The organism is Streptomyces sp. NPDC094034, assembly GCF_040303865.1.
Lineage (GTDB): Bacteria > Actinomycetota > Actinomycetes > Streptomycetales > Streptomycetaceae > Streptomyces.
In genome coordinates this window covers 1-55,975 of the sequence record NZ_JBEOUD010000051.1, presented here as the reverse complement: position 1 = coordinate 55,975, position 55,975 = coordinate 1, and the positions used below count along the sequence as shown (strand labels likewise).

The 55,975-nt window shown below is 69.0% G+C and carries 52 protein-coding genes; 23 read left to right on the top strand and 29 right to left on the bottom strand.

The window, feature by feature from the left end:
* The first annotated feature begins 352 nt into the window (after window positions 1-352).
* From ABTZ59_RS31915 to ABTZ59_RS31895, 5 genes are all read left to right on the top strand, one after another.
* Window positions 353-2,017, top strand: coding sequence for a fumarate hydratase (locus ABTZ59_RS31915; protein ID WP_351421429.1), 1,665 nt, complete (start codon window positions 353-355; stop codon window positions 2,015-2,017).
* Window positions 2,018-2,186: 169 nt separating this feature from the next.
* Window positions 2,187-3,584 (top strand): class II fumarate hydratase, encoded by a 1,398-nt coding sequence (locus ABTZ59_RS31910; protein WP_351421423.1) that lies wholly within the window; start codon window positions 2,187-2,189, stop codon window positions 3,582-3,584.
* Between the two features lie 51 nt (window positions 3,585-3,635).
* Complete coding sequence (gene fomD, locus ABTZ59_RS31905; RefSeq protein WP_351421418.1) at window positions 3,636-4,310, top strand: cytidylyl-2-hydroxypropylphosphonate hydrolase; 675 nt, start codon at window positions 3,636-3,638, stop codon at window positions 4,308-4,310.
* 376 nt (window positions 4,311-4,686) lie between these two features.
* The gene (locus ABTZ59_RS31900; RefSeq protein WP_351421414.1) at window positions 4,687-6,564 is read left to right on the top strand and encodes a SpoIIE family protein phosphatase; all 1,878 of its coding nucleotides are present in this window, start codon (window positions 4,687-4,689) and stop codon (window positions 6,562-6,564) included.
* Window positions 6,565-6,780: 216 nt separating this feature from the next.
* Window positions 6,781-8,244 carry a catalase gene (locus ABTZ59_RS31895; RefSeq protein ID WP_351421411.1) on the top strand — a complete coding sequence of 488 codons (1,464 nt, stop codon included), beginning with the start codon at window positions 6,781-6,783 and terminating at the stop codon, window positions 8,242-8,244.
* 115 nt (window positions 8,245-8,359) lie between these two features.
* On the opposite strand, the gene ABTZ59_RS31890 is transcribed toward ABTZ59_RS31895, so the two are convergent.
* Window positions 8,360-10,618 carry a transglycosylase domain-containing protein gene (locus tag ABTZ59_RS31890; protein WP_351421408.1) on the bottom strand — a complete coding sequence of 753 codons (2,259 nt, stop codon included), beginning with the start codon at window positions 10,616-10,618 and terminating at the stop codon, window positions 8,360-8,362.
* A 252-nt stretch (window positions 10,619-10,870) separates the two neighbouring features.
* Between ABTZ59_RS31890 and ABTZ59_RS31885 the strand changes: the two genes are divergently transcribed.
* On the top strand, window positions 10,871-11,818 hold the full coding sequence (locus ABTZ59_RS31885; protein WP_351421403.1) for an SPFH domain-containing protein: 948 nt from the start codon (window positions 10,871-10,873) through the stop codon (window positions 11,816-11,818).
* A complete protein-coding gene (locus tag ABTZ59_RS31880) occupies window positions 11,764-12,126 on the top strand; it encodes a type II toxin-antitoxin system antitoxin (RefSeq protein WP_351421447.1) in 363 nt (120 codons plus the stop codon). Before ABTZ59_RS31885 ends, ABTZ59_RS31880 begins: the two co-directional genes overlap by 55 nt.
* 95 nt (window positions 12,127-12,221) lie before the next feature.
* Here ABTZ59_RS31880 and ABTZ59_RS31875 read toward each other — a convergent pair whose 3' ends face one another.
* Window positions 12,222-13,220 carry a hydrogen peroxide-inducible genes activator gene (locus ABTZ59_RS31875; protein ID WP_351421399.1) on the bottom strand — a complete coding sequence of 333 codons (999 nt, stop codon included), beginning with the start codon at window positions 13,218-13,220 and terminating at the stop codon, window positions 12,222-12,224.
* A gap of 156 nt (window positions 13,221-13,376) precedes the next feature.
* Here ABTZ59_RS31875 and ABTZ59_RS31870 point away from each other — a divergent pair, with 156 nt between their 5' ends.
* Together ABTZ59_RS31870 and ABTZ59_RS31865 are read left to right on the top strand one after the other, a co-directional pair.
* Entirely contained in the window at window positions 13,377-13,931 is a 555-nt protein-coding gene (locus ABTZ59_RS31870) for a peroxiredoxin (RefSeq protein WP_351421391.1), read from the top strand.
* A gap of 6 nt (window positions 13,932-13,937) precedes the next feature.
* On the top strand, window positions 13,938-14,486 hold the full coding sequence (locus ABTZ59_RS31865) for an alkyl hydroperoxide reductase (protein WP_351421386.1): 549 nt from the start codon (window positions 13,938-13,940) through the stop codon (window positions 14,484-14,486).
* 145 nt (window positions 14,487-14,631) lie between these two features.
* Here the strand turns inward: ABTZ59_RS31865 and ABTZ59_RS31860 are convergent, their stop codons facing one another.
* From ABTZ59_RS31860 to ABTZ59_RS31840, 5 genes are all read right to left on the bottom strand, one after another.
* The gene (locus ABTZ59_RS31860) at window positions 14,632-15,396 is read right to left on the bottom strand and encodes a hypothetical protein (protein ID WP_351421383.1); all 765 of its coding nucleotides are present in this window, start codon (window positions 15,394-15,396) and stop codon (window positions 14,632-14,634) included.
* Window positions 15,393-16,799 (bottom strand): AI-2E family transporter, encoded by a 1,407-nt coding sequence (locus ABTZ59_RS31855; protein WP_351421380.1) that lies wholly within the window; start codon window positions 16,797-16,799, stop codon window positions 15,393-15,395. The genes ABTZ59_RS31860 and ABTZ59_RS31855 overlap by 4 nt, the downstream gene beginning before the upstream one ends.
* Before the next feature lie 154 nt (window positions 16,800-16,953).
* Window positions 16,954-17,664: an aggregation-promoting factor C-terminal-like domain-containing protein gene (locus tag ABTZ59_RS31850; RefSeq protein WP_351421368.1), complete on the bottom strand. Its 711-nt coding sequence runs from the start codon at window positions 17,662-17,664 to the stop codon at window positions 16,954-16,956.
* A gap of 388 nt (window positions 17,665-18,052) precedes the next feature.
* Window positions 18,053-19,387: an RNA 5'-3' helicase PhoH2 gene (gene phoH2 / locus ABTZ59_RS31845; protein ID WP_351421364.1), complete on the bottom strand. Its 1,335-nt coding sequence runs from the start codon at window positions 19,385-19,387 to the stop codon at window positions 18,053-18,055.
* 373 nt (window positions 19,388-19,760) lie between these two features.
* Window positions 19,761-20,522 carry an isoprenyl transferase gene (locus ABTZ59_RS31840; RefSeq protein ID WP_351421443.1) on the bottom strand — a complete coding sequence of 254 codons (762 nt, stop codon included), beginning with the start codon at window positions 20,520-20,522 and terminating at the stop codon, window positions 19,761-19,763.
* Between the two features lie 149 nt (window positions 20,523-20,671).
* On the opposite strand from ABTZ59_RS31840, the gene mgrA reads away from it, so the two are divergent.
* Window positions 20,672-21,709: an L-glyceraldehyde 3-phosphate reductase gene (gene mgrA, locus ABTZ59_RS31835; RefSeq protein WP_351421359.1), complete on the top strand. Its 1,038-nt coding sequence runs from the start codon at window positions 20,672-20,674 to the stop codon at window positions 21,707-21,709.
* Window positions 21,710-22,122: 413 nt separating this feature from the next.
* On the opposite strand, the gene ABTZ59_RS31830 is transcribed toward mgrA, so the two are convergent.
* Both ABTZ59_RS31830 and ABTZ59_RS31825 read right to left on the bottom strand, forming a co-directional pair.
* Entirely contained in the window at window positions 22,123-22,908 is a 786-nt protein-coding gene (locus tag ABTZ59_RS31830) for a class I SAM-dependent methyltransferase (protein WP_351421354.1), read from the bottom strand.
* Between the two features lie 122 nt (window positions 22,909-23,030).
* Entirely contained in the window at window positions 23,031-24,002 is a 972-nt protein-coding gene (locus ABTZ59_RS31825; protein ID WP_351421348.1) for a prepilin peptidase, read from the bottom strand.
* 126 nt (window positions 24,003-24,128) lie between these two features.
* Here ABTZ59_RS31825 and ABTZ59_RS31820 point away from each other — a divergent pair, with 126 nt between their 5' ends.
* A complete protein-coding gene (locus tag ABTZ59_RS31820) occupies window positions 24,129-24,530 on the top strand; it encodes a DUF192 domain-containing protein (RefSeq protein WP_351421344.1) in 402 nt (133 codons plus the stop codon).
* A gap of 60 nt (window positions 24,531-24,590) precedes the next feature.
* Here ABTZ59_RS31820 and ABTZ59_RS31815 read toward each other — a convergent pair whose 3' ends face one another.
* The 4 genes from ABTZ59_RS31815 to ABTZ59_RS31800 form a co-directional block, all read right to left on the bottom strand.
* Window positions 24,591-25,130, bottom strand: a complete 540-nt coding sequence (locus ABTZ59_RS31815; RefSeq protein ID WP_351421339.1) for a hypothetical protein — start codon at window positions 25,128-25,130, stop codon at window positions 24,591-24,593.
* A gap of 318 nt (window positions 25,131-25,448) precedes the next feature.
* A complete protein-coding gene (locus tag ABTZ59_RS31810; RefSeq protein ID WP_351421336.1) occupies window positions 25,449-25,976 on the bottom strand; it encodes a hypothetical protein in 528 nt (175 codons plus the stop codon).
* 179 nt (window positions 25,977-26,155) lie between these two features.
* A complete protein-coding gene (locus ABTZ59_RS31805) occupies window positions 26,156-26,668 on the bottom strand; it encodes a hypothetical protein (RefSeq protein ID WP_351421332.1) in 513 nt (170 codons plus the stop codon).
* A gap of 65 nt (window positions 26,669-26,733) precedes the next feature.
* The gene (locus ABTZ59_RS31800; protein WP_351421326.1) at window positions 26,734-28,329 is read right to left on the bottom strand and encodes a polymorphic toxin-type HINT domain-containing protein; all 1,596 of its coding nucleotides are present in this window, start codon (window positions 28,327-28,329) and stop codon (window positions 26,734-26,736) included.
* Window positions 28,330-28,560: 231 nt separating this feature from the next.
* Between ABTZ59_RS31800 and ABTZ59_RS31795 the strand changes: the two genes are divergently transcribed.
* Genes ABTZ59_RS31795 through ABTZ59_RS31785 form a run of 3 tightly spaced genes read left to right on the top strand, consistent with a single transcriptional unit; the run spans window position 28,561 to window position 31,522 of the window.
* Window positions 28,561-29,019 (top strand): hypothetical protein, encoded by a 459-nt coding sequence (locus ABTZ59_RS31795; RefSeq protein ID WP_351421323.1) that lies wholly within the window; start codon window positions 28,561-28,563, stop codon window positions 29,017-29,019.
* Entirely contained in the window at window positions 29,016-30,911 is a 1,896-nt protein-coding gene (locus ABTZ59_RS31790) for an alpha/beta hydrolase (protein ID WP_351421317.1), read from the top strand. The genes ABTZ59_RS31795 and ABTZ59_RS31790 overlap by 4 nt, the downstream gene beginning before the upstream one ends.
* Window positions 30,908-31,522 (top strand): hypothetical protein, encoded by a 615-nt coding sequence (locus ABTZ59_RS31785; RefSeq protein ID WP_351421313.1) that lies wholly within the window; start codon window positions 30,908-30,910, stop codon window positions 31,520-31,522. Before ABTZ59_RS31790 ends, ABTZ59_RS31785 begins: the two co-directional genes overlap by 4 nt.
* Before the next feature lie 84 nt (window positions 31,523-31,606).
* Here the strand turns inward: ABTZ59_RS31785 and ABTZ59_RS31780 are convergent, their stop codons facing one another.
* Window positions 31,607-32,131: an ATP-binding protein gene (locus ABTZ59_RS31780; RefSeq protein WP_351421307.1), complete on the bottom strand. Its 525-nt coding sequence runs from the start codon at window positions 32,129-32,131 to the stop codon at window positions 31,607-31,609.
* A 264-nt stretch (window positions 32,132-32,395) separates the two neighbouring features.
* Here ABTZ59_RS31780 and ABTZ59_RS31775 point away from each other — a divergent pair, with 264 nt between their 5' ends.
* Window positions 32,396-33,247: a helix-turn-helix domain-containing protein gene (locus ABTZ59_RS31775; RefSeq protein WP_351421303.1), complete on the top strand. Its 852-nt coding sequence runs from the start codon at window positions 32,396-32,398 to the stop codon at window positions 33,245-33,247.
* Window positions 33,248-33,258: 11 nt separating this feature from the next.
* On the top strand, window positions 33,259-33,450 hold the full coding sequence (locus tag ABTZ59_RS31770) for a hypothetical protein (RefSeq protein WP_351421296.1): 192 nt from the start codon (window positions 33,259-33,261) through the stop codon (window positions 33,448-33,450).
* Window positions 33,451-33,530: 80 nt separating this feature from the next.
* Here the strand turns inward: ABTZ59_RS31770 and ABTZ59_RS31765 are convergent, their stop codons facing one another.
* From ABTZ59_RS31765 to ABTZ59_RS31700, 14 genes are all read right to left on the bottom strand, one after another.
* Complete coding sequence (locus ABTZ59_RS31765) at window positions 33,531-34,187, bottom strand: OmpA family protein (RefSeq protein ID WP_503003795.1); 657 nt, start codon at window positions 34,185-34,187, stop codon at window positions 33,531-33,533.
* Entirely contained in the window at window positions 34,187-34,783 is a 597-nt protein-coding gene (locus ABTZ59_RS31760; RefSeq protein WP_351421291.1) for a hypothetical protein, read from the bottom strand. The genes ABTZ59_RS31765 and ABTZ59_RS31760 overlap by 1 nt, the downstream gene beginning before the upstream one ends.
* A gap of 29 nt (window positions 34,784-34,812) precedes the next feature.
* Complete coding sequence (locus tag ABTZ59_RS31755) at window positions 34,813-35,469, bottom strand: pilus assembly protein TadG-related protein (RefSeq protein WP_351421283.1); 657 nt, start codon at window positions 35,467-35,469, stop codon at window positions 34,813-34,815.
* Window positions 35,466-35,705, bottom strand: a complete 240-nt coding sequence (locus ABTZ59_RS31750; RefSeq protein WP_351421278.1) for a hypothetical protein — start codon at window positions 35,703-35,705, stop codon at window positions 35,466-35,468. The genes ABTZ59_RS31755 and ABTZ59_RS31750 overlap by 4 nt, the downstream gene beginning before the upstream one ends.
* Window positions 35,706-35,941: 236 nt before the next feature.
* Window positions 35,942-37,036 carry a response regulator gene (locus ABTZ59_RS31745; RefSeq protein WP_351421273.1) on the bottom strand — a complete coding sequence of 365 codons (1,095 nt, stop codon included), beginning with the start codon at window positions 37,034-37,036 and terminating at the stop codon, window positions 35,942-35,944.
* Between the two features lie 68 nt (window positions 37,037-37,104).
* Window positions 37,105-38,448 (bottom strand): sensor histidine kinase, encoded by a 1,344-nt coding sequence (locus ABTZ59_RS31740; RefSeq protein WP_351421270.1) that lies wholly within the window; start codon window positions 38,446-38,448, stop codon window positions 37,105-37,107.
* A 77-nt stretch (window positions 38,449-38,525) separates the two neighbouring features.
* Window positions 38,526-39,413, bottom strand: a complete 888-nt coding sequence (locus tag ABTZ59_RS31735) for a DUF5936 domain-containing protein (RefSeq protein ID WP_351421267.1) — start codon at window positions 39,411-39,413, stop codon at window positions 38,526-38,528.
* Between the two features lie 19 nt (window positions 39,414-39,432).
* A complete protein-coding gene (locus tag ABTZ59_RS31730; RefSeq protein WP_351421254.1) occupies window positions 39,433-40,374 on the bottom strand; it encodes a type II secretion system F family protein in 942 nt (313 codons plus the stop codon).
* 90 nt (window positions 40,375-40,464) lie between these two features.
* Window positions 40,465-41,805: a TadA family conjugal transfer-associated ATPase gene (locus ABTZ59_RS31725; RefSeq protein WP_351421247.1), complete on the bottom strand. Its 1,341-nt coding sequence runs from the start codon at window positions 41,803-41,805 to the stop codon at window positions 40,465-40,467.
* A gap of 89 nt (window positions 41,806-41,894) precedes the next feature.
* A complete protein-coding gene (locus ABTZ59_RS31720; RefSeq protein ID WP_351421238.1) occupies window positions 41,895-42,266 on the bottom strand; it encodes a TadE/TadG family type IV pilus assembly protein in 372 nt (123 codons plus the stop codon).
* A 2-nt stretch (window positions 42,267-42,268) separates the two neighbouring features.
* Window positions 42,269-42,589 (bottom strand): hypothetical protein, encoded by a 321-nt coding sequence (locus ABTZ59_RS31715; RefSeq protein WP_351421233.1) that lies wholly within the window; start codon window positions 42,587-42,589, stop codon window positions 42,269-42,271.
* 308 nt (window positions 42,590-42,897) lie between these two features.
* Window positions 42,898-44,154, bottom strand: a complete 1,257-nt coding sequence (locus ABTZ59_RS31710; protein ID WP_351421230.1) for a CpaE/TadZ family protein — start codon at window positions 44,152-44,154, stop codon at window positions 42,898-42,900.
* A gap of 4 nt (window positions 44,155-44,158) precedes the next feature.
* Window positions 44,159-44,869 carry a Flp pilus assembly protein CpaB gene (gene cpaB / locus ABTZ59_RS31705; RefSeq protein ID WP_351421224.1) on the bottom strand — a complete coding sequence of 237 codons (711 nt, stop codon included), beginning with the start codon at window positions 44,867-44,869 and terminating at the stop codon, window positions 44,159-44,161.
* A 338-nt stretch (window positions 44,870-45,207) separates the two neighbouring features.
* Window positions 45,208-46,077: a hypothetical protein gene (locus ABTZ59_RS31700; RefSeq protein ID WP_351421221.1), complete on the bottom strand. Its 870-nt coding sequence runs from the start codon at window positions 46,075-46,077 to the stop codon at window positions 45,208-45,210.
* A 393-nt stretch (window positions 46,078-46,470) separates the two neighbouring features.
* Here ABTZ59_RS31700 and ABTZ59_RS31695 point away from each other — a divergent pair, with 393 nt between their 5' ends.
* The 7 genes from ABTZ59_RS31695 (at window position 46,471) to ABTZ59_RS31665 (ending at window position 54,422) form a co-directional block, all read left to right on the top strand.
* Entirely contained in the window at window positions 46,471-48,012 is a 1,542-nt protein-coding gene (locus ABTZ59_RS31695) for a hypothetical protein (RefSeq protein ID WP_351421218.1), read from the top strand.
* Between the two features lie 43 nt (window positions 48,013-48,055).
* On the top strand, window positions 48,056-48,682 hold the full coding sequence (locus ABTZ59_RS31690) for a hypothetical protein (protein ID WP_351421213.1): 627 nt from the start codon (window positions 48,056-48,058) through the stop codon (window positions 48,680-48,682).
* A 9-nt stretch (window positions 48,683-48,691) separates the two neighbouring features.
* A complete protein-coding gene (locus ABTZ59_RS31685; protein WP_351421208.1) occupies window positions 48,692-49,114 on the top strand; it encodes a DUF3592 domain-containing protein in 423 nt (140 codons plus the stop codon).
* Between the two features lie 189 nt (window positions 49,115-49,303).
* Window positions 49,304-49,747 (top strand): hypothetical protein, encoded by a 444-nt coding sequence (locus ABTZ59_RS31680; RefSeq protein ID WP_351421203.1) that lies wholly within the window; start codon window positions 49,304-49,306, stop codon window positions 49,745-49,747.
* Between the two features lie 247 nt (window positions 49,748-49,994).
* Window positions 49,995-51,707 (top strand): chitinase, encoded by a 1,713-nt coding sequence (locus ABTZ59_RS31675; protein ID WP_351421200.1) that lies wholly within the window; start codon window positions 49,995-49,997, stop codon window positions 51,705-51,707.
* Between the two features lie 220 nt (window positions 51,708-51,927).
* Entirely contained in the window at window positions 51,928-52,461 is a 534-nt protein-coding gene (locus ABTZ59_RS31670) for a hypothetical protein (protein WP_351421197.1), read from the top strand.
* A gap of 95 nt (window positions 52,462-52,556) precedes the next feature.
* A complete protein-coding gene (locus ABTZ59_RS31665) occupies window positions 52,557-54,422 on the top strand; it encodes a tetratricopeptide repeat protein (RefSeq protein ID WP_351421194.1) in 1,866 nt (621 codons plus the stop codon).
* Between the two features lie 5 nt (window positions 54,423-54,427).
* On the opposite strand, the gene ABTZ59_RS31660 is transcribed toward ABTZ59_RS31665, so the two are convergent.
* Window positions 54,428-55,738 (bottom strand): Nramp family divalent metal transporter, encoded by a 1,311-nt coding sequence (locus tag ABTZ59_RS31660; RefSeq protein WP_351421184.1) that lies wholly within the window; start codon window positions 55,736-55,738, stop codon window positions 54,428-54,430.
* Window positions 55,739-55,975: the final 237 nt, after the last annotated feature.

Here is a 55,975-nt window from a genome sequence, read left to right as displayed (position 1 = left end):
ATCGCAAGGCGGAGGAGGGAGCCCACGCGGAGCGTAGGCGACCGACGACAACGCGGCGAGGCGCGGTGCCAGGGCACGCGAGCCCGGCAAGATCCAAACGAAAGGCCCTAGGGGGCAGGCCCTTCGGGCGTGTAGCGGAGGCGTCTCGAACCCGTGACAATCAAAACCCCGTATCCGTCCGGCACCCGCGAATCCGTCCGGCACCCGCGAACCTCGGCCACTGAGCCTCACCTCACAGCACCTGAGCCGTACCTCACAGCATCGCCGTCCGCACCGCGCCCTACGCTGGAGAGCGCGTAGCGCGTCGCCAATGGAGGCCACGCCGCTGTCTGTCGAGTGAGGAATGGCCGTAATGCCGGAGTTTGCGTACTCGGATCTGCTTCCGCTGGGAGAGGACACCACGCCGTACCGGCTGGTGACCGCGGAAGGTGTCTCCACCTTCGAGGCCGACGGCCGTACGTTCCTCAAGGTCGAGCCGGAGGCCCTGCGTACGCTGGCCGCCGAGGCGATGCACGACATCTCGCACTATCTGCGACCGGCCCATCTCGCCCAGCTGCGCAGGATCGTGGACGACCCCGAGGCGTCCTCGAACGACAAGTTCGTCGCGCTCGACCTCCTCAAGAACGCGAATATCGCCGCCGCGGGCGTCCTGCCCATGTGCCAGGACACCGGTACCGCGATCGTGATGGGCAAGCGCGGGCAGCACGTACTGACGAGCGGCGGCGACGAGGAAGCCCTTTCGCACGGAATCTACGACGCGTACACGAAGCTGAATCTGCGCTATTCGCAGATGGCTCCGCTCACCATGTGGGAGGAGAAGAACACCGGCTCGAACCTGCCCGCGCAGATCGAGCTGTACGCGACCGACGGCGGCGCGTACAAGTTCCTTTTCATGGCGAAGGGCGGCGGCTCCGCCAACAAGTCGTTCCTCTACCAGGAGACCAAGGCGGTTCTCAACGAGTCCGCCATGATGAAGTTCCTGGAGGAGAAGATCCGCTCGCTCGGTACGGCCGCGTGCCCGCCGTACCACCTCGCGATCGTGGTGGGCGGTACGTCCGCCGAGTTCGCGCTCAAGACCGCGAAGTACGCCTCCGCGCACTACCTGGACAAGCTGCCGTCCGAGGGCTCCCCGACCGGCCACGGCTTCCGTGACGAGGAACTGGAGCGGAAGGTCTTCGAGCTGACGCAGAAGATCGGTATCGGCGCGCAGTTCGGCGGCAAGTACTTCTGCCATGACGTACGGGTGGTGCGACTGCCGCGGCACGGCGCCTCGCTGCCGGTCGCGATCGCCGTCTCCTGCTCGGCCGACCGGCAGGCCGTCGCGAAGATCACCGCCGAGGGCGTCTTCCTGGAGCGGCTGGAGAAGGACCCGGCGCGCTTCCTCCCGGAGACCACCGACGAACACCTCGACGAGGGACAGGTCGTCCGGGTCGACCTCAACCGTCCGATGGACGACGTCCTCGCCGAGTTGACGAGGTATCCGGTCAAGACGCGGCTCTCGCTCACCGGAACGCTCGTGGTGGCCCGTGACATCGCGCACGCCAAGATCAAGGAACGGCTCGACGCGGGCGAGGAGATGCCCCCGTACCTGAAGGACCACCCGGTCTACTACGCGGGTCCGGCGAAGACGCCCGAGGGGTACGCCTCCGGTTCCTTCGGCCCGACGACCGCAGGCCGGATGGACTCGTACGTGGAGCAGTTCCAGGCGGCGGGCGGCTCGAAGGTCATGCTCGCCAAGGGCAACCGCTCGAAGCAGGTCACCGACGCCTGCGCTGCGCACGGCGGCTTCTATCTCGGCTCGATCGGCGGCCCGGCCGCCCGGCTCGCCCAGGACTGCATCAAGAAGGTCGAGGTCGTCGAGTACGAGGAGCTGGGCATGGAGGCGGTCTGGAAGATCGAGGTGGAGGACTTCCCCGCGTTCATCGTCGTGGACGACAAGGGCAACGACTTCTTCACCGAGCCGGCCCCCGCGCCCACGTTCACCAGCATTCCGGTGCGCGGCCCGGGTCTCGCCTGACGCCTTCGCCACACGGGCCACGCACGGCCCTCTCGACGCGCCCTCCCCGGCCTTCCTCCGGGGAGGGCGCTCCCGTCGCCACGACACTCGCGAGGGAACGCAGCGGAACGCACCGGGGGGAACACATCGGATCAGCGGGACGCTCACCCTTGCAGGAGGTAAGACGACGATGACGACCGACGAGAGCCAGTACCGGACCGAGCACGACTCCATGGGTGAGGTACGGGTCCCCGCGCACGCCAAGTGGCGTGCCCAGACACAGCGCGCGGTGGAGAACTTCCCCGTCTCGGGACAGCGGCTGGAACGCGCGCACATCGAGGCCCTGGCCCGGATCAAGTCCGCCGCCGCCAAGGTCAACGCCGATCTCGGCGTGATCGACAAGGACATCGCGGGCGCCATTCAGGACGCGGCGGCCGAGGTCGCCGACGGCCGCTGGGACGAGCACTTCCCGGTGGATGTCTTCCAGACGGGTTCGGGTACCTCCTCGAACATGAACACCAACGAGGTGATCGCCACGCTCGCCACCGAGCGTCTCGGCCGTGAGGTCCACCCGAACGACCATGTGAACGCCTCGCAGAGCTCCAACGACGTCTTCCCGTCGAGCATCCATATCGCCGCGACCGCCGCCGTCACCGTTGAGCTGATGCCGGCGCTCGACCATCTCGCCGCCGCCCTGGAGCGCAAGGCGGCGGAGTTCCGGGACGTCGTGAAGTCGGGCCGTACGCATCTGATGGACGCCACGCCCGTCACCCTGGGCCAGGAGTTCGGCGGCTACGCCGCGCAGATCCGCTACGCGGGCGAGCGGCTGACCGCCTCGCTCCCCCGGCTCGCCGAGCTGCCCCTCGGCGGTACGGCGGTGGGCACCGGCATCAACACGCCGCCCGGCTTCTCCGCGGCCGTCATCGCGGAGGTGGCCCGCGCGACCGGGCTGCCGCTGACGGAGGCCCGTAACCACTTCGAGGCGCAGGGCGCCCGCGACGGACTCGTGGAGACCTCGGGGCAGCTCCGTACGCTCGCCGTCTCCCTCACCAAGATCGCCAACGATCTGCGCTGGATGGCGTCGGGCCCGCGCACCGGACTGGCCGAGATCAGCCTCCCGGATCTCCAGCCCGGCTCCTCGATCATGCCCGGCAAGGTCAATCCGGTGATCCCGGAGGCCGTGCTGATGGTGGCCGCGCAGGTCACCGGCAATGACACCACGGTCGCGACGGCCGGCGCCGCCGGGAACTTCGAGCTGAACGTGATGCTCCCGGTGATCGCCAAGAACCTCCTGGAGTCCGTACGGCTGCTCACGAACGTCTCCCGGCTACTCGCGGACCGTACGGTCGACGGCATCACGGCCCATGTCGAGCGGGCCCGTGAGTACGCCGAGTCGTCGCCGTCCGTCGTCACCCCACTGAACAAGTACCTGGGGTACGAGGAGGCCGCGAAGGTCGCCAAGAGGTCTCTCGCCGAGCACCTGACGATCCGCGAGACGGTTCTGGCGGGCGGCTATGTGGAGCGCGGGGATCTCACCCTGGAGCAGCTCGACGAGGCGCTGGATGTGCTGCGGATGACGCGCCCGTGAATACGTGAGGTGTGCCGTGGCGCCCCGGACGCCAAGGCCTAAAATCTGCGCATGACAGCGACGGTGAGGGCGACGAACGGGCAGCGCTGGGCGCCCGGCACACAGATTCTGTGGCGGTACCGGGAGAACGCCGGGGACCGCGTGCACATCTGCCGTCCTGTCACGGTCGTGCAGGACACCGACGACCTGCTCGCGGCCTGGCTCGCGCCGGACACCCCGTGTGTGCGGCCGGCGCTCGCGGACGGCACCCCGGTCCACCGCGAGCCGCTGGCCACCCGCTACACCAAACCGCGCACGGTGGTGCGCGACCGGTGGTACGGAATGGGCGTGCTGAAGCTGGCCAGACCGGGCGAGCCCTGGTCGGTGTGGCTGTGGTGGGAGCGCGGCTGGCGGTTCCAGAACTGGTACGTGAACCTGGAGGAGCCGCGTACGCGATGGGCCGGGGGCGTCGACTCCGAGGACCATTTCCTCGATATCGACGTCTATCCGGACCGCAGTTGGCGCTGGCGTGACGAGGACGAGTTCGCGCAGGCACAGCAGGATGGTCTGATGGCCCCGGAGCAGGCGCGTCGCGTCCGGGAGGCCGGGCGCGCGGCGGTCGAGGTGATCAGCGCCTGGGACGCCCCGTTCAGCGGCGGCTGGGAGCACTGGCGGCCCGAGCCGCACTGGCCGGTGCCCCAGCTGCCCCAGGACTGGGACCGTACGGCGGCGCGGCTGAGGCCCTGAGGCACGTCACGGCCGGACAGGAACCGGGCCGCCGTGAAGTGACCGATTCACGTCCGGGAACGCGCTCGGACGCATACGACGTCGTGAGATCCTTGATACGCCCCCGGGGTTGAAACGTAGGATCGTCCTCCGGAAGACCGGAGCGGGGCAACAGACCGGTACGGAAAGCCAACTGACCTTTGGTCACACCGCACCCGAACACCACAGGTCACACTGTTCGCCCGCAACGACCGCACAACAACGACCGTGAGCCACTACGAGGGGGTGGAGCCGTGCGTAAGGGCTGCCGCCCTGTCGACGCCGCCTGCCGCGCGGTAGTTTCGCCAGTCGAAACGATCGCCTCGCACCCCCGGCCCGGACGGACGGAATCCCACGCGTGACGGAGCATCCCCCCTCCCACGAAGGCCGGCAGCCCCTGGTTGCCCGGCCGCAGGAACGCACCAGGCCGCGACAGGAGGCCGGTGCCTCCGCCGTGCCGCAGCCCGCGGTGCCGGCGCCGGCGCCCGACCCCGTGGCGACGGCGCGGCGCGAGGGCGACCGGCTGCGCTTCGTGGGGGCCGCGACCCGGCGGATCGCCCGCGGCATAGACCTGGACGAGATCGTGCTCGGGCTGTGCCGGGCGACCGTACCGACGTTCTCCGACGCCATACTCGTCTATCTGCGCGATCCGCTCCCCGTCGGTGACGAGCGCCCGGTCTCTCCGTTCGTCCTGCGGCTGCGGCGCACGGACCGGCTGCGGCTGACCGACGACGACACGGAGGGCGGCGGCGGTATCCCGCTCCAGTTCAGCGAGGGCCTGCGGCTGCCGATCCTCGACCCGCAGTCGGATGTGATGCCGGCCGCCGAGCTGTGCGAGGTGCGCTCCGGCGGCGCGCTCTCCGAGGTGCTGCGGGGCGTGCGTCCGGTCTTCGGTGACTCGGCCGCGGCCCGCGCCGCGCTGCCCGAGCTGCTCGGCGCCGATCGCACCGTACCGTCCGGGCATCGCGCGATCCTCGCGCCGCTGCGCGGCCGGCGGCGGGTCATCGGTGCCGCGGTCTTCCTGCGCAGACCGGACCGCGCCGCCTTCGAGCCGAACGATCTGCTGGTCGCGGCGCAGCTGGCGACGCATACGGCGCTGGGCATCGACAAGGCGGTGCTGTACGGCCGCGAGGCGTATATCGCGGACGAGCTCCAGCGCACGATGCTGCCGGAGAATCTGCCCCAGCCGACCGGCGTACGGCTGGCCTCCCGCTATCTGCCCGCCGCCGAGACCGCGCGGGTCGGCGGCGACTGGTACGACGCGATCCCGCTGCCGGGCAGCCGGGTCGCGCTGGTCGTGGGCGACGTCATGGGCCACTCCATGACCTCCGCGGCGATCATGGGCCAGCTGCGGACGACCGCGCAGACCCTCGCCGGTCTCGATCTGCCGCCGCAGGAGGTGCTGCACCATCTGGACGAGCAGGCGCAGCGGCTGGGCACGGACCGGATGGCGACCTGCCTCTACGCGGTGTACGACCCGGTCTCGCACCGGATCACCATCGCCAACGCCGGTCATCCGCCGCCCATACTGCTGCATCTGGGCGGCCGGGCGGAGGTGCTACGGGTGCCGCCCGGCGCGCCGATCGGGGTCGGCGGGGTGGACTTCGAGGCGGTCGAGCTGGACGCGCCCGCCGGGGCGACCCTGCTTCTCTACACGGACGGGCTCGTCGAGTCCCGGCTGCGTGACGTATGGACGGGGATCGAGCAGCTGCGGGAACGCCTCGCGGCCACCGCGCAGCTGACCGGGCCCGACCATTCGCCGCCGCTGGAGGCGCTTTGCGACGATGTCCTCGATGTTCTGGGTCCGGGCGACCGGGACGATGACATCGCGCTGCTCGCGGCCCGCTTCGACGGGATCGCGCCCAGTGATGTCGCGTACTGGTTCCTGGAACCGGAGGACGCGGCTCCGGGCCGGGCGCGGCGGCTGGCCAGGCGTGCGCTGGCCCGCTGGGACCTGGAGGAGCTGAGCGATTCCGTCGAGCTGCTGATCAGCGAGGTCGTGACCAATGCGGTGCGGTACGCGGAGCGCCCGGTGACGCTGCGGCTGCTCCGTACGGACGTACTGCGCTGCGAGGTCGGGGACGATTCACCGCAGCTGCCCCGGCAGCGGCGGGCCCGTGACACCGACGAGGGCGGCCGGGGATTGTTCCTGGTCAACCGGCTGGCGCGGCGCTGGGGAGCGACCCGGCTGTCCACCGGAAAGGTGGTCTGGTTCGAGATCCCCGCGCGGTCGTAGGGCGCGAGCGTAGGGCGCGGCATCGAGCGGGACGGAGAGCGGGACGAACTCGGCGATATCCCCCGAAACGCATATGTTGCCGACAAGGTGTCGTAGAGGTTAGCTGGGGCAGGCGGCCGTAGTGACCGCTGTCCCAGCCCGGGACAGGGCCCGTGATCACTCACTGGTCAGCTGGCCCTCCCCTCTCCCGGGCTCTCCATCGACGGGAGGCCGCTCGTGTCCGGGTCCACCCCCAAGACTCCCTACACGACCAACAACGCCGGCATTCCGGTGGAGAGCGACGAGCACTCGCTCTCCATCAGCCCCGACGGCCCCATCCTGATGCAGGACCACTACCTCATCGAGAAAATGGCCCAGTTCAACCGGGAACGGGTCCCCGAGCGAGTGGTCCACGCCAAGGGCGCGGGTGCCTACGGATTCTTCGAAGTGACCAATGACGTCAGCCAGTTCACCAAGGCCGACCTCTTCCAGCCGGGCAAACGCACCGACATGCTGGCCCGGTTCTCCACGGTCGCGGGCGAGCTCGGCTCGCCCGACACCTGGCGCGACCCCCGTGGCTTCGCGCTGAAGTTCTACACCGAACACGGCAATTACGACATGGTCGGCAACAACACGCCGGTCTTCTTCGTACGCGACCCGATGAAGTTCCAGGACTTCATCCGCTCCCAGAAGCGCCACCCGGCCACCGGGCTGCGCGACAACGACATGCAGTGGGACTTCTGGACGCTCTCCCCCGAGTCCGCGCACATGGTCACCTGGCTGATGGGCGACCGTGGCATCCCGAAGTCGTTCCGCCACATGAACGGCTACAGCTCGCACACCTATATGTGGGTGAACGGCGCCGGTGAGCGGTTCTGGGTGAAGTACCACTTCAAGACCGATCAGGGCATCGGCTGTCTCACCCAGGCCGACGCCGACGAGATGGCGGGCTCGGACGGTGACCACCACCGCCGTGATCTGTACGAGTCGATCGAGTCCGGGAACGCGCCGACCTGGAGCCTGAAGGTCCAGATCATGCCGTTCGAGGACGCCGCGGACTACCGCTTCAATCCGTTCGATCTGACGAAGGTGTGGCCGCACGGCGACTACCCCCTGATCGATGTCGGCCGGATGACGCTCAACAAGAATCCGGACAACTTCTTCATCCATATCGAGCAGGCCGCGTTCGAGCCCTCGAATCTGGTGCCGGGCATCGGCCCGTCCCCGGACAAGATGCTGCTCGGCCGGCTCTTCTCGTACCCGGACACGCACCGCTACCGGATCGGTCCGAACTACGCCCAGCTGCCGCCCAACAGGGCGCGCTCGCAGGTGAACTCGTACGCCAAGGACGGTCCGATGCGGTACGAGGCGGCGAACGCGGCGAGGCCGTACGCGCCGAACTCGTACGGCGGCCCCGCGGCCGACGTGGACCGGTTCGGCGACCCGGCGGGCTGGGCGGCGGCCGGTGAGATGGTGCGCGAGGCGTACAAGCTGCACCGCGAGGACGACGACTGGGGCCAGGCGGGCACCCAGGTCCGTCAGGTGCTGGACGACGCGGCGCGCGACCGGCTGGTGTCGAATGTCTCCGGGCATCTGGCGCAGGGCGTGTCACGTCCTGTGCTGGACCGGGCGCTCCAGTACTGGCGCAATATCGACAAGGAGATCGGCGACCGGATCGCCCACAAGGCGAACGGCGGCTGACGTAGGGACGCGGTCGCCGGACGCACGGATCAGCGTGCGTCCGGCGACCGCGTCCGTCGGCGCCGCTGTTCTTCGGCGACGGCGACCGCGTTCGCCGCTGTCCCAGGCGACCGCGTTACAGGCCGTTCAACGCCGGTCCGTTGTTGGGGCCGTTGGGACCGTTGGGGTCGTTGGGGCCGTCATGACCCGGCGGGGCGCCGCTCGACTCACTGGACCCCGGTCCGCTCGGGTCTCCTCCGCCGGGCTCCGTGCTCGGTGAGCTCTCCCCGGGCGACTCGGAAGGGGACGGGACCGATGCCGAGTCGGACGGGACGGGCTCCGAGGGTGTCGGCTGCGAGGGGTCCGTGGACGGGGTGTTCTCCGGGCCGCTCGGCTCCACCGGCGCCGACGGTGTCTCGCGCACGGGCACCGGGATGTCCAGGTCGAACGTGGCGTCCGAGCCGCCGTTCAGCGCGTCGAGGGTGTAGTCGGCCCAGATCCGGGCGGGGAAGCCGCCGCCGTTGGCCCGGCCGGAGTTGGCGGTACCGGTGAGCGTGACCTGCCCGCCGCCGTCCTTGGTGGACTCGCCGAACAGCGCGACGACCGTGGTGAGCTGCGGGGTGTAGGCCGCGAACCACGCCGACTTGTTGTTCTCGGAGGTACCGGTCTTGCCCGCCGCGTCATAGGCCGAGGTGTCGGCCTCGTACCCCGAACCGTTGTCGACGACGCCCTGGAGGACGCCGGTGACGGTGTCGGCCGTCTGCCGGCTGACCACCTGATCCCCGACCGGGTCGGGGATCTCGACCGTACGGTCCTTGTGCTCGGCGGACTTCACGATCGTCGGCGTGATCTTCCTGCCGTGGTTGTCGAGGGTCGCGTACACCCCCGCCATGTCCCAGGTCGAGGCGTTCATCGTGCCGAGGGTGATCGCGGGCCGTTCGGGGAAGCCCTTGTCCCGCATCCCCAGATCCAGGGCGGTCTTCTTGACCTCGGGCGGGCCGACGTCCACGACCATCTGTGCGAAGACGGAGTTGATGGACTTGTTCATGGCGGTCTGGACGCTGACCCTGCCGTAGGAGCGGTCGTCCTCGTTCTGCGGGGCGAACGGGGTGTCGCTGCCCTCGACCGGCCGTTCGCTGGTGCCGTCGTACCGCGTGTTGACGCCGATCTTCCGGCCGTCCTGGGTCTCGGCGCCGTTCTCCAGCGCCGAGGCGAGCACGACCGGCTTGAAGGTCGAGGCGGGCTGGTAGTCAGTGCGGGTGGCGTTGGATATCCAGTGCTCGGTGGCGCCCGTACCGCCGTAGAGCGCGACCACCCGGCCGGTCTTCGGGTCGACGGAGGTGGCGCCGGCCTGCACCGTCGCGTCCGTCTTGTTGTTCTTGCGGTCGAGCTTGCTCTCCAGCTGCTTGTCGACGGACTGGACGAGCTCCTGCTGCCGCTTCTTGTCGATATTGAGGGTGATCGTCCAGCCGCCCTTGGCGATCTCCGCCTTGTCGACGCCCTGGCGCTCCAGTTCGTCATTGGCGGCCTCGACGAGATAGCCGGCCTGGCCCTCCATCCCGGGGGCGGCCTTCGGTGCCCCCGGCACCGGGAACTTCAGCCCCGAGCGGGTGGTGGAATCCAGCCAGTTCTGCTCGACCATGTTGTCCAGGACATAGTTCCAGCGCTCGGTGACCAGCTTCTTGCCGGTGTCGGTGGCCGCCGCCCAGTCGTACTGGCTGGGTGCCTGGAGCAGCGCGGCGAGATACGCGCCCTGGGAGAGGTTCAGCGCGGAGGCGTCGATCCCGTAGTACGCCTGGGCCGCGGCCTGGATGCCGTACGCGCCGCGGCCGTAGTAGCTGGTGTTCATGTACCCGGCCAGGATCTCGCTCTTGCTCGTGTTCCGGTCCACCTTGAGGGAGATCACCAGCTCCTTGAGCTTGCGGGTGATCGTCTGGTCCTGATTGAGGTAGTAGTTCTTCACGTACTGCTGGGTGATGGTCGAGCCACCCTGCTTGCCCTTGCCGGAGAGGGTGTTGATCAGGCCGCGGGTCGTGCCTTTGATGTCGACGCCGGAGTCCTGGTAGAAGGACTTGTTCTCGGCGGCGACGAAGGTGTGCTGGACGTCCTTGGGGATCTTCTCCAGGCCGACGATCTCGCGGTTGATCTCGCCGGTGCGGGTGAGGATCGTGCCGTCGCTGTACTTGTAGACGTTGCTCTGCATCTCGGCCTGCGCGTTGGCGCTCGGCACGGGGACCAGCAGATAGAGCACGAACAGCCCGCCCATGGCGAGCAGACAGAGCCCGAAGAACGTACCGAGCAGTCTTTTCAGCGTGAAGAAGCGGCGTATGCCGCCCGGTTTCCCGGCGCGGCGCGCTCCGCGCCGGCTCGCCCGTCTGGCTTCCGCTCGGCCCATCTCCGTCTCGCTCCGCTCTCCTGTTCGTCAGGACTCGTCCGTAGCTGCTCACGCACCGGAATCAGCTCAGCAAGCTAACACCGCTTGCTGTGACAAAGGGCAACCGATCAGGTCTTTTAGGACGTGACAATCAGCACCTATCCCACCTGAATCGACTCACGGGAGCTCCGGATGGTTGCGTCTGGCATAATGTGTAATCACAATGCTAGCTACCGCCGATCGGCGGAAGTGGACCGGAAACGGGGATGGATCATGGCCTCCACCAGCACCACCGTCAGCACACCCGCGTCGGACGACATACCCGAGATGCCCGCACCACGGGTCCGGGAGAATCCCGCCCACAGCATCGGCGGCGGGCTCGCCCTGCTGCTCGGACTGCTCGGTCTCGTCGCCGGCGTCGCCCTGGTCTTCCTGGGCGCCACCGTCGGTTCGGCCGGACTGAAGGCGGCCCTGATCGTGCTCGGCGTACTCGTCGCGATCGCCGCGTTCTTCGCGATGTGCGGACTGAACATGGTGGCCCCGGGCGAGGCCCGGGTCGTCCAGCTCTTCGGGCGCTACCGCGGCACGATCCGTACGGACGGACTGCGCTGGGTGAACCCGCTCACCTCCCGCACCAAGATCTCGACGCGCGTACGGAACCACGAGACGGCCGTCCTCAAGGTCAATGACGCCTACGGCAACCCGATCGAGCTGGCCGCGGTCGTGGTCTGGAAGGTCGAGGACACCGCGCAGGCGATGTTCGAGGTGGACGACTTCCTGGAGTTCGTCTCCACGCAGACCGAGGCGGCCGTACGGCATATCGCCATCGAGTACCCGTACGACGCCCACGAGGAGTCCGGTCTCTCGCTGCGCGGCAACGCCGAGGAGATCACCGAGAAGCTCGCCGTCGAACTGCACGCGCGGGTGGAGGCGGCCGGTGTCCACATCATCGAGTCCCGCTTCACGCATCTCGCCTACGCGCCGGAGATCGCCTCGGCGATGCTCCAGCGCCAGCAGGCGGGCGCCGTCGTCGCGGCCCGCCGGCTGATCGTGGACGGCGCGGTCGGCATGGTCGAGGCGGCACTCACCCGCCTCACCGAGCAGGACATCGTGGAACTGGACTCGGAGCGCAAGGCCGCGATGGTGAGCAATCTACTGGTCGTGCTCTGCGGAGACCGGGCCGCCCAGCCGGTCGTGAACACGGGCACTCTCTACCAGTGACCGAACGCAAGCAGGTTCTCCTGCGACTGGACCCGGCGGTGTACGACGCCCTCGCCAGATGGGCGTCCGACGAACTGCGCAGCGCCAACGCGCAGATCGAGTTCCTGCTCCGCCGGGCCCTGGGCGAGGCGGGCAGACTGCCCGCCAACACGGCACCGATCCCACGCCGGGGGCGGCCACGCAAGACGGACCGGAAGGCGCCGCCGGCCGCAGACGCGCCGACAGGTGCCCCGGTAGACGCGTCAGCTCCGTCAACGGGTACGGAACCGGCCACCGCGGCCACCGCGGTACCACCCGAGCCGGAGTGACCCCCCTCGGAGGGTCACCATGGGCGCTCTGTACACCTGATGTACAGACGCGGTGTGAGGTGCCACGACGGCGGTACGGCGGTGACGGGGCGGTGTCAGCCCTGGCGCGGCACGCGCTTCGGTTTCGGTGACGCCGTCGGACGTACCGGAAGGGCTCGCAGGGACTCACGCAGCGCGTCCGCGAAGGTCTCGAACTCCCCGCCCCGTGCCGCGCCCGTACGCATCGCCAGCGCGATCCTGCGCGCCGGGGCGGGGTCCGCGAAGTAGCCCGTGGAGAGCCGGTCGTTGCGGCCGGTCTCGACCTGTACGGCCGTACGCGGCAGCAGCGTGACCCCGAGGCCGCCCGCGACGAGTTGCACCAGCGTCGAGAGGCCGGCCGCCGTGGTCGTCACCGGCAGACCGTCGGCGCGGCCCGCCTCCCGGCAGATGTCCAGCGCCTGGTCGCGCAGGCAGTGGCCCTCGTCCAGGAGCAGCAGCGGCAGTTCGCGCAGCGCCTCGCGCGGCAGGTCGTGGCAGCCGCCGAGGGGGTGGCCGTCGGGGGTGACCAGGACGAAGTCCTCGTCGAACAGCGGCAGTTCGGTGACCGAGGGCTGGCCGAGCGGTACGGCGAGCAGCAGCAGGTCGAGCCGGCCGGCCGCCAGGCCGTCCAGCAGGGACGAGGTCTGCTCCTCGTGCACCTGGAGGTCGAGCTCCGGGTAGCGCTCGTGGACGAGCCGGAGCACGGTCGGCAGCAGATACGGCGCGACAGTCGGGATCACGCCGAGCCTGAGGACCCCGGTGAAGGGCGCCCGTACCGCCTCGGCCTCGTCCACCAGCGCGCCCACCGCGTCCAGTACGGCCATCGCACGGACCGCGAGCCGTTCACCGGCCGGGGAGAGCAGCACCTTACGGGTCGTACGCTCCACGAGCTGTACGCCGAGGACCTCCTCCAGCGCCGACAGGGCGCCGGAGAGCGCCGGCTGGCTCATCCCGATGGCGGCGGCCGCGTCCCGGAAGTGGAGATGCTCGGCCACCGCCGCGAAGGCGCGCAGTTGGGACAGGCTGGGCTGTTTGCCCCGCGCACCCGGCTGTCTGATGTACTGCCCGACGGACACCGACCCCACTGAACCGACCTCACTGATAGGTACCTCCGATCACGGCGACCGAGTCTAGCTATTTCTTTGATCAATGCTGACTGTGCCACCATCAGTGAGCCGTCCAACCGCCCGGAAGACCCCAAAAGGGACTTCCTACCCCCGCAAGGAGCGCTCGTGCTCACCGTTGGTGACAAGTTCCCCTCGTTCGAACTGACTGCTTGTGTCTCGCTGGAGAAGGGCAAGGAGTTCGAGGAGATCAACCACAAGACCTACGAGGGCAAGTGGAAGGTCGTCTTCGCCTGGCCCAAGGACTTCACCTTCGTGTGCCCGACCGAGATCGCGGCCTTCGGCCGGCTGAACGACGAGTTCGCCGACCGCGACGCGCAGATCCTCGGCTTCTCCGGCGACTCCGAGTTCGTGCACCACGCCTGGCGCAAGGACCACCCGGACCTGCGCGACCTGCCCTTCCCGATGCTCGCCGACTCCAAGCACGAGCTGATGCGCGACCTCGGCATCGAGGGCGCGGACGGCTTCGCGCAGCGCGCCGTCTTCATCGTCGACCCGGACAACGAGATCCAGTTCACGATGGTGACCGCCGGTTCCGTGGGCCGTAACCCCAAGGAGGTCCTGCGGGTGCTCGACGCGCTCCAGACCGACGAGCTGTGCCCGTGCAACTGGAACAAGGGCGAGAGCACCCTCGACCCCGTCAAGCTCCTGTCGGGCGAGTGATCCCCGATGGCCCTCGATGAACTGAAGTCGGCCCTGCCGGACTACGCCAAGGACCTGCGGCTGAACCTCGGTTCGGTCATCGGCAACAGCGGGCTGCCGGCGCAGCGGCTCTGGGGCACGGTGCTGGCCTGCGCGATCGCCTCACGCTCGGCGCGGGTGCTGCGCGAGCTGGAGCCGGAGGCGAAGGCGAATCTGAGCGCCGAGGCGTACACCGCCGCCAAGTCGGCCGCCGCGATCATGGCGATGAACAATGTCTTCTACCGGACCCGGCATCTGCTGTCGGACCCCGAGTACGGGACGCTGCGGGCCGGTCTGCGGATGAACGTCATCGGCAACCCGGGTGTGGAGAAGATCGACTTCGAGCTGTGGTCGCTCGCCGTCTCCGCCATCAACGGCTGCGGCCAGTGCCTCGACTCGCATGAGCAGGTGCTCCGTACGGCCGGGGTGGACCGCGAGACGATCCAGGAAGCCTTCAAGATCGCCGCGGTGATCCAGGCGGTCGGCACGACGCTCGACGCCGAGGCCGTGCTCGCCGGGGACGTACTCGCCGAGTAGGGCCCGTCCGCACCATCGCGTCACCCGCACGTATGTGAGGCTCGGCCCCCTGCACGCCGCCGACACGTATGTGAGGCTCGGCCCCCTGTCCGCCACCCGGCCGTGGTGGGCAGGGGGCCGACCGCTTCAGCGCGGCCCACCGAGGTCACTTCTTGACCGCGGCCATCAGCGTCTTCATGTCCTCGACCAGGGCGAGTTCGAGGGCGTCGGGGTCGACCCGCTCCGGTTTCGCCGGTGGTCCGGTGCCGTGCGGGCCTTCGGCCACGTACTCGCTCCTGACCTCGATCGAGAACACGGCCCGGCCGTCCAGGACCTTCAGCTCCGGGGTGTATCCGGCGGAATCCGTCATCAGATAGGCGCGCTCGCCCAGTTCCGGAATCCGTTTGGTCTTGCGGTCGACGATCCGGGAGTGCGCGAGCGGAGTCAGTGTCGCGTCGAACTCCGGAGCCGGGTCGGTCTCCTTGTGCAGGGTGTAGTTGACGACGACGGACGAGTACGACGACGGCAGGGCGTCGTCCTTCACCTCGCGCGGCCGTCCCCTCATCATCGTGACATCGCAGAACGACCGGTCTATCGCGCGCTGTTCCTCCACGGCGGGCTGCGGGGAGCGCTTTCCGCCGAGGAGTTCGGAGAGCGCGGACAGATCGGCGTCCAGGCACAGGTCCTCGCTGATCCGGTAGCCGCGCAGATCCGCTCCGGTCCGGTCGTACGCGTACAGCCCGCCCGCCCAGACCGCGGAGGCGGCCAGCGCGCCGCCGAGGGCCCAGAGCCACCGTACGCCGCGCGGGGACAGCGCCCGCGCGTTCCGTCGACGCGATACGTCGTCGTCGCCGACGACATACGTCTCGGACCGGTCGGGCGGCCGGGGAGCGCCGCCGTCCTCATCTGCCAGCTCCGGCTCGGAGATCACTCCCGGCCGTCCGCGGCCTCGGCGGTGGCGGGCCTGGCCGACGGTGTCGCGGCCGGCGGTTCCGGCGCCTCCCCGGACGCGGACGACAGGGACGGGGACGAGGACGGGGACGGGGAAGCGGGCGCGGCCGAGGGGGACGACGACGGCGCGACCGGGTCCTGCGCCGGGAGCTTCGGCACGGTCCGTTCCGCGCTGTACGCCCGGAGATAGCCGACGACCGTGTTGGTCACCGCCACCAGCGGCACCGCCACCACCGCCCCGCCGATACCGGCGACCAGACTGCCCATCGCGACGGAGAGCACGACGGCGAGCGGATGCACCCGTACCGCACGGCCCAGGATGAAGGGCTGGAGCACATGCCCCTCGATCTGCTGGACCCCGAGGACCACGCACAGGACCATCAGCGCCGTGAACACGTCCTGCGTGACCAGCGCGACGACCACGGCCAGCGCGCCCGACACCAGCGCGCCCACCAGCGGGATGAAGGCGCCGAGGAAGATGAAGACCGCGAGCGGCACGGCCAGCGGGACATTGAGGAAATAGAGCCCCAGACCGATGAAGAGCGCGTCGATCAGCGCCACCAGGACCGTGCCGCGCACATACGCGGTCAGGGTGCTCCAGGCGCGCGGCCCGGCTCCCGCGACGCCCTCACGGGCCTGGGCGGGGACGAACTTGAGCGTCCAGTGCCAGATCTTCCTGCCGTCGTACAGCAGGAAGAGCGTCGAGAACATCGCAAGGACGATGCCGGTCAGCAACTCGACGATCACGGTCAGGCCCTGAAGCCCAGCGGATGTGATCTTCTCGGTGTTGGAGCCGACGGCATCGCTCAGGGTCTTCGCGATGTCGTTGATCTGCCCCTCGGTCACATGGAACGGGCTGTCGAGGAGCCAGCGCTTCAGCTCGTTGATACCGTCCGTGACCCGGTTGGAGAGATCGTCGATGTTCTCCATGACCTGCCACACCACGAACCAGCCGACCAGCGCCATGAGGACGAACCCGGCGACCGCGGTGACGGCCGTGGCCAGTGCGCGCGGCATCCCGTACCGCTTGAGCCAGGCGACCGTGGGCTGGAGGAGCGCCGTGATCAGCAGACCGGCGGCGAAGGCCATGACGACCAGCTGTACGGCGCCGATGACCCGCATCAGCACCCACAGCAGCCCGGCGAGGACGAGCAGCCGCCAGGCCGCCTCGCCCGCGACCCGCATCCCCCAGGGGATGGCGGCGACCGGGTCGGGCTTGGCGCCCACGGAGGGTGCGTACACCGGGGGCGGGGGGACGCTCTCGGGCGCGGTCCGGGGAACCGGCCGCTCCTCCTCGGCCTCGGTCCTCCGCTGGTCCAGGCGCTCGCCTATACGGGTCAGTTCGGCCCCGACCTGACCGAGCCATGCGGGCACTTTCGACATGAAACTTCCTCTTCCCCCCTGCGCTTGTCCCCAACTCACTCGCCCGGAGCACGTTCGAATCGACCGTACACGCGCGAAGCCCCCTGCCGTAGGACGGCGGGGGGCTTCGTGAGGTTGAGCGCCGGCGGGACCGGTTTCGGCCGGCTCACCCGACCTAGTACCAGTTGTTGGCCTGCCAGAACGACCAGGCGCCGCAGGGGCTGCCGTAACGGCCGTCCATGTAGTTCAGGCCCCACTTGATCTGGGTGGCCGGGTTGGTCTGCCAGTCGGCGCCGGCTGAGGACATCTTGGAGCCGGGCAGCGCCTGGACGAGACCGTAGGCGCCGGAAGACGGGTTCTGTGCCTTGTAGTTCCAGGTGGACTCGTGGTTCACGATGTTGCTGAAGCACTGGAACTGGTCGGCGGGGACCATCTGCCGTGCGATCGCCTTGACCTCGGCGACGGTGTACGAGGACTGCGTGGCGAAGGAACCGGCGGAAGCGGTCTGGGAACGGGCCGCGTCACGGCTCGCGCGCTCCTTGGCCTCCTTCGCCTCTCGCTCGCGCTCGGCCGCGTCGTCGGCGGCCTCCTTCTTCGCCTTGGCGTCCTTGGCAGCCTGGATACGGGCCGCTTCCTCCGCCGACTTCTTCGCGGTCGCGTCGGCGGCGGCGGCCTGTACCTCGGCCTGCTGCGTCAGCGACGCGGTCTGCACCTGGGCCTGCTGGCCCGCGGGGATGTCAGCGAGGAGCGTCATGTCGGCTGCGGCCGTTTCGAAATTATCGTCCGAGACCTGGGGGTCGCCCGAGGCAACACCCACGACAGCGCCAACGGTGGTGACCGCAGTGGCAGATGCCACGGCGAATCCCCGGACCGAGATCCGGCTCACACGGTGTCCTTCCAGCAACATCCGCACACGTGACCTCGCGGACGCAATCGTGCCCCTGGCACTGGTCTCCGTACTGCTGGGTCACGGGAGACACGGGCCCGGTGGGCAACCCCCCTGCGGGGATCGCCGCGTGGTGCGCGGGCGACATGCGGCGGCAGTTGTTGAGTTGTGTGGTGCCGCATCTCTGGAGATGCGCGTGTGCCGCATGCGGGGCCTGACGGAAGCAAGACTCTGCCGGAAGGTCACGGCGGGTGGCAATTCTTCGTTGGGTGGGAAAGCTCACACCTTGTTTGCCTCAGGAGAATCACGGAAATAGCGGCGCGGCACAGCGCCGCCCGGCTAAGCTTCTACGCTTTCGCCGGGCGGCGCCAAGTGTGGTGATACGGGGTTAGATCTGACCGTCCTCCAGCATTTCGGTCACGAGCGCGGCGATCGGTGAACGCTCGGAGCGCGTGAGCGTGACATGCGCGAAGAGCGGATGACCCTTGAGCTTCTCGACGACAGCGACAATTCCGTCGTAACGCCCGACACGGAGATTGTCGCGCTGAGCGACGTCATGGGTGAGTACGACCCGGGAGTTGGCCCCGATACGGGACAGAACGGTCAGCAGTACGTTCCGTTCCAGGGACTGGGCCTCGTCGACGATGACGAACGCGTCGTGCAGGGACCTGCCGCGGATATGCGTGAGCGGCAGCACTTCGAGCATCCCGCGCCCCAGCACCTCCTCGATGACCTCACGGCCCGCGACCGCGGAGAGCGTGTCGAAGACGGCCTGCGCCCACGGGCTCATCTTCTCGGCCTCGGTGCCGGGCAGATAGCCCAGCTCCTGCCCGCCGACCGCGTACAACGGCCGGAAGACCATCACCTTCTGATGCTGCCTGCGCTCCAGCACCGCCTCCAGGCCCGCGCAGAGGGCCAGCGCCGACTTGCCCGTGCCCGCCCGGCCGCCCATCGACACGATGCCGATGTCCTGGTCGAGAAGGAGATCGAGGGCGATGCGCTGCTCGGCGCTGCGGCCATGGATCCCGAAGGCCTCGCGGTCCCCGCGGACGAGCCGGACATGGCCCTCCGCGGTGATCCGGCCGAGCGCCTTGCCGCGCTCGGACTGGAGCACCAGACCCGTATGTACGGGCAGGTCGCTCACCTCGGGCACATAGAGGGAGTCCTCGGTGAACAGAAGGTCCACCTGATCCGCGGCGAGCGACAGCTCACTCATCCCCGTCCAGCCGGAGGAGCCGGCGGATTCGGTGATGGCGAGCTCGGCGCGGTACTCCTCGGCGAGCAGTCCGACCGATGACGCCTTGATCCGCAGCGGCAGATCCTTGGAGACGACCGTCACGTCGTACCCCTCGGCCTGCAGATTGCGGGCCACCGCGAGAATCCGCGAGTCGTTGTCCCCCAAGCGGAAGCCGGCGGGCAGGATGCCGGGATCAGAGTGGTTGAGCTCGACGCGAAGCGTGCCTCCCAGGTCGCCCAGGGGGATGGGGGCATCGAGACGGCCGAACCGGATACGGAAGTCGTCGAGCAGGCGCAGCGCCTGCCGGGCGAAGTAGCCGAGCTCCGGATGGTGTCTCTTGGCCTCCAACTCCGTGATCACCACGATCGGGAGCACCACTTCGTGCTCGTCGAAGCGGGACATGGCGTTCGGATCGGCCAGCAGGACGCTGGTGTCGAGAACGTAGGTGCGCCTGTCGGGCATGCGGCGCTTTGTGCTGGTCACCACGGAAGGACGTACCCCCTCGGATGAGGTCGGGGTGCGACGGCGTCGCGGGCGGGTGGGCCGGGTCCTGACCCCATACGCGGGCCGGACTCCGGCCCTCCATGTCGCCCGTACGACTCGGCGCACGGTCGTCCTGGTGCAAAGGGCCTCCCGGGCGGACGGCCCCATGCCGTCCGCTGAGATCCGACGCCCACTGACTTGTTTTGGACGTCGACCTGGGGGAGGTATTCCCTCGAACACGCGCCGCCATGCCAGGGCGTAGAGCGGACGGTGGATGAACCGTGGGTGAAGCGAGCGGACCGGCCCGGCGGAATCGGCCGGGCTCCGGGCGGCGCCACGTGGTCGGCTCGCGGCGTCCTTACGGGAGAAGGGGAGGTCAGGTCCCGTAGCGCCGGTGACGTGCGGCGTAGTCGCGCAGTGCGCGCAGAAAGTCGACTTTACGGAAGGCCGGCCAGAAGACTTCGCAGAAGTAGTACTCCGAATGGGCGCTCTGCCAGAGCATGAAGCCGGAGAGACGCTGCTCACCGCTGGTGCGGATGACCAGATCGGGGTCCGGCTGGCCGCGGGTGTAGAGATGGGACGAGATCAGATCGACGTCGACGATCTCGGCGAGGTCCTCGAATGAGGTGCCCTTGCTCGCGTGGTCCATCAGAAGGGAGCTGACCGCGTCCGCGATCTCCTGTCGGCCGCCGTAGCCCACGGCGACATTGACGAGTATTCCCTCATTGCCGATGGTGGCCTGTTCGGCCTCCTTGAGAACGGTCTGCGTATGGGCGGGCAGCAGATCGAGCGTACCGACGTGATGCACGCGCCAGCGGCCGTCGGCCGCCAGATCGCGGACCGCGTTCTCGACGATGCCGACAAGGGGGGTCAGCTCGTTCTCGGGGCGGTCGAGATTGTCCGTGGAGAGCAGCCACAGGGTGACCACCTCGACATTGGTCTCCGAGCACCAGCCGAGCAGTTCCTGGATTTTGTTGGCGCCCGCCTTGTGTCCTTGCTCGGCCGTGCCGCCGGCCGCCCGCGCCCAGCGACGGTTGCCATCGAGGATGACTCCGATGTGCTTGGGCACCTGGGTGTGGTCGAGGCGGCCTTCCACCCGGCGTGCGTAGAGCCGATACACCAGGTCGCGCAGGTTCACTGAGTCCACCCTCTCGATTCCATGGGGACCGGCGCGTCCACTGACGGGATCCTGGGGCCGGCCCGGGGACCCCGAAGCCGTCACATTACTGCGCGGGCCCCACACTGACCCAACCCGGTCTGTCACAAGTACGTGATAAGCAGAGAAGCGTGACTGATTTTCCCTCTTACCTCGCAGCCGACGACCGGTACGACTCCATGGAGTACCGGCGCAGCGGACGCAGTGGCCTGAAACTGCCCGCGATCTCGCTCGGCCTCTGGCACAACTTCGGCGACGACCGGACCCTCGATTCGCAGCGCGCGATCCTGCGCCGCGCCTTCGATCTCGGCATCACGCACTTCGATCTCGCGAACAACTACGGCCCGCCCCCGGGATCCGCCGAGCTGAATTTCGGCAAGCTCTTCGCGCAGGACTTCTCGGCCTACCGGGATGAACTCATCATTTCGACCAAGGCCGGTTATTTGATGCATCCCGGCCCATACGGTGAATGGGGTTCCCGTAAGTATCTGCTGTCCTCGCTGGACGCGTCCCTGAAGCGGATGGGGCTCGACCACGTCGACATCTTCTACTCCCACCGATTCGACCCGGACACCCCGCTGGAAGAGACGATGGGGGCGCTGGCCTCCGCCGTGCGGCAGGGCAAGGCGCTGTACGTCGGTGTGTCGTCGTACACCGCGGAGCAGACCGCCGAGGCGGCCCGGCTGCTCAAGGAGATGGGCGTGCCCGCGCTCATCCACCAGCCCTCGTACTCGATGATCAACCGCTGGACCGAGGACGACGGGCTGCTGGACACCCTGGAGGCGGCCGGGATGGGCTGTATCTCCTTCGTGCCGCTCGCCCAGGGGCTGCTGACGAACAAGTACCTGAAGGGCATCCCGGAGGGGTCGCGGGCCACCCAGGGCAAGTCCCTGGACCCGGATCTGCTGTCGGACGAGGTCGTGCGGCGGCTGAACGGGCTGCACGAGATCGCTCGGCGACGCGGTCAGTCGCTGGCGCAACTGGCGCTGACGTGGGTGCTGCGTGATCCGCGGATGACATCCGCGCTGATCGGGGCGTCGAGTACGAAGCAGTTGGAGGAGAACGTCGCGGCGCTGGCCGGGCCGGAGCTCACCGCCGCGGAGCTGGCGGAGATCGACAGCTTCGCGGTGGACACGGCGGGCACGAACATCTGGGCCGGCCGGGGCTGACACCCCCCTGGGCGGTCGCCGGGGGCGGAGCCGCCTGCGCGGGCGTCCGGCCGGCTGTGCGGCTGCGCGGGCGTCCGACCGCCCGACCGGTTGTGCGCCCCCGACCGGCTGTGCGGCTGTGCGGCTGTGCGGCTGTGCGGCTGTGCGGCTGTGCGGCTGTGAACAGAAAACGGGCCGGTCCGTGGGGGGGATACGGACCGGCCCGAGGGGGGGTTTCCACCATAACCCTTCATAACTCGTGGTGGGCGCCGCGACTGGCCGTGCCGGCGCTCCGAAAACGGCGGCCGACCGTGCGGGGCCCTGAGTACCAGGCATTTCGGGGGTTCCGGCGCTCGGAGTGGCGAGTAGATGCCACTCCGCGCCGTGACCCTCGGGAGCGACCTCCGCGTGGGAGCCGGCTTGACGTCGGCGGCTCAGAGACCGGGGGCGGGCTTGACCGCCTCGATGAGGAAGCGCGTCGTGGTCGCCACGAAGGGCCCCTCGGCCTCGATACGGAGATGCAGCGCGGCGAGCCGGTCGCGGTACCGCTCGACGGTGAAGCCGGGCACCATCCAGATCACCTTGCGCAGGAAGTAGACGACGGCCCCGATGTCGCGGAACTCCGTACGGAGGGAGGCCGCGCGCAGATCGACCACGTCCAGGCCCGCCGCCTCGGCCGCCTCCCTGGCCCGCTCGGGGTCGCGGGCGGACCGTACCTCGGGAGTCTGCGGCCCCAGGAAGTACTCGACGAGTTCGAAGACGCTGGCCGGGCCGACCTCCTGGGAGAAGTAGCGGCCCCCGGGGCGCAGGACCCGCGCGATCTCCGTCCACCAGGCGTGTACGGGGTGGCGGCTGACGACCAGATCGAACGCGCCGTCCGCGAAGGGCAGCGGCGGCTCGTCCGGGGCGGCGACGACCGCGACGCCGAGCGGGTGCAGCAGGGCGGTGGCGTGGGTCACGTTCGGCGGCCAGGACTCGGTGGCCACGGTGAGCGGCGGAAGCCTGGGCACGGACGCGAGGACTTCGCCCCCACCGGTCTGGATGTCCAGGGCGGCGGTGGCACGGGCCATCCTGTCCGCCATCGACCGGGCGTAGCGCCAGGCGGGGCGCTCCTCGGTGGCCCGGCCGTCCAGCCAGGAGAAGTCCCAGCCGTCGACCGGGACGGCCTCGGCCTCGGCGATCAGCTCGTCGAAGGTGCGGGGGCGGGGGTCGGCGGACATGAGGTGATCGTGGCAGCGGCGCTCCGCGCCCGCGAACGCTTTTCGGGCGGCACGGGTCGTACGGGGGTCGGTCGTACAGGACGTACGGCGGTCGGTCGTACTACAGGACGTACGGCGGTCCGTCACGCGGCGGCGAGTGCGCCGAGGACGATACCGACCAGCGCGCCGACGATCATGAAGGGGCCGAAGGGGAACGCGGACTTGCGCCCGGCCCGGCGCAGCAGGATGAGCCCGAACCCGTAGAGCGCGCCCAGCAGGAAGCCGACGAAGGCCCCGACGAACAGGACCGTCCAGCCGTACCAGCCGAGCGCGACGCCGAGCGAGAGGGCGAGCTTGACATCGCCGAAGCCCAGGCCGTTCGGGTTGATGAGGAACAGCACGAAGTAGCAGGCGCCGAGGGCGAGTCCGCCGAGCAGCGCGGTCGGCCACGAGCCGCCGGAGCCCGTGCCGCCGTCTCCCCCGTCGGGAACCAGCGCGGCCAGTCCCAGCAGCACGACGGCCGCCCCCGCGAGCGGCAGGGTCAGCTGGTCCGGCAGCCGGTGGACGGCACGGTCGACGAGGGCAAGCAGTACGGCGAAGGGCGCGAGCAGCAGCCATACGGCGAGTTCGGGGCGGGGGCCGGTGGTGGCGGCGAGGACCGCGCAGACGAGGGCGGTCAGGAGAGGTACGAGGAGGGCGGGCGCGTAGCGGACGCCGGGACGGGAACCGGTGCGAGCGCGGGCACTGGCACCGACACCGGCACCGGCACTGGCACCGGCACCGGCACCGGTACGGGATTCGTCGGCCGCCGCGTCGATGGAACCGGCCGCTGATCTGGTGCCGGCACCGGCGGCGGTGCGGCCGGTGCCGACGCCAGGGCTTTTGACGTCGGCACCGGAGCTCTCCGGCGTACCGGACGGCTCGGCCGGCCCGCAGCTCGTACACGTCGCGCCGCCCAGCCACCCGCCGACGGGCCCCGTGATCGGGTGTCCGGCCGGGCAGCTGTCCCGCCACGGGTCCTCCGGCTCGACGGAGAGCCGGTAGGCGGCACGCGGAAGGAGCAGTCCGGTGGCGGCGCCCCAGAGCACGGCGACGACGATCAGCGTGGCGTACACAACACCGACCCTAAGACCCCCCGCCGGGCCCGGTCATGGGTCCAGGGGCCCACTCTCGGCGCCCAGGGACCCATCTCCGGCGGCCGGGGGCGCGCGGCCGGACTCCGAGCGCTACGGTCTACGGCCATGGGCACTTGGCGTAACGGCACAGGGCGTTTGACGGTCGCGGGGCAGGACGTTCCGGTGGAGCTGGAGATCGCCGCGTCGTACGGGACACGGCGGCGCGGGCTGCTCGGACGTGACGGGACAGCGGGCGCGCTGCTGATCACCCCGTGCAACAGCGTGCACACCTTCAGGATGCGCTTCACCATCGATGTGGCCTATCTGGACAAGGAGTTGAAGGTCATCGAGGTCCACACGCTGAAGCCGGGCCGGATGCCCCTGCCGCGCTGGCGGGCCCGCCATGTGCTGGAGGCGGAGGGCGGGGCGATGGAGCGGTGGGGGGTGCGGCCGGGGGTGCGGCTGAATGTGAACGTGGACGGGGACAGGGACGGGGACGGGTACGGGGACGCGGACGGCTCCGCGTAGGTGGGCTCGGTGGCCCAGGTGAGCCTCGTGGCCCAGATGGGCTCGGTGAGCTCGGTGGCCCTAGCTGAGCTTGGTGGCCTGGGCGGCGATCAAGGCCGGTGGCATCGTCGGTGTCGCGCCGCTCTCGAAGTTCGCCGTGTAGAAGGTGGCCACCGTGCCGCCCACCCGTACGAGATGGAAGACGAGCGGGACCGGATCGCCTTCGAAGTCCCCCGTCAGCTGATAGGCGACCGCGTCGTCGCCCGCCTTGACCGGGCTCAGCTGCTTGACGCCCGTGTACTTCGAGGGACCGTCGCCGCCGGAGGCGGTGAACCCGTCCGCGCACGCCGTGATGGCGGCCCGCAACCGGTTGAGCAGGGTGCTCGCGTCCCGTACGCCATGGGTGGTGAGGAATTCGGAGACGGCGGGGCGGTCGTTGTCGGGGCCGACGAGCTGGCGGTACGCGACGGCCTTCCCGAGCGGTTCCGGCTTGCCGTTGAGTACGGCGGTGAGGGGCAGGCACTCGCTCCGGTCGGCGGTCTCGCCCCGTGGCGGCGGGGCGTCCATCGGACCGGACGTGAAACCCGGCACATCGCCGTCGACGAGAATCGCCCGGTCCAACTCGCCCTGCGTGAGGACCTTTCCGTCGCCCGCTCCGATGCCGGTGAGCCCCGGGCGGGGGGGTTGCGGCGACGGAAGGAGCCGCGGGCGAGGACACGGCCGGGGAGGAGGCCGAGGGTGCGGTGCGGGGGGCCTCGCCGCCCGTCTCCTCGGCGTCGCCGTGCTCTCCGCCTCCGCAGGCGCCCGTGAGCCCGAGCGCGAGCGCGGCGGTCACGGCGGCCAGGACGCCACGCCGTACCGTCCCCGGCGCGTCCTGCCCCGGACCGGGGATGTCCCGCTCCCGCCCGCCTTCGGTGCGCACACTCATCCTGTCGCTCCTCACTGGGTCGTGTCGCTCGGGGCGTTCAGGACGGCCGGTTCGCCGAGCGGTCTCACCTCGGCGCCGGGGAAGGCCGCGACCGCCCTCTCCACGGCGCTCACGGTGTACACCGGCCGCTCGTCGGCCGAGGCGGCATCCGAGGCCGCCAGCCGCGCCCGGGTCACCACGGTGTCGGGCGATCCGCCCGCCGGGGCGGCCAGCCAGTACGTCTCCGGGTCGACGCCGGCGTCGGGATAGAGCACCGCGACACCCGTACGGGCGGCGAAGGCCACGGCCAGCTCCGCCTCGGTCTCGGGCGCGCCGTACGCGGCGCTCGCGGGCTGGACCTGTATGTCCAGGCTCATCACCACATCGCCCCGCACCCGGTGGTGGGTACAGAGGACGAACGCCTCCCAGTCGCGTGCGTCCTGACTGTCCACCTCGGCGCACACATCCACCTGGCCGGGCCGCACCCCCGTCGCGTACGCGAGCGCGGCGACGAGCTCGGACGGTTCCAGCCGTTGGCTGATCAAGAAGTTGCAGAGCATGGGCACGTTCCCCCGTCGACGACTCCGGCGGCTCGCGCGTGGGCGTCCGGCTTCCGTGTCCCGGGTCCGGACGTACGCGACTCCAGCGAAGGGGACGCTATGCGCTCCGGGGCACGGGGTCATGGGCCCTGGGACCCCGTGCGCGCATGGGTCCGGGCCCAATCGCGTCCGTCCGTCCACTATCCGCCCCGCACGAGCGTGGTCTCGACTCCGCAGGCGCCGTCCCCGTACAACTCCACCCAGCACTTCTCCTGCGCCTCGTTGCCGAGCCGGATGCCGAACGTCCACGTGGGGTCGAGGAAGAGTGTGTGACCGCCCTCGAAGTCCAGCGCGAGACATCTGCACTCCGTGCCGCCGCCCGGATAGACCCGGAACCGCGTACAGCGCCAAGCGCTCCTGCCGTCGCCGAAGAGCTGTTCGCCGTACGAGGCGACGATCACCTCGTCCTCGGCATCGGCCAGTACCCCGATGTCGGCCCAACCGACCGCCGGCACCAGGGCGGAGGCCAGCCGGTCGTACTGGCCGGTGGACTCGAAGCGCAGCAGTCCGTCGTCCAGCCGCAGCCATACGACCATCGGTTGGGGCCGGAACTCCGGTACGTCGCCGTCCCTGTCGATCCAGCCGGGGACGAGCACATCGCGGACATGGTGGGCACGGAGCGCCTCTTCGACCGCCCGCCACTGGCTGCTCATTCCGGCCCGACCCCTTCATCGCCTGCTGCTTCGGTCGCTTCAGCTTCGATCGCCTGCTGCTTCGATCACTTCTTCTTCGGCACCTTCTGGGTGATCTCGATCGAGGTGTCGAGTCCTTCGCCGCTCTTGAGCGCCGTCCAGAAGTCGCCGTTCTCCCGCAGGACGATCGTCACGCCCTTGCCACGATAGATCAGCCCCTCCGGCTCGCCCTTCTTCAACGTACCCTTCCCGACCAGCTCGAATGTGCCGTCCTTGATGGCTTTTCCGATGTCCTCACGGAACCGGGGGCCGTCCTCCTTCAGCTTCTTGTACTTCGTACCGAGGGCGTCCTCGATGAGCTTCTTGTGGCGCAGGAAGTGATCCTTGAACTTCTTGGCGTCGCCCTCGCCGACATTCGGCTTCTTGGCCGCCTCAACGTCCTCCGGGGACATGTCGCAGTCGTTGTTGTGGACGAGCGCGGCGGCGGAGCCGATCCCTACGTAGTAGGTGTGGATGCCCGCGACGGTCAGGTCGTACGTGGTCTGCCGCTGGATGTAGCGGGAAACGGCGATGACCGTACGCGTCGAGCCCGTCGGCGTCCGCAGTTCGTCGCCCGGGGAGAGCGCCCCGGCCTCCGCCCAACGGCGTTCGTCGCTCAGCCAGAACGGGTGCGTGTCCGTGGCCGTGAGGCGGGCCGGTACGCCGCCGTCCAGGACCGTGAGCCGGGTGAAGTGCTTGTCGTCGTACGTGATGATGGTCCGCTCGACCGCGCGGGGCTCCGTGACGCCCGTCACCGGGTCGGTGGCCAGGACGCGTGTGCCCACGGGGATACGGTCGATGGCCCTTCGCGTGCCGTCGGCGAGCAGCACGGGCGTACCGGGCAGGAAGCTGTGCCGGACGGGGCACGTGGTGGGTTTCTTGTCCGGTGGGTCGCCTTCCTTGGGTTTGCCCTTGTTCTCGGCGTCGAGTTTCCGCTTCGCGTCCGCGAGTCTGTCCTCGGCCTCACTGACACGTTTGCGGTTCTTGATCAGGCCCTTGATGCCGTCGTACAGATCGCCGCCGTGCTTCTTCAGCTTTCTGATCAGCTCGACGGCCTTCTTCCACTTCCACGGCGCCCCGTACTTCGCGGCGAGCTTGCCCACGGCCCCGCCGACGAGGCTGAGCAACACATTGACCAGCGTCTCCGTACAGGCGCCCATGTCGCCCTTGGTGACACAGTCCAGGGCGTCGGTGATCCCCAGCTCGTCGGCCAGGATCTTCGCCAGCTCCTTCGCGGCCTCCTTGGCCTTGTCGGAGTCGGCGCGCTCGGCGGCCTGGGCGTCCTGGAGTTCCTTGAGGGCGGCCTCGTAATCGATCTGGGTCTGCGGCTTCTCGCCGCCTTCGGTGCCGCCTGTGCCGCCGGTGTCACCTGTGTCGGAGGCGGGGTCGTCCTGGCCGTCCTGGCCGTCCGGGTCGTCAGGGGTCGCGGTGGTGTCTCCGCCTCCCCCGCCACCGCAGTTGTCGCCGCCGGTGATCCGGCACACCTGCGTGCTCAGCCCTTCGGCGATCGTCGGCCCCACACCGGTCATCACCAACGTGGCGACGATGGCGGCCACGACCGCCACGAGACCGACGTACTCGACGGCCCCCTGCCCTCGTTGCGCCCGGCGCAGCCCGAGCAACCTGGCCTCGGTGCGCGGCATGAACCTCCGCACGGACCTCCGCACGGACGTCCGCCCGGACCTCCGCGCACGACAGCGGAAACGACGAAAATGACGCACTACCCCCGATGGCGACATAGCACGAGGCTATCGGCGCAAACCTCCCGTGTCTTGGGTCCGAGGACCCAACTCCGCGCATCCGCACGGCAGCAGAGCGCGTTCGGTAGCTTGATCCGGTACAAGCCGCACCACGGATCGACGGGGAAGGCGAGCATGACGACCGAGGCGTACTCGGAATCCTGGAGACAGCTGATCGGCCAGGCCGGTCAAGAAGGAGAGAGTGCCGCGAACGCTCGGATGTCGCCGGCATCCGCGGGCGAAGCGGGCGGATCGGGCAGCTCCGCCTCCGAAGGCGATCTGAAACACACCGACCGGCCGTGGACGACCGCGGCCGGCGTCGCGGAAGACTTACGGACGAGCACCGCGACCGCCAAGAGCAAGCTGTCATCAGCGCATGCGGGTGTCGCCGCGGGCAATGAAGGACTGGCGAGCGCAGGCGTGCTGAAGTCGGTGCTCACCTCCTGGGAGGCGCGTCTGGGGTCCGTACGGGACGAATGCGGCTCCCTCGCCCCGAAGTTGCGGCAGGTCGGCAAGGACCTGGGAGAGCGGGACGTGAAGGTGAAGTCCTCGCTCCAGGCAATCGACACGCCGACTGCCCCGGGGGAGAAGTGACCGCCGTGCTGACATGGCAGCGATTACGCGATCTGAAGTGGTCGGAGCTCCAGGACGCGGCGGACGGCTGGGGCGAGGCCAGTAACCGGGCCGACGCGGCTCGCGACCGCGTGAGCAACGAGATGACGAACCAGCTCGCGACGTCGCAGAAGGGCGAGGCGGCGACGGCCGCACTCGGACGGCTGAAGCGCCTGGACCGGAACTTCGAGTACATCTACACCGAGTGCGGACTCGTCCGTACGACGCTGAACAGCCTGGCGTTCGAACTGAGCGGCGCACAGCGACGGTTGAAGGACGCCCTGGAGGACGCGGCGAACCTGAGGTTCACCGTGCACGCCGACGGATCGGTCGGTTACCCGGCCGGTGGCGAGAACGTCATCGACGGCAAGGAACTCCCGGGTGGCAGCACGAGCGGGTCGTCCCTCGGCACGCCGTACGGCCCCTCACTGGGAGCCTCCTCGGGCGCACCGCCTCTGACCCATCCCAATCCCCACCACGGGAAGGCCCAAGCCATCGCCGACCGCATCCTGCGCGCGGTCAACGAGGCCCAGGACATCGACAGCCGCTTCAGCAAGACGCTGGCCCGTCTCAAGGCCGCCCCGGGGCTCACCGTCGATACGAAGACCTGGACGGACGCCGCCGCGGACGCCGCGGCCGTGCGGGGCGCGGCGGACGACTACTTGCGGGATGGCATCCCCGAGGACAAGTCCCCTGCGGAGCGCAGGGCATGGTGGGCGTCCCTCACGCAGGAGCAGCGTGAGGAGTATCTGGCGGTGTACCCGAATGAGATCGGTAACTTGGACGGTATCCCCGCCGACGTGCGCGACACGGCCAACAGAGACAACTTGCAACTGCTGATCGGCAAGCTGGAAGGGCAGGAGAGCGAGCAGGCGCGGGCCCAGCTGGCGGGGCTGAAGTCGATCGATGAGCAGTTACGGGCGGAGCCGGAGAAGGGCGTGCCGCCGATGTATCTGCTGGGCATCGGGGACGAGGGCAACGGCCGCGCGATCGTGTCGTTCGGCAACCCGGACGCGTCGCGGAATGTGTCCGCGTACGTTCCGGGTCTCGGGACCTCTTTGGACGAGGCGTTCGCCCGTAACGATGTGCAGCGAGCGCGCGATACTGCCAAGGGCGCGATGCGGTACGACAAGTCCAGTGCGGCGATCGTATGGCTCGGCTACGACGCACCGCAGATGCCGGCCGGGAAACTGCTCGACAATGCGGGCGTGATGTTCGAACGAGACGGCAAGGTCGGGGCGGTCGCCTACAACGACTTCATGGCGGGAATCTCGGCGACAAACCAGAACCCCGATCCGCATGTCACCGCCATCGGCCACTCGTACGGCTCATTCACCGTGGGACAGGCGGCGCAGCGGGACGGCGGCATCCCGGGAGCCGATGACATCATCCTGCTCGGCAGCCCCGGCACCGGCGCGGATCGCGCCGAGGACCTCGGGGTGGGCAAGGGCCATGTGTACGTCGGCGCCGCCGACAACGACCCCGTGACCATGCTGCCGAGCGAGGACGAGGCGAGTGCGATGGCCGCCGGTGTGGTGGGCGGCGCCTCCGCCGGGGCCTCCTTGGGGCTCCTAGGTGGCCCGATCGGGGGCATCGTCGGCGGCGTGGTGGGCGGCATTGCCGGTGGCGTAGCCGGATACATGTCGTCGGAGGACGAGAGTCAGCTCTGGTTCGGCACGGATCCGGCGCACGAGGACTTTGGCGCGCAGCGCTTCAAGGTGGACGACGGGCCACGTCCGCTCGTCGACGGGGAGGGGCTTACACCGGCCCACTCGAACTACTTCAACCCCGAGAAGGACCCAGAGTCCGCCCGTAACATCGCCAAGATCGTCACCGGTCGCGGCGACAAGATCACGGCCGAGGAGCCCCGATGAGGATGCTGCCTGTTGTTCTGCTCGCGGCGCTCGTAGTAGTCACCGTCGGGTGTTCCAGTCCGGGAACATCAAGAGAGCGGGGAGAGGAAAAGCACGTGGTCAGCAAGATCAGTCTGCAAGAGGCGGCCGAGAAGGCCGACGCGATCATGCTGGAGACCATGTCTTCGGTACAGCCGGCGTTGAACTGGGTGCATGACGGGTCCACGGCGAGTGGATGTGGCAACTACACCATCGATGGCAAGCAGACGGGGGCTGTAACACGGCGCGTCGCAGTGATGACCATCGTCTCGGAGGCCAGACGCGGGAGTCTGCTCGGTGTGGTGGAACGGCAGTGGAAGAAGCAGGGCTACGAGATCACCGGCGTGGACAGCGACAGGGAGTTCCCAGCCGTCGACGCTCGAACCCCGGAGGATTTCCGGATGAGCGTCGCCGTCGGCGACAAGGGCCAGTTCTTCTTCGATGTCGTCACGCCGTGCTTCATCGATTCGGAGGTCGCCCCGCCCAAGACGACGGCCAATGGGACCCCCTTCGAAGGGGCGGAGGTCCCGTATCCCTCCGTCCACTCCGACTTCTGGTCCGCGAACACCCCGATCCCGTCCCCATCCTCCTGAAAGCAGCACCACGCGGACGGTGATCCTTCGGGACCCGGGGTACCCACGGACAGGCCCCCGGGCCCCGACCCGACGAAGGCCGGTTCAGGGACGCTTCCCGCCCGCGTCGGGGCGCCGACACGGCAGTACCGCCCACGACTTGACCCCTCGCTGCGGCGGCTTCGCCTCGGCCGTGCCCCACTCGCCCCCGCAGTCGCTGACACATGCGGCGAGCAGCCAGAGCGCGCCCCGGCGTCGTTCCGCGCAGAGGCTCACATCGTCGGGGTCGGTGTGGCGCGGGTGCTGGTCCCAGAGGACGAGGCGGAGGGCGCCCGCGCGGTAGCGGAGGGAAAGGTAGACCTCTCGGTCCGGCGTCAGTCCGACCGCTGTGCCGATCAGTTCTGTGGCGGCGAGTACGGCGAGGTCCGCGTACGGGGCGAGCCCGTGCACGTCCAGCGCGGACCGGATCGCGGTGCGCGCGGTGGCCGCGCAATGCGGTTCACCGGGAAGGGTGAAGCTGTAGGCCAGGCCCTCAAGACGGGGCGGCCGGTTGCGCCTGCGGCCGGGCAGGCCCGCGTTGACGAGGACGGGCTGGGCCACCGGGCAATGCGTGGCGCGCGTGAGCGGCATGGAATTCTCCCTCGGACGGGGCGAGTTGGGTCGCGTTCCGCGACACGGCTGAGCGGTGGCTTGTCTCCCTGACGCGGGACCGCCCCTCCCAGGGAAGGAGTTGCGGGCAGGACCGCGTGATGCACTTCCAACTCATCTGCGTGAGCGGTGCGTTACCGACTGTAGAGCATTCGGGAGTACGTGTACTACGCTTTCGGTGGAACCCGTACGCGGCCCACCGGCAGACTGAGATGACTCAGGCAGGAACGACCAGAAGGGGGCGACATGCCGCCGAGGAGTTCACCCACCGAGCGACAACGCCGGCTCGGAGCCGAATTGCGGAAGATGCGCCTGGCGGCGGGCATGTCCACGGAGTTCGCTGCCGGGCTGCTGGACGTCCCCCGCACCAACGTGCCCAACATGGAGTCCGGCCGCGCCGGGCTCAGCGTGGAGCGCGTCCGTACGCTGTCGGGCAACTACGGGTGTGAGGACAAGGCCCTCATTGACGCCCTCGCCTCGATGGCGATGGCCAGGGGCAAGGGGTGGTGGGAGGCGTACCGTGGCGCGCTGCCGCAAGGGCTCCTGGACATCGCGGAGTTGGAGTGGCACGCCACGGGCCTGAGCACGCTCCAGACGGTTCACCTTCCGGGGCTGCTGCACCTGAGCGAGTACGCACGCGCGGTGTTCACCGCCGTCCTTCCTCCGCTCCCCGCGTCGGACATCGAACTGCGTGTCGCCCACCGTCTTGAGCGTCAGCGAGTGTTCGACCGGACCGACCCGGTGCGGTACGCCGGGTACGTGCACGAGGCGGCGCTCCGGATGTTGTTCGGTGGCCGCCGGGCCACCCGCGAACAGCTTCGGCATCTGTGCGCCATGTCCGAGCGCGACAACATCGAACTGCGCATACTGCCGGTCCACGTCGGTGCCTTCCCGGGCGCGGGCCACGCCGTTCTCCACGCCGAGGGGCCGGTGCCGCAGCTGGACACCGTTCAGCTCGACTCGGCGCATGGCCCCGTGTTCAGCCACGCCGAGGCCGAACTCACCAAATACCGGGCTCACTTCGCTTGGATGGAGAAGCACGCTCTGACCACCGCGCAGTCGCGTGACTTCATCCACGGGATCGCACAAGAGCTCTGAGAGAGGCCGACATGTCAGAGATCAACTGGGAGAACGCCTTCTGCGGCGAGGGCAACAACTGCTTCCGCATAGGCACGGACGAGGACGGCAACGGCTATATCTCCGTACTCGGCCAGGAGGACCACTACCTCACCGACAGCCGCGACGCCCTGCGCAATCTGATCCGCGAGATCAAGGCCGGCAAGGCCGACCACCTGCTCTGAACCTCCGAACGCGCACGCACTGAGGGGGCGGGTCCACAAAACGATTGTGGACCCGCCCCCTCAGCGGGCGGCTCGGAAGCCTACTGGCTCTCTCCGCGCGGGAAGGAGACCTCCACGCGACGGTTCTTCTTGCGGCCTTCTTCTGTGCTGTTGTCCGCGATCGGGTACTGCTCGCCGTAACCGCGGATCTCGAACGTGATCCCGGCGGAGGTCAGTTGCCCCTGGAGGACACCGTGCACGGCTTCGGCACGCTGCTTGGAGAGCACGTCCCCGTGCGCGGCGGAGCCGAGGTCGTCCGTGAAGCCGAAGACCCGGACCTTCGTCGCGCCCTGCGTCTTGATCTCCTCGGCGATGGCGGCGATACGGGAGTTCGCGGCGGACGACAGCCTGGCGCTGTCCTTGCCGAAGAGGACCTCGGCCTGGAGCGCGAACTTCACGTTCTCGTTCGTGTCCTCGCGGCGCTCTTCACCGCCCTCGGACTCGACGACCGAGATGATGTCGAGCACCTTGGCGGGCGCGAGGGTGGCGCCCTCGCGGAGCTTGAGGCCGGAGGCGTTGCCGTCCACCTCGGGCGGTGGCGAGGTGGACTCCGTACCCGGCGGGGTGCTCGGAGTCTCGTCGGCACGCGCCCCGGCGGCCATGGTGAACTGGACACTGGTGAAGAGCACGGCCGCGGCGACGGCCGTCACCGCCGGGCGCCTGGAGACCCTGCGTACGCGGGATGTCGTGGCGCCCATCAGGAGATCTCAATCGTGGCGGTGGGCATCATCGGGAGCTGAAGGTCGACCTGTGTGGTGGAGTCAGGAGGAGCGGGGAACTGCGCGAAGATGGCGACCTTCTCGTCAGGCTTGACGTTCACGACACCGGTGGTGGTGAGCGGATAGCCGTCCGTGTCGCGCAGCACGTAGTAACGCTTCTTCTCCGCCTTGTCCACGACCGTGAACCCGGCGAAGGACCTGCCCGTGCGGGCTACTTGAGTCTCCCTGCCGTTCCAGCCGACCGGCGCGTACTCCTGCTTGGAGCCCGTGTTCGTAAGGGTGCCGCTCACGGTGAGGAAGCCGCCCTCGTCGCGCTCGGCGGAGTGGATGATGATTTCGAGCCCGTTCGCGGCGCGCATGGTCGCCAGGACCTTACTGGTGTCAGGTGTCTCACCACCGGCGCCGTCATCCTTCGGCGTCCCCGTGCTCGGGTTGGCCGACGCGGAGCTCTCGCCATCCTCCTTGGCACCGTCCCCCCCGCCACCGCCACAGGCCGTCAGGGAGACGGTCAGCGCGGTGGCCGCGAGGGCCACCGCCGCAGCCCTGCGCGCCTTCGCTCCGTGCCACATGCTCATGAGTGCCATTCCTTTGCGTTCGCTCGCGGTCAGTCCTGGGCCAGTCGGACGGAGAATAGATCAGCCATGTCCGGCAGAAGGTCAAGATGATCCGGATCGATGTCCCAGCCCGGGCCGCCGCCGCAGTCGAGGGTGCCCGGGGACACCGGCTCGGCGTTGTCCGGGTCCTCCGACTCCTCCCCGTCCTCGGACGGCTCCTCGTCCTCGGCGGGCTCGAAGCTGCACCGGGGTACGACGACCGCCGTGGCCGTGGCCTCGGCGTGCTGGTCCTCGGTCTCCGAGAGGATGTTGGGGCCCATCGGCTCCTGGGTGCGGACAGCGACCGTGAAGCCCCAGCGGCCGTCGGTCAGCTGTCGGCATTCGCCGGGCAGCACATTGGCGCCGTTCTGGTCGGCGAACCGGGACGCCGCCTCGCAGCCGTCGGCAGTGCCGATCGGGTCGCCGTTGAAGACGTCATCCAGAAATCCGGGGTCCAGCAGCCCATCCAGGAGGCCGTCACGGAACAGATCACGTGACTCCTGGGCCGCCGCCAAGGCAGCGGCGTCCGCGGCTCCCTGAGCCTCATTGCGTGTCGCACCGGCCTGGCCGACCGCGAAGAACGCGAGCGCGAGAAAGAGCAGGCCCGCCACCATCGTGATGTAGATGGGAGCGGCCTGCCCTGACTCACTGGAAGTGCTACGCGTCACTCCCCGCCACCGAGGATCTCTCCGACCGTCTCGGTCAGGCCATCGGCGATGGTCGAAGCCACGTCCGTGCCGACGATGGCCGCGATGATCAGCGCCACCAGCACGATCACACCCACGTACTCGACAGCGCCCTGACCCTTGTCGCGACGGGCCTTCATCGCCGTGACGGCCGTGTTCGCCCAGGTGCCGACGTAGACCTTGGTGGCGGCGGCGGCCTTCAGCGTGATGTTCGACATGGTGTTCTCCTCCGGTGTCGGCCGGCCGTGTACCGGCCGACTCGTACGAGTCTTTGATGTCGTTCGCGCTGCCGGCTTCCTCCTGGCCGGTGTCGCTTGCGACATGAGAAAAGTACGTCGGGGAGGCATCCCCTGCCATGGGCCTCAGGGCCCAACCGCGGGCCCAATCAGGGGATTGGGTCCTGTCCCTCACGATGCCGTCCGGTGTCCTTGTGGTCCGGGGGGCGTCGGTGCGCTCAGCCATGGTCGGCCGCCCTTCCCCGGGCGATCCCGTGCCAGAGAGCGATGGCCTCACCGCGGCTGCCCGCGTTCAGCTTGGTGAAGATGCGGTTGATGTGGTTCTTGACGGTCTTCTGGCTGATGAAGCAGGCCGCGGCGATCTGCTGATTGGTCATTCCCGACCCGATCAGGTCCATGATCTCCACCTCCCGCTGGCTCAGTTCGGAGTACAGCCCCTCGGGGTGCCCCGACTGTGGCCCCCGAGAAGAATGTCCCACACTTCCTTGCGAAAGCAAAGGCTCTGAAGAAGATTGTTGCGCGTTCAACACTGGATCAACGGCCCCTGGCTGGGCGTTCATTGAGGGGAAGGGCGGCTGCGGGCCCAGCGGGGCACCATATGCAGGTGCAGATGGTTGCATCGGTGCCGCGGGGCGATAGCCGGAGCCTGTGAACGCCGTGCCCAGGCCCTCCGGCAGACCGACCGGTCCGCCGTCGGCCCCGGGGCCGTTCCGTACCGTCGCCAGCAGCGCGCTGGAGGCGGAGTAGGTGAAGTGGGCCCGGCCCTGCTTGATGTCGCGTACGGCGTGCACCAGTTGGTCCGCCGTGAACTCGCCGTGGACCAGATAGCCGCCCGCGCCCAGTCTCAGTGCCTCGTGGACGATCTCGCTCTCGCGGCTGTACGTCATCATCAGAACCGGTGCCAGCCGCACCAGGTGCGGGAGCGCGGAGATGCCGTCGACTCCCGGCATACGTACGTCCAGCAGAATGACATCGGGGCGGTGCTGTACGGCCTGTTCGTACGCCTGGCGGCCGTCCGACGCCTCTGCGACGACCTCCAGGTCATCACGTCCGGAGAGCAGGACGGTGAGTCCCGCCCGTACCACCGGGTTGTCGTCGGCGACCACGACGCGCAGGGGCGGCGCGGTCGGCATCGTTTGGGGGAAGTCGGGGAGTTCTCCGGATGCCGCCGGCGGTGCGGATGTGGGTATGGGTGTGGGGACCCCGGCGGTCTGTTCCGAGCTGAGCGGTGTGGCGTGCGAGGACGTGTGCTGCGAGGCATGGGCCTGCTGTGTCCCGTGCTGACCGGAGCTTCTGGAGATGTCGTCCGGCATTGGCTGCGGCCTCCTCTCAAGGTGTGGGAGCGGCGGATGGGTCAGTGCTGTGTATGTGGCCTTCGCGGTCAGTTCAGTTGTGGCGCGGAGTGCGGGAGCGGGGCGAACTGACCCTCTTGACTGGGACTCAGGGCGGTGAGCGGCAGTTCCAGACGTACTTCCGTGCCCCTCGCGGCCCGGCCCTTGCCGATCCGGATCCGGGCTCCGATGGAGGCCGCCCGCTCGACCATGCCGACCAGCCCGAAGTGGCCGGCCCGCCGCAGATCGTCGAGGGTGGTGCCGGGCGGCAGGCCCTGCCCGTCGTCGTACACGCTGATGCGCAGGAGATCGCGGACGACCCCGGCCGAGACATTGACGTAGGTCGGGTTCGCGTGACGTTGCGCGTTCTCCATCGCCTCGCTGGCGATCGTGAGGGCGTGCCGGGCGACGGCGTGCGGAATGGGAGGCACCGATACCTCACCGAGCCGCCCGAAGGTCGCCTCGACTCCGTGCCGACGTGCGAAGTCCGCTGTACGGGATTGCAGTTCGGCCAGTACGTCGACGCCGCCGTCCAGTCCGGATTCACGCCGCAGATCGGAGAGCAGTTCCCGTGACTCGGCGGCGGCCCGCCGGGCGGAGCGTGCCACCAGATCCGCCTGATGCTTGACGGTCAGGGGGTCCATCCGGTCGGCCGAATGCGCCAGACCGTCCGCCGCGAGGGCCAGACCATGGAGCGTCTTGGCCACCGAGTCGTGCATCTCACGGGCGAGCCTGGCGCGCTCCTCCTCGACGGCGCCGTGCACCGCGAGCCTGGCTCGGGCCTCGGTCAGGGCCTGGCTGGCGGTGCCGAAGCCCAGCATCAGACTGCGCAACGTACTGCCGATCGCTCCCGCGATCACACAGAACCCCGGCAGGAGAAGGGCGCTGAAACCCGCCTCGGCCTGGGTGTTCACCGTGTACGCGACGGCCACGATCAGCGACTGGAGTACGGCGAACAGCGCGGCCCCGCGCCACCCGTACACCAGCCCGGCGAGCAGCGGGGTGCACATGGTGACGTACGCGAGCGTCGAGTCCGGGGACGCCGTGATGAGCAGGAGCGCGCCGAAGAGCATGTCGGCGGCGAGCAGTGCGGGGTGGCGGAGCAGGAAGGGCCCGAATCGCTCCCAGTCGCGCAGCAGGACGTACGAGACCATGAACGTCACGACCACGGCCGAGCCCACGAGCCACGTGGCGACGCCCGGTGCGGTACGGGCGAGGGCGAAGGGAGCGGCGAGCGCGATCATGGCGAGCCGGAAGCCGAACACCTGTCGGCACAACGCCTGGAGAGCGTTGACCTGGATCGGGAGCGAGGGCACATGGCTCGGGCCCGCTGTGGCCGAACGCGGCACCTCATTGGTGTTACCGCCGGTGAGCGTGAGCGTTCTCTGACCCATGGAGATCACCTCCCCTTCGGACTAGTGCGGTCGGATGGTCGGACATGTGAAGGGCGACGAGGTGACGCCCTGTCGAACTACTTGGAGAGAATGCTCCCGAAATCGACGTTGGAACCGTAGTAGAAGCTCAGAACGATCAGGATCATGGTGGCGGGCAGCATCACCATGGTCACCACGAGCGTGCTCTTCGGTACCGCTTGAGCGGCGCTGCGCCGGGAGTTCTGCGCGTCCGCGCGGCGCATGTCGTTGGCGATCTGTATCAGGGTGTCCACGATGGGCGCACCCAGTTCCTCGCCCTGCTGGAGCGCCGTGACGAACATCGACACCTGCTCGGAGGCGTTGCGCTTGCGGAGTTGCTCAAAGGCCTCCCGGCGACTGACGCCCATGTCCATCTGGCGCAGCGTAATGCGGAGTTCGTCGGACCAGGGACCGGTGTACTTGTCCGCGACGCGCTCCAGCGCCTGGCGGAATCCGAGCCCCGCCGAGACGACCACGGCGAGGACGTCCAGGAAGTCGGGCAGGGTGCGCTCGATGTCCGACTTACGCCTGCGGATGGCAGCCCAGATGATCACATCGGGCCAGGCAAGACCGTATGCCACCGCGACGAGCGCGACGATCGTCTGGCCCCGGGAGACCAGCGCCAGCGCCGCCAGGACACCCAGGGCTCCATAGACCGCCCGGCGGGCGGCGAAGCGGTCGACGGTCATACCGCCCGGGTTGCCTGCCATGTCGAGTCGACGGCGCAGGGCTTCGACCCGCTTCGGACCCATCATGCGGAGCACGTTGGGGGCCCAGCGCATGCCGAGCCGGTCGATACCGGATCCCACAGCGGTCGTCCGCGTGGCGCCGACCTCCAGCGCGATCGCCAGGTCTCCCGGGAGCTTGGCGTCCGCACGGTACATACGAATGCCGTGGAAGACGCCGTACACGGCCAGCCCCACGGCGACCGAGAGCAGAAGTCCCATCATTGTGTCCTCTCCCGCCTCAGACCTGGACCCGGGACAGTCGCCCGATCAGGAGATAGCCGACCGCGTACATGGCGAAGGCGATGCCGGTGCCGATCTGCCCCAGCGCCGAGCCGGTCATCTTGTCCAGCGCGCCCGGCGTCGTGGCGTTGATCATCAGCAGAAAGCCGAGGCCGAGTAGAGGGACCGCGAGAGCGGTGACTTTGACCTGGGACAGCATCGTCGTGACCTCGCGCCGGGTCTCCTTGCGTTCCTCCAGGGTCTCGGTGAGGTTGCGCAGGGAGGTGACCACCTGGCCGCCGGCCCGGCTGGAGAGCACCAGTGTGGTGACGAGGACGACCAGTTCGCGGGACGGAAGGCGGTCGGCGAGTTCGCCGAGTGCGTCGTCCATGGTCTGCCCGAGGGCGAGTTGGTCGGCGACCCGGCGAAGCTCCTCGCCCGCGGGGTCGTCGAGCTCCTCGGCAGCCATCTCAAGGGCGGTACGCATCGCCAGGCCGGCCTGGGTGGCGTTGGCGAGCACACGGGTCAGCTCGGGCAGCTGGCCGATGAAGGCTTCCGTGCGCTTGGTGCGCTGCCAGTTGAGGAAGGCGTTGCCGCCCCAGACACCGATCAGCGCCGCGAGCACACCGAAGAACGGCGCGAATATCGCGCCGATCACGAAGTACAGGCCGAGCAGACCGGCGATCACGTAGACGATGTACTCGCCCGGTGTCAGATCGAGGCCGGTGGCGGCGATTTTGTGTTCGGTGCGCTTGCCCAGCTTGGTGGTACGCAGTCGGCGGTCGAGAGCGACGAATCGACGGCGCCGGCCGATCACGTTCGCGATCTGTCCCGTTTGGGACATACGGTCGACGAGCGCCTCCCGCTGGGCCTTGCCCGACGAGTAAACGTGCACGCCGATGACCGCGAGCACACACGTGAGCAGTGTGACACCGATCGTCAGGAGCGGGAGATTATCCATGTCGTGCGGGGACCTTCTCGATGGACGGGGAGGGCTCTGGGGCTCTGGGTGGGGTCGGCAGGGACGTGGTGCGGTGTGCTTCGTGTGCTGTCAGGCCGCCGTCTTCCGCACGGCCAGTTCCGCCTCCGACTCCGCGGTCCCGAAGGCCGGCGGTACGGGTTCGCTCTTCAGGTGGAGGCGTTCGGCGATCCTGCGGGGCAGCGGGTAGTACTCGAACTCCCCGTGCACCCGCCCGTCCGGAGACATGGGCTGGGCGATGAAGCGGCAGACGGAGACGATCCGGTACTCCTCGCGGCCGTGCGAGTCCACGATGGCGATCTCGGTCACCCGGCGGGAGCCGTCGGCGTGCCGGGTGAGCTGCACGATGACATCGACGGCGCTGTTGATCTGGTCCTTGATCGCCACGAACGGGATCTCGACCTCCGACATGGAGGCGAGGGTCTGGAGTCGCATCAGCGCGTCCTCGGCGTTGTTGGCGTGGACGGTGGCGAGCGAGCCGTCGTGACCGGTGGACATCGCCTGGAGCATGTCGAGCGTCTCGCCGCCGCGGACCTCACCGACGATGATGCGGTCGGGGCGCATACGCAGGGAGTTGCGTACGAGGTCGCGGATGGTGACCTGGCCCTTGCCCTCCACGTTCGAGGGGCGGCTCTCCAGGGTGATCACATGGGACTGCTGGAGCTGGAGCTCGGCGGAGTCCTCGATGGTGACGATGCGCTCGCCGTCGGGGATGAGTCCGGAGAGGGAGTTGAGCAACGTCGTCTTCCCGGTACCGGTGGCCCCGGAGACGATCACATTGAACTTCGCGCGCACCAGACCGGCCAGCAGGATCATCATCTGCTCGTCCAGCGAACCGAGGCTGATCATCTCCTGGAGAGTGAAGGCCCTGGGGAATCGCCGGATGGTGAGGATGGGGCCGGTCAGCGAGAGCGGCGGAATGATCACGTTCACACGCTCACCGGACGGCAGTCGGGCGTCGACCATCGGATTCGCCTCGTCCACCCGGCGGTTGACCGTGGAGACGATGCGCTCGATGGTCTGCATCAGCTGCTCGTTGGAGGTGAACCGCATCGGCAGCTGCTCCAGCCGGCCGCCACGCTCGACGAAGACCTGGTCCGCGCCGTTCACCATGATCTCGCTGATGGAGGCGTCTTCGAGCAGGGGCTCCAGGATGCCGAGGCCGAGGGCCTCGTCGACGACCCGGCGGATGAGCTGGGACCGCTCGATGGTGGAGAGGACCGGGCCCTCCCTGCTGATGATGTGGCTCAGGACCCGCTCCAGACGAGCCCGACGCTCGGCCGCGGCGAGCGCGGACATCTCGGCGAGGTCGATCTCCTCCAGGAGCTTGGCGCGGTAGACCCCGACGAGGAGATTCTCCTCGCTCTGCCCGTTCGTCGGCTCGGGGCTGTTGATGCGCGCCCGCAGGCTCATGTCCTCAACTCCCAGGTTCTGCTGGTGTGCTCGGGTGGTGCGGTGGTGATGCGTTACGTCCGTGACCGGCGTACGGCCGGACGGGCGGGTCAGTCGAGGGGCATGGTGACGCTCCTCTTGGCCTCACCGAGATCGAGGATGTCGGGCAGGATGGCCGGGATCGTGACCTCCGCGGTGATCGTCACCTCGTCGCCGTTCCTCTCCTTGCGGAATTCAGTCCCCTCGGCCAGCCAGTCGCTCATCGACGCCCGGCCGGCTTCCTGGTAGTCCATGGTCGCCTCGTTGTACGTCTCGGCGCGGGCTGCCGCACGTGCCGCCGTATTCGCCTGCTGTACGGCGTACGCGGCCATCCCGAGCTGGATCGCGATGATGGCGACCACGATCAACAGACTGATGACGCCGACGTATTCGAGGGCGACCTGTCCCCGGTCGCGCCCTTCGCGCGCTGTGCGCTTCACCATGATCAGCTCTCCCTTACGGCCGAGGCATGGCCCGGGACGGTGATCGGGATGTTGAAGCCGGGGAAGAGCACCGGCACTTCGAGGTCGACCTCGGCCTTCACCAGATCCTCGCCGTCGCCCTGGCAACGAATGTCGGCGTTCCAGGCCCCGGGAAGGTGCTCGGCCCCGGCTTGCTCGCAGGCCTCGTGGCCCGACTCGGTCCCGGCGGTGACCGTGTACGCCCGCACCGCCTCGTCCGCCGCGTTCCCCGCCAGCGAGAAGGTGTAGCCGACCAGCGCGGCCTGCCAGAGCAGGATCACCGTGCCCAGAATGATCGGGACCATGCCGGCGAACTCGATGGCGACCTGCCCCCGGTCGTCACAGGGCCACGCACCGCGCGCCCTGTGCGGCCACGCACCGCGCGCCCTGTGCGGCCACGCACCGCGCACCTTGTGCGGGCGCGCACCGCGCGGCCCGTCCTCCCGGCGGCGCCGCCGCTCAGCGCGCGAGCGCGTGCCGTCCGGCAGAGTGCCCGGCCGCGTGGCCGGGCCCTCTCCGTATCGTCGTATTCCTGTTCCTGTTCTTGGGACACTCATGCGTCAACGCTCCCCCTCCGGCTGGTGGGCTGCCCTCATCGGTCGTGCTGAGTTCATCAGTCCTGCTGCCTCGGTCGTCCGCGCAGGACCCCGACCGATCCGCGGTCTCCCTTGAGCTTCGTGTTCTTCTCGCCGCCTTCGGGCGCTTTCACCAGTCCCAGTTCCCCGGCCAGCCCCCACATCGCCTGCTTCACCGTGGACTTGGACTCCAGGTCCTGCATCCGGCCCGCGTCGACGGCGGCCTGAAGCTCCTTGAAGTTGGCCGGGATCGTCACCCGCGCGACGCGGGTGCCGGTGATCCGTTCGATCAGCGGCGGCTGGATCTCGGTGTTGCGCATATGGCGGTTGACGACTATCACGGTCTCCTCCGCCTTGCGGATCTGGAGCCGGTCCCACAGCCGCACCATGCGCTTGGCCGCCCGGACCGACACCACATCGGGGGTCGTCAGCAGCAGGGTGGTGTCGGCCATCTCGATCGCCGCGGCGTTGGCGCTGTTCATCTGGGTGCCGCAGTCGATGACGACGACTTCGTAGCGGTTGCGCAGCGCGCTGACGATCTGCCGTACGGACCGTTCGTTGACCTCTTCGCCGCGCTCCCCCTCCCCCGGCGCCAGCAGCATCCCTATCCCGCTCGGGTGGAGGTAGATCGCGTCCTGGAGCACCCGGGGGGATATGTCCTGGATGGAGGCGAGGTCCACGATCGACCGCCGGAACTGCACATCGAGGTAGGAGGCGATGTCGCCGGCCTGGAGGTCGAGGTCGGCGAGTGCGGTGTTCATGCCGGACGCCCGTGCCGCCAGCGCCAGTTGGACGGCGACCATGGTCGTACCGACGCCGCCCTTCGCGCCGCTGACCGTGATGACCGTACCGCCGGGGCCGGTGAACACGTCCGCGCCCTGGCCGAGATGGCGTCGTACCCCCACCGACCAGGCCGCCGCCGCCTGTACGCGCTGGGCGAGTTCCTCGTACGAGAGCGGCAGCCCGACCAGACCGCGGGCGCCGGAGTCCATGGCGGCCGCGAAGAGGCCGGGACCGGCGTCCGTGGTGACGAGGATGACCCCGACCGCCGGGAAGCGCAGGGCCACTTCCCGGATCAGTTCGAGCGCCGGTACCGGACCGATCCGCTCATGGACCAGGACCACTTCCGGCAGTTCGTCGATCGACTCGGCGGCCAGCCTGGCCAGGGTGTCGATCAGCGAGGTGGAGTCACCGACAGGTGCGGCCGGCTCGGCGTCGGGGAGCTGGCTGAGCAGCGTCGTGATGGACCGGGCGGCATCGGCGTCCCCGACTACCGGCAGGATTCTGGTGCTCATGCCCTTACTTGTCCCCTTCGAGGGTGTAGGTGTTCTCCCCCGGGCGCAGCGTGGTGGGGCTGCCGTCGGCGAGGAGCGCGAGGCGTACGTGCTTCGCGAAGGACTCGGCGTACGCGACGCGCTGGGCGTCCTTGGTCTTCAGCGCGAAGGTGATCGGGACAGCTTTGGTGGCCGCGCTGCGGCTGCTGCTGCTCTCGTCGGGCTGTAGCGCGGTGAGCTTGCCGACGTCGAGGACCTTGGCGTTGGGGACGATGATCCGGGACTCGGCGGCGGCGTCCCGGCTGTCGCCGGCGAAGGTCGCGAAGATGTTCACCAGGTCGCCGGGGAGGATCTTCCCGGCGACACCGGTCGACGCGTCGATCATGATCGCGATCTCCTGCTCGTCATTGGCGAGCGCGGGCCGATTGACGATCATGTCGTCCTGAAGGAGCGAGCCCTGCTTGAGCTGGGTGACGGCGATCTTTCCGTTGACGACGGCCAGATCGGTCACCGCGTTCTCGGAGAGCCAGCGCTTGGGCATGCTGATCTTCTCGAACTGGCCCTCGTTGAGCGGGGTGTACGGAGCGACATCCGCCTTCAGGCGGTACGCGTCCACTTCGGGTCCGACCTTCGAATTCACGTCGCTTATCACGGACAGGACACCGGCGAACGCGGCGAAGGCGCAGAGGACCGAGAGAAGAAGGAGTATGACGCCGCGGCGTTGCCGTGAATTCATGAGCGGTACAACCTCGTTCGGTGACGTGAGTGTGAGGGACGTGAGTGTGAGGGACGTGACGATGGGGGCGGGGTGTGAACACTCGGTGTGGGGGGCTCTGGGTTCGAGCCGATTGCGAAGGCCGAGTGTGCGGTCGGTGCGTGAAGTCTGAGTGAGGAGTCGGACGTCGGGTCGGGGGGTATCTGGAGTCGGGGGAGGAGACGGAACCCCGGTGCCGGCGGGGCGCGTAGAGAGCGCTTCCGGTCGCGCGCGACGTTGCGCGTGGCGTTCCGTCCAGGTGATCAAGGGCCTCTCGTGTGGATCTTGCTGGGGTCCCAGCCCGATCCGAACGAAAGACCCTAGGTGGATGTTCCCTGCTTCAAGACACCCGCCGCGCCCATTTGGTTCTCCGGCGGCGCGAGCGGAGCGGAACAGAATCCGCAGCGGTCACCTATGAGTTCGATACCGCACCAGGAACACACCTCTCTTCGTACGGAGGAGACCAGCTGATAGAGCACGGAAATATCAGGCAGAAAGGCGGCGAACTCGACCATCTTGGAAGTTCCCCACCAGCGCGGTGAATCGGCCGGGAGGGCGCTCTCCTGGATGCCCTGGACCCGCCACGCGGGCGCGAGGGTCTTGGTCACCCAGTCGGATTGCGACTGCCCCTTGGCGACGATGAGTTGGGTCCCGAAGTCGGGGCCGGTCAGTTCACCGGACCCGCCGATCTTGATCAGTTGGGGCGTCGGGTTGGCGAGCACCCCGAACTGGGACCCGGGCACCCAGGACTTCGCATGGGTCTTGAGGCTCACGGGCACCCGGTCGAGCCTGGTCACGGAGTTGAGGAGCGCTCCGGCGTAGATGTAGTGCGAGAGCAGCCGGGCCGCGGAAGCGACGATTCCGGCACTGAAGTCACAGATGGACAATTGTCGCAGCTGGCGCACGAGTACGGCCACGCCGAGCGGCGGCAGATCAAGCTTGAGGAGCGCGATCCGGTCGGTTTCCAGAACCGACCGGACGGTGTGCAGTCGTCGTTCATGAGCCGCCGTGATCGACGCGGGATAGAGCGCCACGACATAGCCGTGCTGCTCCACGAGGACCTGTGTGTCGGCGAGCGCGGCGTCCAGTGGCTGGGCGTCGGGTGACTGGAGCAGCGCCGCGGTCGGCGTCTGCTGGTCCGTCGGTGGTAGCACCAGATCAGGACTGGTGACAGCAATCGCGGTCGGCACGCTGGTTCCCCGTTCGGCTCCGGCCGCCGGAGTCCCGACGGCCGCAGTTCTCCCCTGCTGGGCGCTTCTGCTTCAGCACTTTATCCACCTCGTACTGCGCAGAGAACACCTATCAGATGACGATGCCAAGGGTGCGGGCGGCTCCCTCCGGCAAAGCCGGGCGAAGCAGTCAGCTGTTCACTGCCGTTTCAAGTAATATTCCATTTCGTCGAATTCCGCATCCAATCGCTCGGCTTTGGGCCCGAGTTGGGCCCACGGACCCACGAACGGGCAAGACCCGCGCCCGTACGCTCCCTTTCCGATTCCGCGTGCGAAAGGCACTCGGTCACGGAGGGGGACGGGCCGATGAGATGGCGGAGGGGACGCCCAACGGGCCTCCCGGCGTATCACTGGATGAGACGCCGGACGCGCAGGCCATCGGGCCACGGGCGGGACCGAGGGGCAACGGCCACCGAGTACGCGGGCGTGATCGTGGTCGTGGCGGCGGTCGTCGGGGCACTGGTCGGTACGGGAGTCGACCAGACCCTCGCCGACGGGCTGCGCTGTCTGATCACCTTCAGCGGCCCCTGCGACGCGGGCGGCGGCGGAGGGCAGAACCAGTCCGCGCCCAGGACCGACGCCGATTACGAGCCGCCGCTCTGTCAGATCTCCTCGGTCACCGACAAGGCGGGGGCCAAGGCGAAGGTCCTGTTCATCGAGTGGGGCGAGGAGTACGGCTTCCAGCAGACGACGTTCCAGTCCAACAAGGACCTCAACAAGGACGGCAAGGTCGACGTGAACGACCAGCAGGTCATGATGACGTTCACCGACGCCGCCTCCGTCGCCGCCAAGAAGGACTGGAAACCGGGCGCGAAGATAGGCAAGTTCGGCGCGGACAAGGTCGAGCTCGGCGCCGGGATCAAGGTCACCAACGGCGACACCTGGGTCTTCGACAGCGAGGAGCAGGCCAAGTCGTTCCGTGACGACATCGAGGAACTCAAGACGTACGAGCTGGCCAATCGCAACGCCAACGCGCGCGGCGGCGGCCTCGGCAACAGCATCCTCTATCTCTTCGGCAAGGGCCCGATGGCCAAGGAGGAGGAGCTGCGCGACCGGATCGAGGAGAAGCTCGGCAACCGCCACATCAGCTACGGCAAGGTCGGCCTGGAGGCCAGCGCGGCGGGCGGGCTCAAGCTCTCCGCGGGTGACGAGAAGAAGCTGAGCGCCACCCTCGGCGGGAACTTCAAGTTCTCGCCCGAGGTGACCTGGACCGACAACAATTTCAAGGGCACGAAGGCGTACACGTACAGCGCGGCGATCGAGTACGGCGGCAAGGTCGGGTACGAGGCCGGGCCCCTCAGCGGGGAGTCCTCCGCGTCCACCACCCAGACCGGCACGATCACCGTCACGCACGACAAGAAGACCGGTGAGCTGCTGCGCATCGACATGACCCGTACGGTCGAGAAGGGCGCCACGAAGGACGGCGCGAAGGCCGGCGGGGACAACGGGAAGAGCGGCGACGACAAGCGCGGCGGCAGCGGCGGGGCGAAGGGCACCGACGGGTCCACCGGTATCGAGGTCGTCACCAACTCGGTGGTCATCCCGCCGGGCTCCGACGGTGACAAGCAGCGCCGGATCGCCCAGGAGTGGCTGGACGGTCACGGCGACAACGCCGCGCCCTTCACCTACATGTTCGACGACCACGCGCCGACGAAGCGCCCCGGCGCGGACGATCCGTTCGGTCGGCTGCTCTTCGACGAGGGGCTCTCCAGCCGGACGAACTACACCGGGCAGACCCAGGCCGCGGAGTACGGCTTCGAACTGAACCTGGGGCTCAGCCTCGGCTTCTCGGTCTCCACCGAGAAGAAGGAGGAGACGCTCGACAAGGCGCAGTTCCTGGGGGCACCCCATGGGGACAGCCGCACCTACCTCCCGTACAGCTACTGTGCGAACTGACCCGGCCGGCGACAGGAGCACACCAGCCATGAGGACACCCGCCATGACCACCCCGACCACTCCGAGCGCCCAGACCGCCCAGACCGGCCCGACCGCCCGGACCGGCCCGAACAGCGGGAAGGCCTTCCGGTGGCCCGCCGGCCGCGCCGCCTCCGCCGCCGTCGTCGCCGTCGTCGCGCTCGTGGCCGGGTGCGGTACGGAGGCGACGGCCGGCGTGGTGCCCGAGGGCTGGGGCACGCTCACGACCTCGTCGGTCACGGTCGCCCACCCGCCCGCCTTCACCCCGCAGGGCGCCGGTGAGCGGAGCGAGTACAACGCGGCGGCGGCGACGCTCGCGGAGGGCGGCAAGGACATCGGGATGATCACCGTCCAGCTGGACTTCACCAACGCGGACTCGGTGGAGGAGGCGGCGATCGGTGCCGAGGCGGGCATAGCCCTCGGCTCGACGCTCGGCAAGCAGCGGGAGATCGAGGTCGCCGGTCCCGAGGGCAGGACGGAGGCCAGACGCATCGACTTCGAGTTCACCGAGAAGGGCTCCCGGATCAAGGGCATGATCGTCGCGGGGCTGGACTCCGCGAACACGTCCTACGCGGTAAGGGTCGACGCGGCCAAGGGGAGACTCGGCGACGGCGACCTCACGAAGATCATCGACTCGATCACGCTCAAGTAGGCGGCTGTCATGGACATCCCAGGCGGTGACCAGGTCTTCTTCGGGGGCATGACCCTGCTGTTCGGCTGGCTGGCGGCCCACTACGCCCGGCGGCTCGCGGCGGTGGCACGCGCGCTCCGGGCGGGCGGGCGGGCTCCGGGCACCTGCGTACGGATCGAGAGCGAGCCGTACAACCGCTCGGACGCGCGCCGGTACGTCTTCTCCTTCCGCGCCCCGGACGGGCGGAGCGTCGAGTTCGAGGATCTGGCGACCGGCGCGGTGAGCGTGGGTACGCGGGTCACGGTGGCCTACGATCCGGCGGCCCCCGAGCGCACCGCGACGGTCGCGGGGCGCGGCAACTGGTCACCGGTGGCGCAGTACCTACTGCTGGTCACCGGGTGCGGACTGGCGGCGGCCTGCTTCGCGGCGGTGCTGGTGTTCACCGTGATCTGAGGCGCGTCACGGCGAGCCGAGACACATCAGGGCGATATGAGGCGCCCATCCGGGGGCACCCGACCGGGGGCACCCGACCGGGAGCACCACGACCCCCGGGTCCTGGAAATCAAACAGCGAAAACGATCTGAAGCACGGGGATTTGATGCACGGCGATCTGTTCACCCATCCGTTCGGAGGCGAGAGGCGATGACGCGGTACGACTACCCGAGGGCGCCCGCACGCCGGGGCGACGGAGGCGGTGCGCCGGTCCTCGCGATCGTGCGTGCCTGGGCGGCCGGCATCGTCATGCTGCTCATCACGGAGTATCTCCAGGCCACGCTGGTCTACGACCACCTGGTCTCGGACGAGAAGCTGGAGACGTTCCTCGGCCGCCTGCTGCTGATCCATCTGCCGAACGCCACCTGCATCGCCGTCGCCGCCTGGGCATCGGGACGCGCCCACCGGGACCCGTTCCGCGACGCCACGGCGCAGCATCTGACGGCGGTCCTGACCGTGCCGGTGGCCGCGCAGGCCCTCAACCTTTCGCTCCAGTGGGACGACCTGGCGGCCGAGGGGCTGCTGATGTCGAACGCGGTGCTGGTGGTCGGGTGCGTGACCGGTTACGTGGTGGAACGGCTCCAGGAGGACTGATGTCCGGGGACCGACGTGGGAGGCCGGCTCCGGAGGACTGATGTCCGGGGACCGACGTGAGAGGCCGGCTCCGGAGGGCTGACGCGTGGAGGGCCGGATTCCGGGGCACTGCCGCCGCCCCTCCGTATACGACCCGCTGCCAGAGGTCTTGACAACTTGATTGGTCTGGACCAGTTTTACGCCCGACGGTGGCCACCGTTCCCCCTCTCACGTACCTCCATCCCCCAACCCCAGCCGGAGGCAGCAAGTGGAACGCGCACCAGGCGGCAGAGGACGTATCAGAACCTGGATCGGCGGGACGGTGGCCGTGCTGGCCGCCGGCGCGCTGAGCCTGACCGGGCTCACCGGCACCGCGCAGGCCGCGGACATCAATGTGGCCAAGAACGCGGGCTTCGAGTCCGGGCTCAGCAACTGGACCTGCTCCGCGGGCAGCGGGACCACCGTCGGATCCCCCGTGCACACGGGCGCCGCCGCGCTCCGGGCGGCCCCCGCAGGCCAGGACAACGCCAAGTGCGTCCAAGCGGTCGCCGTACAGCCCAACTCGACGTACACCCTGAGCGCCTGGGTCCAGGGCGGATATGTGTACCTCGGGGCCGAGGGCACCGGCACCACCGATGTGTCGACCTGGACGCCGGACAGCTCCGGCTGGAAGCAGCTCACCACCACCTTCAGGACCGGCGCCTCGACCAGGTCCGTGACCGTCTACACCCATGGCTGGTACGGGCAGAGCGCCTACTACGCCGACGACGTGTCCGTCTTCGGCCCCGACGGCGGCGGGGGCGGCGATCCCGAGCCCCAGATCCCGGGCGCGCCCTCCGGGCTGGCGGTCGGGTCGGTGACCTCGTCCTCCGTGACCCTCAACTGGAGCGCGGTGTCCGGCGCGAGCGGCTACAACGTCTACCGGGGCGGTACGAAGGTCCAGTCGGCGAGCGGCACTTCCTCGACCGTGACGGGGCTGGCCGCGGACACCTCCTACGACTTCCAGGTGACCGCCACCAACGCGGCCGGTGAGTCCGCGAAGTCCGCGACCGTCACCGGCAGGACCGCCCAGGGCGGCGGCAACCCGGGCAACCCGGCCGTGCCGAAGCACGCGGTGACCGGCTACTGGCAGAACTTCAACAACGGCGCCGCCGTCCAGAAGCTCCGTGACGTGCAGTCGCAGTACGACATCATCGCCGTCTCGTTCGCCGACGCGACGACCACGCCCGGTCAGATCACCTTCAACCTCGACCCGGCCGTCGGCTACGCCTCGGTCGCCGACTTCAAGGCGGACATCGCCGCGAAGAAGGCCGCGGGCAAGTCGGTGATCATCTCTGTCGGCGGCGAGAAGGGCACCATCTCCGTCAACAGCGACGCCTCTGCCACCGCCTTCGCCGACAGCGCCTACGCCCTGATGCAGGAGTACGGCTTCAACGGCGTCGACATCGACCTGGAGAACGGTCTCAACTCCACCTATATGACAAAGGCTCTGCGTCAGCTGTCCGCGAAGGCGGGCGCGGGCATGGTGCTGACGATGGCGCCGCAGACCATCGACATGCAGTCGACGGCCGGCGAGTACTTCAAGACCGCGCTGAACGTGAAGGACATCCTCACGGTCGTCAACATGCAGTACTACAACAGCGGTTCCATGCTCGGCTGCGACGGCAAGGTCTACTCCCAGGGCTCCGTCGACTTCCTCACCGCCCTCGCCTGCATCCAGCTCGAAGGCGGACTCGACGCCTCACAGGTCGGCCTCGGCGTCCCCGCCTCCACGCGCGGCGCGGGCAGCGGCTACGTGGATCCGTCCATCGTGAAGAACGCGCTGGACTGCCTGGCCAGGGGCACGAACTGCGGCTCGTTCAAGCCGTCCAGGACCTACCCGGGTATCCGTGGCGCCATGACCTGGTCCACCAACTGGGACGCGACGGCGGGCAACGCCTGGTCCAACGCGGTCGGGCCGCACGTCCACGCTCTCCCGTAGTCCCGTCGTAGTCCCGCTAATCCCGCTAGGCCCGCTAGTCCCGTAGCACCCGTAGTCCGCACCACCACCCCGAGCCCCCCACAGGGCCGGCAGCGCCGTCGAACCCCACCCGACGGCGCTGCCGTGTGTCCGGCGCCGGAGCGATTGCGGTAAGAAGGACCGGAAGGACCCCCGGATTCAAGGGGGTTCGGGAATACGGATTCGGGGATACGGGGAATTCATGTTGGCGGAGGCAGTGACGGCGGCAGCGGCGGCCGGTGGGATCGCGGTCGTGGAGGGCGCGGCGTCGGCCGCCGGTACGCAGGCATGGGAGTCGTTCCGTACGCGCGTCGCGGGCTGGTTCGGGCGGGGCTCCGGGAACGCGGAGCTGGAACGGGTGACGCTGGAGCGGCTGGACCGTACGGCGGTGGAGCTGGACGGGGCGGACGCGGCGGGCCAGACGCGCCAGGCGGACAGGTGGGAAGACCGCTTTGTGGACGTACTGGAGGCCGCGCCGGAGGAGCTGAGGGCGGAACTCGCCCAGCAGCTCAGGGAGTTCAGTGACGAGCTGCGGGCCGGGCTGAACTCCGGGGGCGGGACGACCATCACCAGCAGCGGCGCGGGCTCCTTGATCGCCACTGACAAGGTGGACGTGAAGGGCAGTGGCAGCGGCAGCACGGCGGCCGTCATCAACAACACGAACCACTACTACGGCGCGACGGGATCGGCACCGGCCCCCGTAAACCCTCCGTTGCCGGAGCCGGGCCAGGGCTGACCGGTTCCGGCTTCTCGACGCGGGAGAGCGACCAGATCACTCTCGCGGTGCCGCACGGCTCGGCGTCCCAGCGCGCCCTGAGGGGCAGGGACGCGTTGCTTGACCGCCTCCAGAGCTCCGTACGCGGCGTGGACGCCGGGCGGGTCCATGTCGTACAGGGACTGGGCGGGGTCGGTAAGACGAGCGTCGCCGTGTCCCTCGCCCACCGCTTCCAGCGGGAGACCGACCAGGTCTGGTGGATCGGCGCCCAGGACGCGTCCCGGTTGATGGGCGGCCTGACCGCACTCGCCCGCCAACTCGGGGTGCCGGACCCGGAGATCACCGGGGGCCGGCTGGTCGACCAGCTCTGGCGACGCCTGTCGGCGCTGACCGACCCCTGGCTGCTGGTCGTGGACAACGCCGACGACGCCCGGCTGCTGGACGGCCCGGGGCGGCTCGCGGGGGGCACGGGGCTCGTACGTCCCCACCGGTCACCGCACGGGCTGGTCCTGGTCACCAGCCGCGACGGGCAGACGCAGACGTGGGGGGCCCACGCGGTCCTGCACCGGCTGACGCCTCTCGGCGACGGCCATGGCGCGGACATCCTGCTGGGCCTGGCGGGCCCGACCGCCGGTTCCCGCGAGGAGGCGGCGGAACTGGCCCGTCGGCTGGGCGGGCTGCCGCTCGCGCTCAACACCGTGGGCCGCTACCTGGAGGCCGTGGGGCAGCGTCCGGCGCGTTTCCGGGATGCCGGGGAGACGGCGACCTTCGCGGAGTTCCGCGCGTCGCTGGACGACGGTGGTGCGTTCCCGCACGCCGGTACGGCCACCGCGCTGGCGGGCATCTGGCGGATGTCCCTGGACCTGCTGACCGAGCGCGGACACCGATGCGTACGGCCGCTGCTGGAGGTGCTGGCCAACTTCGCCGACGCGCCGGTGCCGTTGATCCTGGCCGACCCCGCGGTGCTGGGCGAGGACGAGGCGTTCGAGGGTGTGGGCGGCGCCGAGATCTGGGACGCGTTGCAGGCACTGGCGGGACTGGGGCTGGTGGACCTGACCGAGGCGGATGCCGACAGGGTCGAGACCGTCACCCTGCATCCACTGGTACGGGACGCGCACCGGAGCCCGGGGAGGTACGCGCTGAATGTGCGGCTGCTGGACGAGGCCGCCGAGAGCGACGAGGCGGGCATGCCGGAGGATGCGGAGCGATGGCCCCTCTGGTCGTCGCTCACGCCGCATGCCGTGCACGCACTGACCTTCGAGGAGGGCTCGGACGCCGACCGGCTCTTCCTGGAGATCCGGTTGGCGGTCGAGCTGGTGGCCCGGAGCCTGGCAGCCCAGGGACAGCTGAGCCAGGCCAGAGGACTGCTCGAAGAACTCGTGCCCCGGCTGGGCGGCATCCTCGGCGAAGACCACCCCGTCACCCTCACGTCCCGCCACACCCTTGCCAGCGTCCTGGACGACCAAGGCCATCTCCAGCAGGCGCGCGCCATCTACGAAGACGTCCTCACCACCCGGCGCGGCGCCCTCGGCGAACACCACCCCGACACCCTCACCACACACCACAACCTCGCCGTCGTCCTGCACTCCCAGGGCCACCTCGACCAGGCGCGCGCCATCTACGAGGACATCCTCTCCACTCGGCGCAGCGCCCTCGGCGAACACCACCCCGACACCCTCACCACACACCACGAGCTGGCCCGCGTCCTGCATGCCCAAGGTCACCTCGCCCAAGCGCGCGCCATCTACGAGGACATCCTCAGAACCGAACGGGACAACCTCGGCGAGAACCACCCCTCCACCCTCACCACCCGCCACAACTTGGCCACCCTCCTGCACCACCAAGGCGACCACGCCCTCGCGGCGGCCGAGATGGGCGCGGGACTCGCCGCGCTGCGGCGCGTACTCGGTCCCGAGCACCCCGACACGCTCTCCACGGAGAAGTGGCTCAGCATCATCAACGCGGCCCTGGACGAGCCGTAGACCCCCTACCAGGGAATGTCCCGCACCTGCTGCACGCACAGCACCACGAACAGCAGCCCCGCCGCCGACAGCATCACATTGCTCAGGACGCCGTTCCGCCATTCCTTCGGCGTGCGCGAGGAGTTGAGCAGCCACACCAGCGTCAGCGCCAGGAACGGCATGAAGAACGCGCCCAGCACGCCGTAGACGACCACCAGGCCGAACGGCTCGTCCAGGAAGAGGAGCGAGATCGGCGGGAAGGTCAGCCAGAGCAGATACGCGCGGAACGGCACCGAGCGTTCGCGCTCGCCGGCGGCGACCTCCTCCGTGGTCTTCCTGGACTCGTCCGACGCCCCCACGCGGTCCTTGCGGATCCGTTCCACGAAGTCCGCGAACATCAGGCTGACGCCGTGCCAGACACCGATGAGCGACGAGAACGACGTGGCGAAGAAGCCGATCAGGAACAGCTTGGCGGTGGTCGCGCCGAAACGGTCCTCCAGGATCACGCCGAGATCGATCAGACCGCGGTCGCCCTTGGTCAGGGCGATCTGGGAGGAGTGCAGCAGCTCGGCGCCGATGATCAGCATGGCGACGACGAAGAGGCCGGTGGTGAGATACGCGACCCGGTTGTCGAGGCGCATCACCTTCATCCAGCCGGTGTTGGTCCACCCCTTCGCGTTGACCCAGTAGCCGTACGCGGCCATGGTGATCGTGCCGCCCACCCCGCCGATCAGGCCGAGTGTGTAGAGCAGTGAGCCGTCCGGCAGGACCGGGAGCAGTCCCGCGAAGCTCGCGCCGACGTCGGGGGCGACCCGGACCGCGACGTACATGACGACCACGAACATCACGCCGATCAGGACCGTCATGACCCGCTCGAAGACGGCGTACTGGTTGAACCAGACGAAGATGAGCCCGATCAGCCCCGTGATGACCGCCCAGGTCTTGAGCCCCGGGCCGTCCGGGAAGAGCGCGACGATCGGGAGCGCGCTGGAGGACATCGCCGTGGCGCCGTAGACGAAGCCCCAGACGACGACGTACCCCGCGAAATACACGGTGGTCCAGCGGCCCAGGCTGCGCCAGCCCTCGAAGAGCGTGCGGCCGGTGGCGAGATGCCAGCGGCCGGTGGCCTCGGCGAGGGAGATCTTGACGACGCAGCCGATGACCGCCGCCCACATCAGGGTGTAGCCGAACTTGCTGCCCGCGATGAGCGTGGCGACCAGATCGCCCGCGCCCACGCCGGTCGCCGCGACGACGATGCCGGGGCCGATATACGTCCAACTCGACTTGCGCGGACGGGAGACGGCCTCATTCGTGCCGGTGTCCGTGGTGTCTGCCATACGTGTCGTCGCCTCCCGCTTGTCTCCGTACGTGACCCGAGTCACCAAAGCGGGGTCACGATGATCGCGCAAGAGGGCCTGCGGTGAGGGTTCGGTGGCGGGAGCCGGGATCGCCGCCCCGGTCCTGTCGGGGGGGGGGGGGGGGGGGGGGGGGCGGCCCCCCCCCCCCCGCGAAAGTATTTTTAAAAAAAAACACCCTCAACCCCAAAAAGCCCCCCCCACAACACACCAAGCAGC

Bases quoted from the DNA above. Each gene is read 5' to 3' on its own strand.
- ABTZ59_RS31915 (WP_351421429.1), top strand. From the start codon at position 353: ATGCCGGAGTTTGCGTACTCGGATCTGCTTCCGCTGGGAGAGGACACC.
- ABTZ59_RS31910 (WP_351421423.1), top strand. From the start codon at position 2,187: ATGACGACCGACGAGAGCCAGTACCGGACCGAGCACGACTCCATGGGT.
- fomD (WP_351421418.1), top strand. From the start codon at position 3,636: ATGACAGCGACGGTGAGGGCGACGAACGGGCAGCGCTGGGCGCCCGGC.
- ABTZ59_RS31890 (WP_351421408.1), bottom strand. From the start codon at position 10,618: ATGGGCCGAGCGGAAGCCAGACGGGCGAGCCGGCGCGGAGCGCGCCGC.
- ABTZ59_RS31885 (WP_351421403.1), top strand. From the start codon at position 10,871: ATGGCCTCCACCAGCACCACCGTCAGCACACCCGCGTCGGACGACATA.
- ABTZ59_RS31865 (WP_351421386.1), top strand. From the start codon at position 13,938: ATGGCCCTCGATGAACTGAAGTCGGCCCTGCCGGACTACGCCAAGGAC.
- ABTZ59_RS31855 (WP_351421380.1), bottom strand. From the start codon at position 16,799: ATGTCGAAAGTGCCCGCATGGCTCGGTCAGGTCGGGGCCGAACTGACC.
- ABTZ59_RS31830 (WP_351421354.1), bottom strand. From the start codon at position 22,908: ATGTCCGCCGACCCCCGCCCCCGCACCTTCGACGAGCTGATCGCCGAG.
- ABTZ59_RS31820 (WP_351421344.1), top strand. From the start codon at position 24,129: ATGGGCACTTGGCGTAACGGCACAGGGCGTTTGACGGTCGCGGGGCAG.
- ABTZ59_RS31810 (WP_351421336.1), bottom strand. From the start codon at position 25,976: ATGCTCTGCAACTTCTTGATCAGCCAACGGCTGGAACCGTCCGAGCTC.
- ABTZ59_RS31805 (WP_351421332.1), bottom strand. From the start codon at position 26,668: ATGAGCAGCCAGTGGCGGGCGGTCGAAGAGGCGCTCCGTGCCCACCAT.
- ABTZ59_RS31800 (WP_351421326.1), bottom strand. From the start codon at position 28,329: ATGCCGCGCACCGAGGCCAGGTTGCTCGGGCTGCGCCGGGCGCAACGA.
- ABTZ59_RS31795 (WP_351421323.1), top strand. From the start codon at position 28,561: ATGACGACCGAGGCGTACTCGGAATCCTGGAGACAGCTGATCGGCCAG.
- ABTZ59_RS31785 (WP_351421313.1), top strand. From the start codon at position 30,908: ATGAGGATGCTGCCTGTTGTTCTGCTCGCGGCGCTCGTAGTAGTCACC.
- ABTZ59_RS31780 (WP_351421307.1), bottom strand. From the start codon at position 32,131: ATGCCGCTCACGCGCGCCACGCATTGCCCGGTGGCCCAGCCCGTCCTC.
- ABTZ59_RS31775 (WP_351421303.1), top strand. From the start codon at position 32,396: ATGCCGCCGAGGAGTTCACCCACCGAGCGACAACGCCGGCTCGGAGCC.
- ABTZ59_RS31770 (WP_351421296.1), top strand. From the start codon at position 33,259: ATGTCAGAGATCAACTGGGAGAACGCCTTCTGCGGCGAGGGCAACAAC.
- ABTZ59_RS31765 (WP_503003795.1), bottom strand. From the start codon at position 34,187: ATGGGCGCCACGACATCCCGCGTACGCAGGGTCTCCAGGCGCCCGGCG.
- ABTZ59_RS31760 (WP_351421291.1), bottom strand. From the start codon at position 34,783: ATGAGCATGTGGCACGGAGCGAAGGCGCGCAGGGCTGCGGCGGTGGCC.
- ABTZ59_RS31750 (WP_351421278.1), bottom strand. From the start codon at position 35,705: ATGTCGAACATCACGCTGAAGGCCGCCGCCGCCACCAAGGTCTACGTC.
- ABTZ59_RS31745 (WP_351421273.1), bottom strand. From the start codon at position 37,036: ATGCCGGACGACATCTCCAGAAGCTCCGGTCAGCACGGGACACAGCAG.
- ABTZ59_RS31740 (WP_351421270.1), bottom strand. From the start codon at position 38,448: ATGGGTCAGAGAACGCTCACGCTCACCGGCGGTAACACCAATGAGGTG.
- ABTZ59_RS31735 (WP_351421267.1), bottom strand. From the start codon at position 39,413: ATGGGACTTCTGCTCTCGGTCGCCGTGGGGCTGGCCGTGTACGGCGTC.
- ABTZ59_RS31730 (WP_351421254.1), bottom strand. From the start codon at position 40,374: ATGGATAATCTCCCGCTCCTGACGATCGGTGTCACACTGCTCACGTGT.
- ABTZ59_RS31725 (WP_351421247.1), bottom strand. From the start codon at position 41,805: ATGAGCCTGCGGGCGCGCATCAACAGCCCCGAGCCGACGAACGGGCAG.
- ABTZ59_RS31720 (WP_351421238.1), bottom strand. From the start codon at position 42,266: ATGGTGAAGCGCACAGCGCGCGAAGGGCGCGACCGGGGACAGGTCGCC.
- ABTZ59_RS31715 (WP_351421233.1), bottom strand. From the start codon at position 42,589: ATGGTCCCGATCATTCTGGGCACGGTGATCCTGCTCTGGCAGGCCGCG.
- ABTZ59_RS31710 (WP_351421230.1), bottom strand. From the start codon at position 44,154: ATGAGCACCAGAATCCTGCCGGTAGTCGGGGACGCCGATGCCGCCCGG.
- cpaB (WP_351421224.1), bottom strand. From the start codon at position 44,869: ATGAATTCACGGCAACGCCGCGGCGTCATACTCCTTCTTCTCTCGGTC.
- ABTZ59_RS31695 (WP_351421218.1), top strand. From the start codon at position 46,471: ATGAGACGCCGGACGCGCAGGCCATCGGGCCACGGGCGGGACCGAGGG.
- ABTZ59_RS31690 (WP_351421213.1), top strand. From the start codon at position 48,056: ATGACCACCCCGACCACTCCGAGCGCCCAGACCGCCCAGACCGGCCCG.
- ABTZ59_RS31685 (WP_351421208.1), top strand. From the start codon at position 48,692: ATGGACATCCCAGGCGGTGACCAGGTCTTCTTCGGGGGCATGACCCTG.
- ABTZ59_RS31680 (WP_351421203.1), top strand. From the start codon at position 49,304: ATGACGCGGTACGACTACCCGAGGGCGCCCGCACGCCGGGGCGACGGA.
- ABTZ59_RS31670 (WP_351421197.1), top strand. From the start codon at position 51,928: ATGTTGGCGGAGGCAGTGACGGCGGCAGCGGCGGCCGGTGGGATCGCG.
- ABTZ59_RS31660 (WP_351421184.1), bottom strand. From the start codon at position 55,738: ATGGCAGACACCACGGACACCGGCACGAATGAGGCCGTCTCCCGTCCG.